The sequence below is a fragment of the Sedimentisphaera salicampi genome (genome assembly GCF_002117005.1).
GTDB lineage: Bacteria > Planctomycetota > Phycisphaerae > Sedimentisphaerales > Sedimentisphaeraceae > Sedimentisphaera > Sedimentisphaera salicampi.
The window spans coordinates 865,071-922,741 of the sequence record NZ_CP021023.1 but is presented as its reverse complement, the minus strand read 5'-3'; the positions used below and the strand labels follow the sequence as shown (position 1 = coordinate 922,741).

Genomic DNA, 57,671 nt, shown 5'->3' with positions numbered 1-57,671 from the left:
GTGAATATTTTTATTCTTCAGTGAGGGGCTTATTATTTGTAGGTTTTATTGTCATCCTTTTTTGTGTGTGTTTTTCTTTTTATATTGAAAGGGTGTTTAATATACCCGCTGGTTATGAAAAAGCCGCTTCAATATCTTTTGTTTTTATGGTTTCTTCTTTTTTGATCGGTTCTTTTCAGGGAGTTTACCGTTTAGGAATTTTTTTAAGCTCAAGGTTTTTTCTTTCTGATTTATTTGTTATATTTTGTGCAATCTTAAAAATTATTTTAGTTTTGGTTGTTACTCATTTTCTTTCCGGTAATTTTGTTGCTTATTCTGGGATATATTTTTTTAATTCTTTAATTTTAGTTTTATTGTCATATATTTCCTTTAAAGTTTTGTTACCTGAGATACATAAAAAAAATAATGTTTTTTCTATTCGATCTTTCTCTAAGGTAGCAAGGCTTGGTTCAGAATCTTTATTAAATGAAATTGGCAGTGTTTTATTTTTGAATGCGGATTTAATACTTATTAATATTTGCTTAGGACCAGAAAAATCAGGGATATATGCGCCTTTTTTCCAGGTTGTGATGCTTTTAAGAATGATCCCTGGCCTTATTAATAGAAATTTTTCACCTTATTTACTTCATCTTGTGGCTCTTTCTAAATTGAACGAATTGAAATTAGTATATTTGCGAATAGTTAAATTTACTTCTTTGGGCTTAGGGTTAATTATAACTTGTCTTTCCTTAATTAGTAGGTTCTTTTTAGAGTTATGGCTGGGAGGCTCTTTTTCCGCCTATTTTACTTTGCTTTCTGTTTTGTTGTTGAGTCAATTATATGCCTATTCTCTTGGAGGAATATTTAGCATTGCAAAAAATATGGATAGACTTAAGCCCTTAAGCGTTGCCACTGTTATATTTGGATGCATGAATATTATTATATCTGTATTATTAATAGAATATACTGAATTAGATATTTATGGGGCTGCTATAGGGTCATTAATTACTATAATAGCAAGAGATGTGTTTTTTAACTGTATATATTTAACGAGATTGCTTCCATTTAAATTGAAAACTTTATGGGGAGGAATCTTTAAGTATACTGTGATGCCTTTGGTATGTTTATTATTAGGAACTGTGCTCAATTGGTACCTATATCCGCAAAATTTAATTTTGTATTTTCTTTTTGTATTTTCGATAGTTTTGTCTTATGTCTTGATTGCTTGGTTTGTTATAATTACTAAGGAGGAAAGAAATCTGATACTTGATTTAATGAAGCTCAGATTTATTAAAAATTCAAAATTATCTTTTTTATTAGGGATTTAAAATGCTTGGAATAATAATAGTAAACTACAAGACTAATCAACGTCTTATAAAATATATCAATGAGGAGCTTGTAAAGGTGCAGTATCCTCATAAGATAGTAATAGTAAACAACTCATGCACTACTGAGAGCAATGAGGAGATTGCTGCCGGCTGCGGAGCTGTGCTTGTGGAAGACAGGGACAGCATAGACAAAAGCGCCGGAATATACCTGCTCGGAGAAACTGAAAATCACGGTTATGCCAGAGGCAATAACATCGGCGCGAGATTTATGCTCAAGCACTTCCCCGAGACGAAGTATTTCTGCTTCTCTAATTGCGATTTGGTATTTCAAGATAATGATGTTGCCGAAAGGCTTATAGATAAACTTGAAGAAGACCCAAAAATCGGCCTCATAGGGCCGAGGATAGTAGGCCTTGATGGTAAAGATCAAAGCCCCAGAGTGATGAAAAATGTGTGGCAGCTGCACATTATACCAAAGCTATTTTATCCCGCATTCCCTCCAAGGGTTAGGATGAAAATTAATAATTTTACTATTTATAATGCGTATTCTGGTGAATACGATTACTTGAATGGTTCATTTTTAATTGTAAGTGTTTCTTATTTTTCGGAAGTGGAAATGTTTGACCCTAATACTTTTATTTATGCAGAAGAGCCAATACTGGCATTGAAAATGAGGAATGCCGGCTATAAAGTTTATTTCTATTCTGAGGTAAGCGTGCTTCATGAGCATGGGGTTTCAGTAAAGCAAAACAATTTCTCTGATTTTTCTGCTAAATGTAGCTATGAGTCTAACAGGTATTATCAAAAGACATATAAGAAGATAAACCATATTGAGCTTTTCTTGTATGATTTGTCATACTGGATTTATTTTAATATATGGTCAAGGTTGTTTTCTTTTATTAAATCTTATATTCTTCGGAGTTCTTGATGAATATCTTGATCGCCGGTGATTTCTGCCCAACATACGGTTCTAATCAGTATCCTGATGAGAAGATTCGGCCGGAGGATATCTTTACGGATTTCCTGCCGGAGATTCAGAAGGCTGATTATGCCATCGTAAATCTTGAATGTCCGCTCACGCAGGCAGCAACTGCTATTGAGAAGTGCGGGCCTAATTTGAAGGCCGGCAGGCTCTGGGCGGATCTTCTCAAGGACGCAGGCTTTGATATGGCATCTCTCGCCAATAATCACATTATGGACTTCGGCTCTCAAGGCCTTTCAGATACGCTCGGCGAATGTGATCGCGTAGGCCTTGATGCAGTTGGAGCGGGCGATAATTTAGAGCATGCTTCCAAAACTTTCTACAAGGAGATAGAAGGGGTTAAGCTGGCGGTGTTGAATTTTGCAGAGAATGAATTTGCCTCGGCCGAGCAGGATAAGGCCGGCGCCCATCCGATGAATGTCGTGCAGAACAGCCGAAAGATAATGGAGGCGAAAAAGCAGGCAGATTTCGTGCTTGTAATAATCCACGGCGGCCATGAACACTGCCATTATCCCAGCCCGAGGATGGTTGAGCAGTACCGATTCTGTGCAGATATGGGAGCAGACGCCGTAATCTGTCATCATACCCATTGCATTGGAGGATTGGAGGAATATAATGGCGTTCCGATAGCATACAGTTTGGGCAATTTTTTCTTTCCAAGCGGCTCTGCCTTTGACGGCTGGCGATACGGATATGCAGTTAGATTAGAATTAGAAGCCGGCGAAGATTTGGCTTTTGAAATAATTCCATACTCTCAATGCCTTGGCGGCGAAGCTGTTGAGCTGCTTGCCGGCCAAAAGAAAAAAGAAATGACAGAGCAGATACTTAGCATCGGAAAACAAATCCAAGACGGCAGCTACCTTCAGCACTGGCAGCAGTTCGTTAGCGAGAGGTGTTATGCATACCTCTACAATATATCCTCTGTCCCGAGGCTGGTATGGGGAGCAGCGAGGAGGCTGGGATTATTGCCGCTGATTTTCAAACTGCCGTGCAATAATAAAAAGAAAACGAGAGTGAAACAGAATATGATCCGCTGCGAAGCACATAGGGATATAATTATTGAAAGCCTGAAAAAATTATGAATTTTGCAAAAAAAATTCTTAGAATATTAATGCCAAAATTTCAATTAGTTAGGTTTTTTTACTTTCGGTATCTTTTTTTTAAAAGAAACAAATATTGGCCTGATTTTAAAAACCCTAAAACATACAATGAAAAGATCAATCTTCGCAAACGAGAGTATAAGCACGAGCTGTTTTCTGTTTGTTCGGATAAAATTAAAGCTAAGGAATATGTGGCAGAGAAAGTAGGTGATGATGTTGTTATTGAAAATTACTTTGTTGGGGATAGTATATCAGCGGAAAAAATAAAAGAGATACTGAATGAGAGAGGCGATTTTTTTCTTAAAGCCAATCACAATTCAGGGCCGGTTCAATTAATCAGTAGTGAATCCACAGATGAACAGATTAGAGAAGCTTGTAAAAGTGTTAATGAGCAATTAGATATTGATTTTGGAAAGATAGTTAATGAAAGATGGTACAGCGATATAACTCCTCGTATATTAGCTGAAAAAAGTCTTGAGCCAAGCAATGGCGAGACTGATATTAAAGATTATAAATTTCATTGTTTTAAGCAGGGTAATGGTTATATTAGGGTTGTCCTTCATGTTGATTATGACAGAAATTTCAATCATAATAGATCATTCTTTGAAGGAGAATCTCTTGATTGGCTTCCGTTTTCTCTGAGATATCCGGCCATTTATACAAAGCTAAAAGTGCCTGAAAATTATCAGAAGATGCTTGAGATTGCCAAAAAGCTTGCTGAGCCATTTTCGTATGTCAGGGTTGACTTGTATAATGTAAATGGAAATATTTATTTTGGCGAGATGACGTTTGCCCATGGTTCCGGAGCAGAGGAATTCAGTGCTTACTGTTACGATGAGTGGATGGGGAATTATTGGACGGGAGATCCACGGTATTGACAAATAGAATTAAATGGTTTATTTGAGTATGCAAACTCTAAACACAGTAAATAGCTTTTCTAACCGAAACAAAGCGGCTTTATTAGCCCCTGCAAAGCTCACATTTGCAGAGCAGACTTCATGGTTTTACTGCCTGCTGATGGGGCTGTATTTGTTTACGATCCCTTCGCTTTCTCAGGCGGAAGCAACGGCCGCAGCATCAAAGTATTTCGGGTATGCTGTTTCAATTGTAATTCTGCTGAAATTCTTTACCAAAGGCTTTGTGATTACTAAAGAGGTGATTTGTTTTGGGGCCTGGCTTTTATGGTCTCTAACCGGCATTATGGTTGCAGTTTCTATGTATGTCTTTGGCACTTCATTTTTCAGAATGTTTCAGTTTTTTGTACTGTTTATGCTTATTTTGCGAGTTGCAGATAATTTCAAGAACTTAAAACTCATCAGCATATTATTTTTCTTAGGTTTTGTTGAAGCCGTTATTTATACATTCTTAAGCGGCGATTTTTTATTGGGTACAGAAACCGGTGAAAGGATTACAGGCGTTAGCTCAAATCCTAATGGCTTAGCGATTATTATCCAGCATATGCTTATACTGCAGCTTGCTTTCTTTGAATTGTCCAAGAAGAAATGGATTAAAATATTTATGCTGGCTCTTTTGCCGTTTCAGGCAAAACTGATTTTCGCTACCGGATCCAAAAAAGGCCTTATATTTTTTATCTTTATTCTTTTAGTCTGGTATGCAGTTTTTCATTGGAAAGATATTGTCAAAAGGCCTCTTTTATTTTTATTCCTATTGGCTGGCGGGTTAGTTTTTATTGCTTGGATGTCTAGCGCTATTGCTGATACTATAGTAGGTAAAAGAATGAGAATGTTCTTAGAGACTGCAGAAACAGGCGGCGGTGCAGGAGAGCAGGCCAGAATAGGTTTGGTAAAAGAAGGGTTCAGGGTGTTTTCAGAACACCCATTAATTGGAGTAGGGCTTAATCAATTTGGATTCAATAATAAATTTGGTATCTATGCGCACAACACTTACATTGAGCTCTTGACCAACGGGGGGCTTATAGGTTTTGTACTGATGATGGCGGTTTTCGTAATTTTGGCTCTCAAGGGCTTTAAGAATAGGATGTCTAATATCCCCGAAGTTGCTATTGTATCAAAGATGGTGATAGTATTTTTCGCTTATGCAGCTCTCATATCCTTGGTTGCTCCATTGTTTTTCTCCCATTACCACTGGGTAGTTTTAGGATTAATCGCAGCCTTCTATGAAACTGCAAGACGAAAAGGAATTCTACGTGATTAATATGTCGATAGAGCGAATTCTGATAACAAGCATATATTACCCCTCACCGGCAAAGCCGGCGAGACTTACTTTTGTAAAGCAGATTGCCCACGCTTTTGCTAGGCAAGGCGTTGAAACGACGGTTATTTGCCCTGCAAACTTGAGATGCACTGCAGACAGGAAAGGCAATCCTTATCATTCTTTAGAAGATGCCGGCGAGGGTAAGGTAGTTAATGTTTATCGCCCCGCATATTTTCAGTGTTATTTTGGCCGAAAAATTGAGCGACAGCTTTGGCTTGGCCGATTAAGCAGCCCAAGATTGATGTTTAATAATTTTACTCAAGCAGTTTTAAGAACTGTAAGAAAAGAAAGGCTGAAATTTGATGCGGTTTATGGCCATTTTCTTTTTGCAGGCGGTGCGGCTGCCATTAATATTGGTCAGCTTTATGGGGTTCCAGCTTTTCCCGGCTTGGGAGAGAGCACAAGCGGCGAAAAAATTGGTTCAGTTGAAGCTTACGGAAATAAGTATGCAAGAGAAGTTATTTCAAATGCGGCGGGAGTTTTTACCAATTCTGCTTTGCTTTCAAATTTAGTGAACAGAACCCTCTCATATCCTCAAAACAAGATCGCAGTTTTTCCGAATGGATCTGATTTGAGCAAATTTAGACCTTTAGATAAATCTGAATGCCGCAAAGAGCTGGGCTTCCCCCAAGACCTCTTTCTTGCGGCCTGCATTGGTCATTATAGCGAGAGAAAAGGGCAAGAGAGAGTATTGGAAGCTATAAAACCTTTTGAAGATGTGGGAGTGGTTTTTGCCGGCAACAGCCTGCCTTATTCAGAGGAAGGGAAAATATTATGGAGCAGAAGTGTTGAACAGGAGATGATCCCCAAATTGCTAGGGTCATGTGACGTTTTCGTGTTGCCTACGCTTGGCGAAGGCTCGTGTAATGCAATTGTTGAAGCGATGGCTTGCGGTCTGCCGGTTATAAGCTCAAAAGGAGCTTTCAATGACGAACTCCTTTCTGATGAGATGTCTGTCAGGATTGATCCGATGGATATAAAAGAATTAAGAAAAGCTGTGAAAGATTTGAAGGATAACCCAAATAAACTTGAAGAAATGTCGATAGCTGCATTAAAAAGAGCTAAGTTATTCGATGTAAACTTGAGATCTGAAGGGATGCTTAAATTTATGGAATCTATGATTTGAGAGAAATGGATTTATATGAAAATAATATGTGTTTGCGGTGCGAGGCCGAATTTTATGAAGATAGCTCCCATTATGCGGGAGTTTGATAAATGCAGCGAAATAGAATCGCTTCTGGTGCATACCGGGCAGCATTATGATGAGAAGATGAGCGATCTTTTCTTCAATGAGCTTGGCATACCTGAGCCGGATATCAATCTGGGGGTTGGCTCGGGCTCTCACGCCGTTCAAACAGCTGAGGTGATGAAAAGGTTCGAGCCGGTGGTTCAGGATTTCAAGCCGGATTACGTCCTTGTGGTTGGCGATGTGAACAGCACAATTGCCTGCGGTCTGGTAGCAGTGAAGCTCGGCGTCAAGCTGATACACGTGGAAGCGGGGCTTCGTAGCGGCGACCGCAGCATGCCTGAGGAGATAAACCGAGTCCTAACCGATTCCATCAGCGATTTACTCTTTGTTACCGAGCAGTCCGGAATTGATAACTTGAAGAAGGAAGGCATCCCTGCCGAAAAGGTTCATTTTGTTGGGAACGTGATGATAGATACGCTCCTTGCCAACAGGGAGAAGGCGGAGCAGTCTGCTGTTCTGAATGATTTAGGCGTTCAGCCAAAAGGATATGGGGTAATTACTCTGCACCGCCCGAGCAATGTTGACAATAGAGATGATTTCAGGAAAATAATTGAAGCATTTAGAGAGATAGAGAAAGATATGCCGCTCATTTTCCCGATTCATCCCCGTACGAGGAAGAATATTAAGGAAATGGGTTTTGCGGATGTTATCTCTGAATGCGGCAATATCAGATTGATTGATCCTGTGGGATACTTGGATTTTATGAAGCTTATTTCTAATGCGGCAATTGTAATTACTGATTCCGGCGGGATACAGGAGGAAACAACCATCCTTCAGGTGCCCTGCATGACTTTGCGTGAGAATACAGAGCGGCCGGTAACTGTAGCCGAAGGAACCAACCGGCTTGTTCATATAGATACGTCTGATATACTTGAAAATTATAATCAGCTGAAGGCTGATAATTTTAACGTCTCCGGCAAAATCCCCAAATACTGGGACGGCAAAGCTGCTGAGAGAATAGCTGGGATACTTAGTGGAGCTCCTGTGTATGTCTAAGAAGAAAGTTTTGATAATAAATCAGAATATTGCAGAGTATCGTATCCCGATTTTAAATTTATTATCTGAATATTATGAACTTACTTTTTTGCATACCGAGCCTAAAAAATACGGAACAAAGCTGAAATTCAAGGAAAAGGTTGTTGCAAATATAAATTTGCCTTTTTTTAGTTTTTTGAAAGTAAATTTGCATAAATATTGCAATCAGTTTGATGTTGTTATTTCAGAGGCAAATATCCGTTACCTTGATAGGGATATGCTTATAATTAATCCATTCCGTAATTATAAATGGATAGGCTGGGGGATTGGAGTGTCTGCATCTTACGATAAAAAATTTGACCAGAACAATAAATTCGACTGTGTAAGGCACTTTATCTTCAAAAAGGCAGACGCTAATATCTTCTATTCTGACTATCCTGTAGAAAAGTATATTTCTGCTGGATTCTCGAAAGAGAGCCTGTTTGTAGCTAATAACACTACGGAGGTTTTTTACGATGAGAGCGTTAATTACGAAAAGAACAGTATTCTTTTTGTAGGTACTCTTTACAAACAGAAAAAGATTTACGAGCTTCTTAAAGCCTATAAAGAGGCTGCTGAAACTGTGAATGATATTATGCCTCTTAACATTATCGGAGGAGGGGAGGAATTCGAAAATATCAAAAGCTGGATTTCTCAAAACAAGCTTGAAGATAAAGTGAGTTTACTTGGGCCGATATTTGACCAAAAATTGCTGGCGAAATATTTCAGGAGTGCTTATGCATGCATTTCCCCAGGTCAGGCTGGGCTTTCCGTTTTAACAAGTATGGGCTATGGCGCTCCATTTGTAACTGTGAAGGACGCAATTACCGGTGGAGAAATATTTAACATTAAAAATGGCGAGAATGGTATATTATATAATAATCATTCAGAGTTGCCGGATATTATAAAGAATATTGCTGAAAGGCCGGATCTCTATGTAGAAATGGGGCTTAAAGCAAGAGAACATTATGTTAAAAGCAGAACTCCGGAGCAAATGGCTGGTGCTATTCGTGACGCAGTGGATTATGTGATTAGTAAATGAAAAAATTGCTTCAAATTAATTCAGTTCTCAATTCCGGCTCGACTGGCAGGATTGCTGAGGGGATAGGACATCAGGCTATAAGCAGAGGCTGGGACAGCTAATTTCAAAACATTAACATCTTATTTAGTTAAAGTGAGGGTATTTTGAAAAAGAAAGAATTTTGGCATATATATCCTGGTACAGTAGGGGCAGCGGGAGCATATGCTGATGCTTTGCAAAAAGCTTTGAGAGAAGCAGGTATTAAGGCCTTTTTTTTTGTTAGCTGGGCTTTTAAGTATAATACTGAAAATACTATTAAGTGTTTCTACCCAATTACGGATAAAATTCCTAATCGTGGCTTTTTTCTTAAAATAGTTAGGGGCATTGAAGTTGTTTTCGGAATGTTAGCAGTTTGGTTTTTAGCAATATTTCGAAGGCCCATCATTGTTCTGCATACAGCTGGCCCTTTTTTCTCTGTATTTATAATGTTTTTTTTGTGTAAAATATTTTGTTTAAAGGTAGGTTTGACTTGTCATGATGTGGCGACTAGGAATAAAGAAATGGGCAAATTAAGGCTATTGATGCTGGAGAGAGCAAATTTTCTTATAGTTCATAGCTTTTCGGCAAAAAAACTATTAATTGGATTTTTAAATGACAATGTAAAAAATAGAATTAAATATCATCCTTTTCCTTTTAGTAGTTATGATGAAATTATAGAACCAGCAAAACTTAGAGAGGCAGAAGATGTTTTGCGGAACATCATTCCATGTGATAAAGATTATTTTTTGTTTACGGGTCCTAGAATGTGCAAGGGCATAGAAACATTAAAAAATGCATGGGAAATTAATTCTCGTAATTTTAAATCGGTTTTGCTGATTGCAGGGAAATGGGGGGATGTACCAAGAAATCTTATTAATGAAATAAAAAAACTTAATAATTGTGTAATACTAGACAGATATTTAACTAACGAAGAGTTTTATTTATTTATTAAAAAGGCTAAATTTATTGTTTTACCATACTTAGAATATTCACATAGCTCAGTGTTAATTTCCTGCGCTCATTTAAAGGCACCTGTGATTACAAGTAACATCGCCCTTTTTGAGCAATATTTGCCTGGTTATCCAATGTCATTCCAAAAAGGAGATTCAAATGCTCTGTCAAAGATTCTTAAAAAAAGTGAAATATTAAATGAGAATGAGATTGATATTCTAATTAACAAGTTGAATAAATCCGTAAAAAAGGAAAATAGTCTTTTGATAAAAGAAGTTGGAGAAGTTTATCATAGCTTATGATAAGAATATTGTGTTTGTTGTAGCCAATCTTAAAAAGGAAAATAGTAGTCCAGAATAAATGAAGAAATTCACACAAATATTATTTTTTGCTGTTATAGCTGCCAATCTGCCGGCCGCTGAGAATTTGGCATTGAATAAGAGTTATACGCTTGTTCCAGAACCTAATTATCATTTAACTGAAGATGTTGGTGATTATCGCCAGCTAACTGACGGCTATATAGGTAAGTCTTGGTGGTATGATAAATATAGGGATAAAACGGTTGGGTGGTGGCATCGTGCACTTATTGATATAACTTTTGATTTAGAAAAAATAGAAGATGTTGGCAATGTTTTGATCTATACAACTGGAGGAGGTAAGGCAGGTGTTGAGTATTTGGATTATGCCGTGGCTTTGGTTTCAAGCGATGGAAGTGACTACAGCTTATGCTCAATAAACGATACTAAAGGATGGACTTTTGATAAAGATGGTTTTGCAGAAGCCAAAGTTTTTGAGCTTGATATAGGCCGAAAGTGCAGATATGTAAAACTTTTGGTTAAAACTTTTACTCACGCTTTCTTCTCAGATGAAATTGAAGTTTTGGCTGCAGAGCAGGATTGCCCTGAGCCGGCTGGGCCGGTATTTGTAAACAGCGAGGCGATAGATTATGCCGAGAGGCTGCGCCAGCTCGGGAGGAATATTGAATCTCTGGAACAGTCTTTCAAAGAATCTGAAGCTGAGGCTCATGATTTTGGCCAAAAAATAACTGCATACAAAAAGCGGCTCAATGTTTTTGAAAAGGATCTGGGCAGTTACGAAGAGCTTGAATCTCTTGAGAAGCTTTTTGGGAAAATTAGAGCGGAATACTTAAAAGCAAAACATAAAACCCCTTGGTACTGCACCTCTGCTGACCCTCTGGATGTGCTCAAATTTGAGGATATGCCGGCAGGCCCTAACAGCATATCTGAGATGGAGTATTATCTATGGCAGAATGAGCATGATCTTGCTGCTTTTAATATTGTGAACTTATCAGATAAGAGCCTAGAATTTAGTATAGATTTATCCCCGCTTAAACGCGGCGATGATTACATCCCCTCTCAGGCGTTTATGATTCCGAGGCGTGCAGTCTATGTTTATTCACATAATACCGGTTTTTTTGCCGATCCGCTTGTTTTGCAGGGAAGCAGAAGCTTTGAGGCAGCCCCGGGCGAGGTGTCTCAGATTTTCCTTGAGTTTAATTCAAAGTCTTTAGAAGCGGGCGAGTATTCTTCGGCAGTTTTGGTTCAATGCGAAAACAGCAAAGAAAAGCCAAAACAAATCCTCAAAACAAAGATAAAAATAGCCGGCCGCAAATTCCCTGATAATCCAGACTTCAAAACCTGCAACTGGGATTATATAACGGGAAGCAGTGCTTTTACTAATGATATTCCAGAGCTTGCGGCGGAAGATTTGAAACAGCATTACCTGAATGTTACTGCGATACATCCGTCTCTTTTCCTGCACAAAATATCTTCAAAGCAGAGTGGTACTGAGATTGCAGTAATAAATCCGAGGCTAAAAAAAGAGCTGCAGCTTAGAAAACATGCCGACTTTGTGCTTTTATTATTAGGATTCGGCTCTGGGAGAGAAAATTATTTTGGCGAAGACATGTATTCGGAAGAGTGGGGGAGGAAATTTGGAGCTTATCTTCGCCGGCTTGTTGAATATATGGAAAATCGTGGTTACAGTTATGGCGATTATGCTGTTTACCCCTATGATGAACGGCTGCATGATGATTTTATAAGAACGGCCGAGGTTATTAGAAAAGCCGATCCGAATATTAATATATATGCCAACTGTTTCGCAAATGGCCTTAAGGATATTCGTAAAGCAGAAGGTTTGGTTGATGTATGGTGCCCTCCCCTTGGGCAGGCAAAAGAGCATCCTGATTGGTTAGAAGAAATCAAGGGTTATGATTGTGAGATTTGGAGTTATGGAAGTCTGTCCAAAACAGCCTATGCTCAGAAACGGCTTGATTTATCAGCACCAATGAATGCAGCGGCAAGAGGTATTAACGGGGCAGGCTTTTGGGTTTATTTAGATGGCAAAGGCGGACAATTCAATGATTATAAAAAAATTAGTTGGGGTGCCGTGTATAATGGCCGTCATCCCGATTTTCCCAAAGATGCGATATATGAGCCGATAGTTCCGTCGAAGAGGTGGCAGCTTTGGCGGGAAGGGGTGGAAGATGCCGTCGCACTTAAAGGTCATCAAGAGCTTTTAGATGAGTTTATGGAAAAGCCGCCGGAAGAGATAACATCAGAATATCTTATGAACCTTCGAAAAAGGGCAGACAAGAAAGATTCCGGCAAAGATTAACAAAAGCTTTATTTGATTTTTTCCCGTCATTGTTTAATATACCCGAAAACATTTACAATTTTTGGTGGATTATGAAAAAACTTGAAGGAAAAACCGTACTTATTACCGGCGGAACGGGCTCGTTCGGCAAAACCGTAACAAACACCCTGCTCGAAACTGGCTGCAAAGAGATTCGCATATTCAGCCGTGATGAATTAAAGCAGGAGCTTATGCGGATAGAGAAGGCGAGCTCCAAGCTTCGTTTTTACATCGGCGATGTGCGCGACCTAGAATCTGTTGACGAGGCGATGAACGGCGTTGATCTGGTTTTCCATGCCGCAGCCCTCAAGCAGGTCCCGTCCTGCGAGTTCTTCCCGATGCAGGCTGTGATGACGAATATCTCCGGCAGCAACAATGTAATTCAGTCTGCGATAAAGCATGGCGTTGACAAAGTTGTATGCCTCAGCACTGACAAGGCGGTTTATCCCATCAATTCAATGGGCATGAGCAAGGCTTTGATGGAGAAGGTTGCTTCGGCGGCTTCAAGGCTTGATAATTCCGGCGATACAATAGTCTGCCGCGTCCGTTACGGCAATGTGATGTGTTCCCGCGGCTCGGTTATTCCGTTGTTTATGAATCAGATCAAACAGGGCAAGCCCCTAACTCTTACTGTCCCAGATATGACGCGTTTTATGCTGCCTCTGCGTGATGCAGTCAGCCTTGTGCTGTTCGCTTTCGAAAACGGCAACCCGGGCGATCTTTTCGTGCGCAAGGCTCCGGCCTGCACAATGATGGATCTTGCCAAAGCGGTTAGAAACATAATGAACGCCGATAATGAAATCAAAGTGATCGGAATACGCCACGGCGAGAAGATATATGAATCCCTTCTTACGGTAGAAGAGCTTCAGAAGGCCGAAGATATGGAGGATTATTACAGGATTGGCGTGGACGATCGAGACCTGAACTACACGATGTATTTCTCCGAAGGCAAGGAAAAGGAAGTTGTGAATCAGGATTACAATTCTCACAACACCAGAAGAATGGAAATCCCTGAGGTTGAAAAGCTCCTTCTCAGCCTTCCATACGTCCAAAAAGAGCTTGAAATCTGGGAGCAGAGGCAATAGTTTATGAATGTTGGCATTACAGGTAAAAGCGGATTCGTCGGCGGCCATTTAGAGAAGCGTCTTGCACGTGAAGAGGATATTGAGGTTCTTCCCTTCGAAGATTCATACTACGATGACGAACGAAAGCTTATAGACTTTGCTTCAAATGCTGATGTTATTGTTCATCTTGCCGGCGTGAACAGGGATGAGCCGGACGTAATCTACAATAAGAATATCGAGCTTATGCAGAAGCTCCTTGATGCGGCGGACAGATCGGGCAGTAAGCCGAAAATACTTTTTTCTTCAACCACGCAGATTGAAAGGGACAATCCTTACGGGAAAGGTAAGTTGGCGGCTATGCAGATTCTGGAGAAATGGTGCGGTGAGCATGATTCCGCAGGAGTTTCTATGGTTGTTCCCAACGTATTCGGGGATGGAGGGAAGCCGTTTTACAATTCTGTTGTAGCAACGTTTTGCCATCAGGTTGCACGCGGCGAGCAGCCTGAGATAAAGGTTGACGGCCAGCTCAGTATGATTCACATCAACTATCTGGTTGATGATATTTGCGGGCTTATCAGAGAAAATACTTCAGGCTGCAGGGTGGAGCACATAAAGCCAAGAGTCGAGGGCGTTAGGGTGTCAGAAATATTGGAGCTGCTCCAGCGCTTCAAGAGAGCCTACTCAGATGGTTTTGTGCCCTCATTTTCCAGTGATTTTGAACGAGATCTGTACAATACTTTCGTTACTTATATGGATTCAAGCGATTGGCAGAAAAACCTCAAATCAAGCAGCGATGACAGAGGGAGTTTTGTAGAGGTTTATAAGTTTGAAGAAGCGGGGCAGGTATCGTTCTCTACAACAAAGCCCGGCATTACAAGAGGCAATCATTATCATACCAGAAAAAGCGAAAAATTTTGTGTTGTCTCGGGAAAGGCGAGCATTAAGCTTCGCAGAATCGGTACTGAAAAAATAATTGAATATAATGTGAGCGGTGATGAGCCGAGCTGGGTTGAAATGCCCGTTAATTACACGCATAATATAACGAATACGGGAAAAACAGAACTTGTTACCCTGTTCTGGATTAGTGAACCATTCGACCCGAAAGACCCAGACACATTCTACGAAGAGGTATAGCATTATATGAAGGTAGTAACAATCCTCGGCACTCGGCCGGAAATAATAAGGCTCTCCGCGGTTCTCAAACGCTTGGATAAGCATTTGGATCATATTATAGTTCATACAGGCCAGAATTATGATTATGAGCTCAATGAGGTTTTTTTCGATGACCTCGGCGTAAGAAAGCCCGATCATTTTATGAACGTTGATACCTCCAGCTTAGGGAAGGTGTACGGAAATATACTAATCAAAGCCGAAGAGATACTCAAAGCCGAAAAGCCGGACGCTGTCCTTATTCTCGGCGACACCAACAGCTCGATTGCAGGGATTATTGCAAAAAGGCTTCAAATACCAATTTTCCATATGGAGGCCGGCAACAGAAGCTTTGATCAGAACGTACCAGAAGAGACAAACCGCAGGATTATAGATCACATCGCAGATTTTAATCTTTGCTATACAGAGCATGCCAGAAGGCATCTTATCTCTGAGGCCCTTCCCCACAGGCGGATATATGTTACCGGCTCTCCGATGCGGGAAGTGCTTATGGACAATATTGAAAAAATCAAGGACTCTAATGCCGTTCAGGAATTGGGGCTTGAAAAGGGAAAATACTTTTTGGCAAGCATTCACAGAGAGGAAAACGTTGACCGAAGAGAATCTTTGGGGCAGATACTCGATGCGTTTGAAAGGCTGATTGCAGAATTTGATATTCCAATAATCGTAAGCACCCATCCGAGAACCAGAAAGAGGCTTGAAAGCCTTGAGCGAGACGGCTTAGATGAGAGAATCCGCTTTATGAAGCCTTTCGGTTTTATAGATTATGTGAATCTGCAGATGAATTCCACATGCGTTATATCAGACAGCGGAACAATATGCGAGGAGGCTTCGATTTTGAATTTTCCAGCTATAACGCCCCGAAATGCGATAGAACGCCCTGAAGCTTTGGACACCGGCTCAATTATTGTAACCGGCCTTGAGGCTGATACGATTGTGGAAGCAATACGTATTCAGACATCTGATGATATTACGAGAAACAACGTTGAATTGCCCAGAGACTACCAGATTCTGAATACATCTGAAAGAGTGCTGAAGCTTATAGCCGGCAAAGCCAAGCTCAATTACATCTGGGAAAACCTCAAGCAAAATGATTTAAGCTGATATGAAGATTTTATTTATAACGCACTATTTTTATCCTGATCCAAACATATTTTATGGCTTACCGTTTGCTAAAGAACTTGTGAAACGAGGGCATCAGGTTGAAGTTCTTACTTCTTTCCCAAATTATCTTGATGGTGAAAGGTTCGGTTACAAACAGAAAGTGCTTTTGAAAGAAACAATTGACGGCGTTAAGATTTTTAGAGTGCCTTTATATCCAAGTCATAACGAGTCTTCAGTTAAAAGATCTCTTTGTTATCTTACCTATGCTATGAGCGCTTCCATTTGGGGCGTTTGGAATGTATCAAAACCTGATGTGGTGTATTTGCCGCATGGTCCAATAACATCAGCTTTTCCGGGGATTTTTACGCGTATATTTAGAGGTGCTCCTTACGTGTTGAATATACAAGATATCTGGCCTGATTCGGTGGAGTCAACAGGTATGCTGAGCAATAGATTTGCGCTCAATTTACTTAATTCGATTTGCAAAATGGCCTATTCATTTGCTGATAATATTGCGGTTATATCCCCTGGGGCAAAAAATAAATTAATTGAAAGGGGGGTTGAGCCTGAAAAAATAGAACTGGTTTACAATTGGTGTGATGAAGTGCACTTTCCCTCAGATACTGCTTATGATTTTGATCTTGCAGAAAAGTTGAATGTTAGGGGCTGTTTTAATGTTGTTTATACGGGTAACCTTGGCCCAGCTCAAGATATGATGACTGTTTTAAGAGCTGCGGAAAAGATTCAGAGTATAGTTCCTGAGGTTAGATTTATTCTGGTAGGAAGTGGTGTTGAGCAGTCTATGCTGCAGAAAGAATTAGAGCTCAGAAATATTAATAACGTCATTTTACATGACAGAGTTTCCCTGAACCATATCTCTAATTTTTTAAGTTTGGCAAATTTGGCTTTAGTTCATCTTAAGGATAAACCGCTTTTTAGAATAACGATGCCTTCGAAAATCCAAACTTATATGTCTTCAGGCAAAGCTATTCTTGCAGGAATAAGCGGCGATCCTTCTAAGCTTGTTGCTGATGCTGGAGCAGGTATTGGTTTTGAACCGGGGGATTCAGAGTCGCTTTGCAAGGCAGTTTATGAGGCACGTTCTTTAGGGAAAAATAAACTTGCTGAAATGGGCAGGAATGCCAGAGCATTCTATGAGCAGAATATGTCTTTTTCTCACGGTGTTGATACATACTTAAAAATATTTGAACAAATCAGGCGGAAATAGTTTCTATGAAAATTCTCATTACTGGCGGGGCGGGGTTTATAGGTTCGCACATCGCTCGGCATTACAGCGGCAGGGCGGAGGTTGTAGTTTTGGATAATCTGCTTTCTGGCTTCGAGGAGAATCTCACGGGCACGGGCGCACGCTTAATCCGCGGGTCAATCACCGACCGCAAGGCGGTTCGCGAGGCCGTTCGCGGCTGCGATTACGTGTTCCATCTGGCCGCAATGATCAGCGTACCCGAATCGATGCACAAGCCGCAGGAATGCGTAGAAACGAACGTGCAGGGGCTGCTGAACGTGCTTAGCGAGGCGAGCGAGGCCGGCGTAAAGCGGCTCTGCTTCAGCACATCCGCCGCAATCTACGGCGACAACCCAACCGTCCCGAAGCTTGAAACAATGCTTCCCGAGCCGAAAAGCCCATACGCCATCACCAAGCTCGACGGCGAATACTACTGCAATATGTTCAGCTCCGAGGGGCTGGTCAACACAGCCTGCCTTCGCTACTTCAACGTATTCGGCCCGCGGCAGGATCCGAAGAGCCAATACGCCGCGGCCGTGCCGATCTTCATCCACAAAGCCCTCCGCAACGAGCCGATCACAATCTTCGGCGACGGCGAGCAGACCCGTGATTTCGTCTTCGTGCAGGATGTTGCAGCGGCGAATGCGTTCTTCGCAGAATCCGATGCACCTGTCGGCGTGTACAATGTGGCATACGGCGGTAAAACGACAATAAACGACCTCGCCTCAAGGATAATCAGTCTCACAGGCTCCAGCTCAGAGATTCGCTATGCCGAAGAGCGCCCGGGCGACGTGCGGCACAGTATGGCCTTGATCGATAAGCTCAAAGCAGCGGGATTTGAGCCGAAATCCGATTTCGATACAGGGCTTGCCCAAACGATTGAGTATTTTAGGGAAGTTCAGAGTTAAAAGTTAAAAGTGATAAGTTTTAAGTTTTAAGTTGTAGGTTTTAAGTTGTAAGTTGTAAGTAATAAGTTTTATGTGATAATTTCACAGCCAACCCGCAGAAGATTAAAATATAAGTAGTTTCTTCAGACACACAATTTGGGACACTAACAGAATGTTCAGCCTCCACAAAGAAAGTTGCACATTATTTGGATGACCCAAAAATTATTTAAAAATTCATATTTATTTTCCTTGACATCTCTTTATAGTAAAACTACTATAAACCTGTAGATTGGATAGCAAGTGTTATCCGGGGTTGTATTATGCGAAATAGAAAATGAGGTTATTACAATGAAACGGTCAATTTTAAGCGGACTTCTGGTTTCGGCGGTTGTTCTTGGGTTTTTTGTTGTCCAGAACGCTTCAGCCGGACGATGGTTTAAGCTCTTTAAGGTAGTTTTTAAAACAGAGCGTTCTGAATGCAACGCTGCATACCCTGAGCTGGAAACCCCTCCAATCGAAGAAGGGCTTACAGTTTACAGGTACGCGTTAGACAACAGCTTCTTCCCTGTGTGCCCAAACAGCATTTTCTACAACTGGGAGTTTTACGGCAGCGATGTGATTCTGCAGGTGGAAGCATTCAACGAGAAAGGCCCTGATGAGGGGTACTGCTCTATACGCACAGCGGGCGGTGTGGAGCTTGTCTCAGAGGGCTCGCTCCGTGATATGGATATTGAGGAGCATTACGAGATTACTGTAAACAACCCTGCTCCCCCGATGTTCACCAACTACTTTGCACACGTCTCTGTTGACAGCTTTCTTTACCATCATTGGCTGGAAAATATTCATGTGCTGCCGTTTGAAACAGAAGAAGAAAACAAAAAATACCGAATCCAGAGTCTGGATCAAGTGCTCCCTGATACAGACAAAGGGATGGATCCTGTGGAATTCTGCACAGGAAAAGGGATACAGAGCATAAATGATATTTATGTGCCCGGCAACACGATGGACATAAATTTCACCCGCCTGTACTATGGAGACAGCGACGATCAGGGATTCAAACGCAGGTTCACAAATCCTGCTCCCGGGCAGAAATATCTTGCCGGCACAAACGACAGCCAGCTTGAAAACGACTGCGCTGCTCTTGAGCAAATGAAGGACGATTCAGTGAATATGAGCGTTGAGGAGCTTGTAAACGCCTACGGGAATACCGGCAGCACTTCTGATACTATCAAAAATTACACTTTTATGGTAGTGGAGGATGTATCTTACTTTATTGAGCCGGACTGCTGGAAGCCCGGGCAAAACGCACCTGATCCAAACGATAATATGATAGAGGTGCAGGAAGGCTTCGGCGAATTCTACGATAAAGACGGGGGAACGCTTCAGGTTGATGTGTATTCAACGTATGAACACTTCTGCTGGGAATGCGATCCAAACAGCGAAATAATCAGCGACTGCACAAGCTATGTACTTCAAATTGATGAAGAATCCTACACCTACACAATTGATTACGGGATAGACCCTGAAAGCTGCAGGGTTGGACGCAACTGGACCCACAACTACAACATCGCACTAAGATACTGCGGCAAGGAAACCGACGAGGACACTTGCATCGATTACGATAAATACCGCCTCTACGCAGGGAACGCAAGATACAACTTCCTCAGAGATAATAGCCTCGAAAGCGGGCCTTACACCTGCGCAAAGGCCCCGGGTGTGATGCTTTTTGAAGATGGTGATAATCTTATCGTTAAAATGAAGAACGATGTAAACTGGTACTTCGATGCATCAAATAAAGAAAATACCGACCGCACATACTTCATAGACTACATCCAAGACAGGTATGGCAATCAGATGGATTTCTACTATTCCGACGGCCTCCTCACAAACATTACCAACGACGCAGGCAGATACATCAACATCTACTACGATGATGATAAGATGATAGACTACATTGAAGACAGCCGCGGAAGGAAATGGTACTACACAAGAAACGATGATCAAGACCTCGTATCTGTTCAGTGCCCGCCGGCAGTAAGCGGTGCAGGCAGCAGAACTGTACAGTACACATACACCTCTGCAGACTCCGACAACCCGCACCAGATTATAACTCAGGAGGATTCTCAGGGGCAGATATGGTCGGTGAATTATTACGATTCCGAGGGAAGGATAAACAGGCAGACCTACGGGCAGGATGATTTCATTGCTTCTTATTACACCGATCCGAACGGAAATATAACTTCAGTAGAAGTGTACGACAGAGCAGGCAATCTTGAAAAGCACCATCTCACAGAAACCGGACTGCTCGACGAGCTCGAAAAGGAAATGGATGACGGGGAATGGGCGGTTACTGATTACGTTTATGATTTCGACCTCGACCCGCAGCTTTCAGAGCAGAATGCCCCCGGGCACTTGAAGAAAATGATCCTCCCAACCGGCGAGATCTATGAGTACGAATACGACAACTACGGCAATATGATAAAATTAACCCATAAAGCGGATCAGAACGACGTTGGCCTCTCACGAACCTACACCTACAGCTCAGGGCCTCATAGCAAGCTGCTTTCTGCAACGGACGAAAACGGCAGCACAGCAGATTTCAGCTATAATGGAAGCCTGCTGGAGAAAATCGAGCTGCCTGCTGACCGGTATTTCAAACCGCAGACAGGACAGTTTGAAAATACAAGGCCGGCTTACCAGTTCGAGTATACACCGGAAGGGCTTATAAGCAAAATTACTCTGCCTGATGCAGGAACGCTCGATTATGAGTATGCCTTTGCAGGCTCCGGTGCGATAGATTATCTAACGATTTATCTCAATAAGAACGCCGGCGTATGGGATGCTAAATGGGAGTATGACTATAATCCGCAAACCGGTTTTGTTGAAAAGGTGGTAAGGCCTCAGGGTGAGGTTACTTCTTTCACCTACGATAATGCTGACAGAATTCGCGAAATAAGCAACGGCCTCAATGAGATTACAAAGATTGCATACAATCCCTCAGGCCTTGTATCAAGGGTGAGTTCGCAGCTTGGAAGCAGCTTCTCAGAGAATACAGCTTTGAGCTACGATTTCAGCTATTCAATATTAAACCAGCTCACTCAGATTACAGACTCTCTCGGCAGGATCACCCAGCTCGGCTACGACCCGAACGGCAAGAGAGAATATTTGAAAGACCCCAAAGCTGTGCAGGAAGGATTCAAGAATCTTGAATACACTTACGACAACAGCGGCAGGGTTAAATCTGTCAAACTCCCTGAGAGCTATGAAAGAGGCCCGAACGGGAATAAAACTGATTTCACCTACTACGGAAACGGAAAGCTGAAATCAATAAAAGACCCAAGAGGCAGCACTACCACTTATCACTACGACAACTACGGAAGAGTTTCAGAAGTGATTATGCCCGACGGTACAGCCGAAGTATTTCAGTACGACGGAACAGGGAATCTTGTAAAACACAAGAAATCATCCGATGCTGTTTACTACTACGACTACTATTCAAACGGCCTGCTCCGGGGCAAATCTGTTAAGATTCCTGAGTCTCAGGGCGATCAGGACGGAGTTATACAGCTTGATGATTCGGGCATCCCTGCTATGATGGATTCACAGAACTGGCAAACCGTTCAGGACAGCACAAGCTTCGGCGGGCAGTTCAGCCAGTCTATAGCAAGCGGGGCAACCTTCCCGATGCAGACATCAATCAGCAAAGACGCATATCTCGTGCAGGTGTACTATCCCGCAGGAATTACAGGGACTATGAATGTAAATATCTTCGACGGATTTGACAGCAGCAGCCCGAAATTCACAAAACAGATTAACCTCGCCTCCGGAAGCGAGAGCTGGGTTAATGTGGGGATGTGCGAGTTTGAAAACGAACAGGCAGCAGTACAGTTTGAACAGGTAAGCGGGACAGCGGCATTTGATGCGGTAAGGCTCGTGCCCTGCACGCTCTATAAGTATGATGTTATGGGAAGGCTCGTTTCTGCCGGCAAATGCGAATTTGAGTACGACTCAGCCGGCAACCTCGTGAAAGAAATCGACGCATTTGGACGGGAGATAAGCAGAGAATATTACCCGGGCGGGAAGCTCAAAAAGCTGGTTTATCCGGACGGATATTTTGTAACTTATGCATACGACGCAGCCGGAAGACTGGAAACCATTACAGACTCCAATAACGAGCTGCTCGCTTACTACCAGCGAGATGAAAGCGGGAGAACTACAAGGAAGCTCACCGTCGGCGGAGCGGAGACGTTCTATGATTATGAAGATGTAGGATCATCTGATGACGATATGGGAATATATCTGGAAAAAATCAGCTACCTGTTTGCAGGCACGAATGAAATGAGCGTTGAATACACAAGAGACCCAGCGGGCAACGTGGTATCAAGAAGCCAGCAGCAGTATGTGCAGAATTTCTTTTACGATAAGAACTACTGGCTCACCTTCGCTGACGGCGTTGATTACGACTACAACAACATCCTCCAGCGTGAAAGCGAAACCGAAAACGGAACAACCATCCAATACTCCGACGACGGCGACGGGATGGGACGATTTACTTCAGTCGGCTCTGATCAGGTTCAGTACGACGGAAACGGAAACATCAAAGTTTTCGGCGACAGGCAGTTTATATACGACAACGAAAACAGGCTGATCGGTGAATACTCCCTCACCGCAGACCCGAATACTGTGAATGTAGCCCTGTATAACTACGATGCATTTGGAAGAAGAATAAGCAAGGCTATCGGAACAGGCGCATTAGCTGAGGAAGGCCAGCTTACTAAAACATTCTGCTATGACGGCAGGAACGTTATTGCTGAATACAGCTCTGAGGGGCAAGTAACTTCAAGGTATGTTTATGGCGAGAATGGTGAGGAAATTATCACTATGATAAACATTGAAAGGCCTCAAAACCTGCTTGATCTGCCAAGTGCATCGCAAATTGCCGATTCTTGGCTCTCTCTTCCTGAGGACAGCGGATACATCGCTGGTGCAAACTTTGCAGATCCAAACAGGATAGACCTTGCAGACCTTGCAGTATATATGGATACAAGTTTCGACGCTGAATATGCAGCTGAAATTGAAGAAAACTATTTCGGCTATTATTTGGACGCCCAGGGCAGCGTTGTAGGCGTGTATTCGGCAGACTCCTCCACCGGAGGGATCAAAGAGACATACCGCTATTCGGCTTTCGGTGAATACGAAATTTTCGACAGCACAGGCAGTCAGGTAGCCGAACCTGTTACTGGAAACCCGTATATGTTCTCTGGCTTCCGCCTCGATGAGGAAACAGATTTCTACTACGTTGGTTCAAGGTGCTACAATCCAAAGCTGGGCATATATATGTCCCGCGATCCGCAGAGGAAGATTGAGAGTATGAATATGTACGATTTCTGCAGAAACAATCCTTTAAGCGGAAATGACGACTACCTGAGCTTCATTGATTCAGTGGACCCGATGAACGGGCTCGGGATATTCTCAGATATCGCAAAGCAGAGAGATTTCGGTCTAACCGCCGGGCTTGATGCTGTTGATATGCTGCCCTCTTCAAGGGCTGTATCTGCTATGAAGAAGCTGGGCGTGGGCTCAGGCCTTCAGCCGCAGGCAGCTGCCTCTGGCGAGCTGAGAAACCCGAAAAATCCGGACGCCTGCATCCCTGTTGATCCGGCAGATAACAGAACTGAGAAATTATTTAAGGCAGTTCCAGAATCGTTTAAGGGCGAGATTGACAAGGTGATGAAATAGCAGCAAAAAACTAATCCCCTGAAATATAAGAGAGAGGCGTTTAAAGCGTCTCTCTTTTTGTTTGCCCTGAGTGTTTATTAAATTGGTGGTGAGAGTCCACGGCAGGCTCGGAGGCGGAGAACTTCCCATTTAGTGTGCCTAAAGAAAAAGCGGCTGAAGATTTTCTTGCCCACTGCGGGAAAAGTTTGGAAGATGCAATTCGCATCACTTTTGAGAGTATTCTCGGTAGTGTAAAATCTTGAACTAATGTCGAGTTTCCGGGTGCACCACATTTTTCATAATTTGATATGAAAATTTTTAGTGTTTGTAAGTTTATGTCAAATATTGGCTTAAAGTAATTTTTGTTTAGTTTGTCTTTTCCCCCTCCTTAAATTTTATACCAAATCTACCTGCGAAATTCATTGGATTGTAAAGTGCAATTTTTGCTTTAAGTTTCAAGCATAAAGGAAGATTATGTAATTTCAGCTTTTTGGTATAAAGCTGAAAATGCAGTGTATTAAATTTTGTTTCTTTAAAGGAGATTTAGTGATGGAAAGAGTAATGGCAGTTTTAACGTTTGTGATTTTTGTTGCCGGCGCAGCAAATGCAGCCTATTTTGATGCTGTTGGAGTGTATGACGAACAGACAGTTCAGTCTAATAAAGTTGATTACGATATGGGTTATTCGAGCAACAGCTCATGGACAACAGGTATCGGCCAGACCCTGGGTGATAATCAGATTTTAACTCTCCAACAGTTTAAGCCTATGGTTGAACAAGCCTTTACAAACGGCCGCGGCGGAGTTGTTAACTTCGATCACGAGGGTACAATAGCGGATGCGTCGTCATTCGATGTCAAATTTGACGGGGGCGACAAGCAATTTACGGTAACAGCAACTGGAGATGCAGCCGGCACATTCAAGTTCGACGAGACCGGCGGCGACAGAACCCCAATCTCAGGGGCAGACCGGCTTCAGGGAAATCAGCCATCCCTTGATTTTGACTTTAGTGATTACATTGGTATGGAATCAGATGAAAGAATAAAGGCCATCGGTTGGACAATCCTCGGTCGAAGCAATTGGGGCTCCGCTAACTGGCGGGTGATTGCTCGTTATACTAACGGCACAGATACCGGCAGCAGCAGTACCTTCCGCACGATAAATATGTCCAGCGGCGATACTACTCAGGATAGTTTCTCGGGGATTGTTGCCCCTGATGGTTACTGGATCACTGGTATGAGGGTACATAGCGATCAGGACGCTTGGTCAGCTCATGATGATTTTGCTTTTGTAACGGTTCCAGAGCCGGCAACATTAGCGATATTTGGTCTTGGCGGCTGCATTGTTTCTCTCAATAAACGCAAACGCAGCTGCCGCAAGTAATATTTTTTGCGTTTTCTTAGTTAATATTGACAGGCAGAAACTTAGGCCTGCAAAATAATATCTAAAAGATTTATAGTTAGCAATATATGAAATCAAACAGAATAACTCGCCGTAAGTTTTTGGGTCTGGCAGCGATAGTTGGTGCCGGCGCAGGGTATCATTTGGGATTATCTTCAAAGGCCGATTCATCTGCTTTTGGGAAACCTAATATCATCTTTGTTATGCTGGATGATATGGGGTATGGTGATTTGAGCTTGTATGGGCAGAATCGGATCCGGATGCCGCATATCGACCAGATGGCCAGAGAAGGAATCCGGTTTACTCAGGTTTATTCCGGTGCAACGATATGCGCCCCTGCGCGCAGCACCCTAATGACCGGCCAGCATACAGGCCGCACCACAGTTCGAGGCAACTGGGGTGATCTCGAGCATGGCGCAGTGCCTTGCAGCGGCGGCTCTGGGCCGCGAGTACCGCTGAAGGAGGACGATGTTACAATCGCAGAAGTTCTCAAGGATGCCGGCTATGCAACCGGCATCACTGGAAAATGGGGGTTAGGGGAGCCTGACACTTCAGGCCTCCCTAACCGGCAGGGGTTTGATGAATGGTTTGGGTATCTCAATCAGCATCTTGCTCATTCACACTACCTGAATATTTATGGGATAACCAGAAAAAGAAAAAACTTAACGGTAATACAGGCACAACAAAAAAATTTGCAAATCAATCACATTACAGCCACGATCTTTTCACTGATTTTGCAATGGATTTTATTAGACGCCGCGGGGCCGGTGAAGCGCCCTTTTTTCTTTATGTACCTTATTGCTTGCCTCATGATTCCTTCCAAATCCCTGAAATCGAATCATATGCTGATGAAGCTGGCTGGTCGAAAAAGGAAAAAGTTTACGCTTCCATGTTGACCCGTGTGGACAGGGATATGGGAAGAATGTTTTCTCTGCTTAGAGAGATGGGAATTGATCAGGATACTATTGTTTTCTTCTGTTCAGATAACGGGGCAGCCAATCGCTATGAGGGCACTTTCAACAGCTCAGGCCCGCTGCGGGGTAAAAAACGCAGTTTGTATGATGGCGGTTTGCGAACAGTAATGGTTGTTAGATGGCCTGGCCATATAAAAGCGGGGGCTGTGAGCGATGATATTTGGTACTTCCCGGATGTGCTGCCTACCTGCGCAGAGCTGGCCGGCGCATCTTTGCCAAATAATATTGACGGTGTGAGCGTTGTTCCCAGCCTGCTGTCTCAGCCGCAGCCGGAGCTGCAAAGTCGACCGCTATACTGGGAAGATCATGAAAGAGGCTTTCGTTGTGCAGCGAGAAAAGGGGACTGGAAATTTGTCTGCAATGGTCTCGATAGGCCGGTAGAGGTTTATAATCTTGCTGATGATATTGGTGAGGAGGAAAACCTTGCTGAATCTAATCCTGAGCTTGTTAAATGGTTTTGGGATTTTCTCAAAGAATCACATACACCATCAGCAAATTGGCCTGTTCCTAAATTGGATCAAGATGATGGTAAGATTTCAAATCGAATTTTATGAAGTTTAATTAAATTTTAAGGAGCTATTATGATGAAAAGAATTAAGTTTTTATTAGCGTTATTTCTTCTGCTTGGCTGCGGATTAGCAAGCGCGGCCACTTTTGAAGCTGTTGGGATCTATGACGAGCAGGAAGTTCAGACGAATCAAGTTGATTACAGTATGTCTTATTCCAACAACAGCACATGGACAACGGGAATCGGTCAAACCCTTGGAGAAAGTCAGGTAATGACGTATGAAGAATTCAAGGCGATGGTCGAAGAATATTATTTAGATGGTGATGGAGGAGTAATCAATTTTGATAATGCGGAAATGAGCGATTCGGCCTCATTCGTTGCGAGTTTTGATGGAGCCCAGAGACAGTTTACAGTCAATGCGACAGGAAATACAGGTGCGAGCGGTACAGTTAAAAACACAGCTTCCGGAGGTAATAGAACGCCCATCTCAGGCGATAAAAGACTCCAGGGCAATACTAATAGGTATGAATTCGAATTCAGCGATTTTACAGGGATGGACCCGCAAGACATTATCGCCGCAGGTATCACTATTCTCGGCAGAGACGGCAGCAGCACTGACTGGTGGCGCGTTATCGCCTATTACACCAACGGAGATGATTCAGGAAGTACAAGCACTTCAAGATATATAAATATGAGCAGCGGAGACACGAGCGAGGACAGTTTCTCAGGAATAAGGGCGCCTGAGGGATACTGGATTACAAAATTGCGTGTACATTGCGATAACAGCTGGACATGGAGCGCTGCAGATGATTTGGGCTTCGTGTTTAAGTCTTCTTATAAGCCCTACAGCCCCTCTGTAAGCCAAGTTTCGCAAGGCAGCAGCGGAGTTGAGGCTGTTTTGAGCTGGCAGGCCGGCCCAGACTCAACTGATCAGTATGCCGTGAACCCTGATATTGTTGATCAGTACATTTTTATGACTACCGGCGCAGAAGACCCGAATCTTTATTATGTTGGCGCTGCCGGCGAAGACCCGGGCACTGAAGATCCTTTTTCAGAATATACCGTTTCAGGCCTCAATTATGATTCTTCTTATCAGTGGGCCGTTGTAGAGGCTGTTGACGGATACGAGCAGAGCTTTACAGCAGGGGTAAGTGAGCTTGAAGATGTTGATGAGAATAATATTATCGGATCAGTGTGGAGCTTTGATTCGCTTTCAAGCGTTCCCGTTATAGATTCGCAGCCGGCAGATGTTCTCAAAGATGCTGGAGAAGATGCTGAGCTTTCTGTTGAAGTAAGCAGCGTTTCTCCTGAACAGTATCTCTGGTATAAATCTGATGATAATTCAAACGAGACCCCCGAAGATGACGTCGAGGCAGGCAGCACTTCAAACATTCTCAGCTTAGCAGACATGGCTGCTGCTGATGAAGGATTCTACTATTGCGTTATCACCAATGACGGCGGCACAACCACTTCCAGTGTTGCCAAAGCGGCTGTAAAAAGGCAGATGGCGCACTGGACATTTGATCAGGCAGATTATTCCGGCGGTCAGTATCTTGATGTAAGCACCGATGATGATGTTTATCATCCCGCAGACCCCAACGGAACCCCTGCGTTTAATGCCGGCATTGATGGTGATTCTGTCCTGATTGATGAGGTAAACAGCTGGGCACAAGCGGGCACATGGGATCCTTCCAAATATTCAAATCAGCTTACTGTAAGCGCCTGGGTTAAATGGGATGGAGAAGCCTCAGATAATCACGGCATTGTCAGCAAGCGAGACAGCTGGGGTGATAATATGCGATGGTCTTTAACTATGAGAAATAATGGCACTGTACGTTTCTACACCAACGGCGGGATTGATCTATGGCCGAGCGATGTTTTGCCGGTAGATGAATGGATCTTTATTGCTGTAACCCACGACGGCCAAACAGGGAAGATTTATTATAACGGCGTAGAACAGCAGTCGGCTGAAGGCGGCCTGAATGATGGTGCAGACAGTATGATTATGCTTGGTGCGCTTGAAAATCCGGCAACCGGCAGTGTGCTGCCTTTGGAGAGTGAACTGGACGATGTTCAGATTCTAAACTATGCAGCAGATAAATTCGCTGTAGCTGATATGTACAGCTCTTTCACCGGTGAAAATGTTTGTATTAAAGAATATGCAGACGGGCTGGATGTAAGCGGGCCTGATGGTTCTCCAGACTGCAAAGTTAATCTTTATGATTTTGCAGAATTAGCAGCCAACTGGATGACAGACGGATTGTATCCGGCAGAGTAGAAAATTAAGTTGTCAGGTTAAAACATATAATTGTAGAAGGATGAAAAAATGAAAAGAATAAAATTATTTTCAATACTGATGCTGATAAGCTTTGTGTCAGTGCAGGCGGCAAATATTATTACCAATCCTGATTTCGATCTCGATGGAACAGGCAGTGAAAGTATGACGGCTCGAGGCATAGATGATGCTCTTGCATGGGAGGGTACCGGCTACACAAATGTTGTCGTGCCAACGGATCAAGGCGCGCCGATTCCCCCTAACGGGAAAGATATTTCAGGACGGATCAGTTATAACCACTGGACAGCTATTCTTTCCCAAGAAACAACTCATACTATACAGGCAGGTAAAGTATATGAACTTACCTTCAACTCATACCCGTTAACATGGACATGGGGTTTGTATGTTGAGCTGTTTGCAGTAGATGGTTCGGGAGCTGTTGGCGTGTATTCACAACTTGATAACAGCTCCGGAACATGGAAATCTCATCAAATATCATTTGATATAGCCGATAAGCCGGAGATTGCAGGTAAAGAGCTTGGAATTCGGCTTAGAAATGTGCAGGAAGGCGGCGGAGGCCGTGTGATGGTAACCAATTTCGTATTGGATCTCAGCAATAAGCCTTACGACCCTTCAGTAAGCCAAACTGCTCAAGCAAACAGTGTTGACGCAGATTTGAGCTGGCAGGCAGCACCGGATATCAATGATGAATATGCGGTAAACCCTGATATTGTTGATCAGTATGTTTTTATGACTACCGGTGGGGAAGACCCGAACCTTTATTATGTTGGCGCTGCCGGCGAAGACCCGGGCACTGAAGATCCTTCCTCAGAATATACCGTTTCAGGCCTCAATTATGATACTTCTTATCAGTGGGCAGTTGTGGAGGCTGTTGACGGATACGAGCAGAGCTTTACAGCAGGGTTAAGTGAGCTTGAAGACGTAGATGAAAATAAGATCATCGGGCCTGTGTGGAGCTTTGATTCGCTTTCAAGCGTTCCGGTTATCCTTAGCCAGCCGGCAGATGTTCTCAAAGATGCTGGAGAGGATGCTGAGCTTTCTGTTGAAGTAAGCAGCGTCTCTCCTGAACAGTATCTCTGGTATAAATCTGATGATAATTCAAACGAGACCCCCGAAGATGACGTGGAGGCAGGCAGCAGTTCAAGCATTCTCAGCTTAGCAGACATAGCTGCTGCCGATGAAGGATTCTACTATTGCGTTATCACCAATGACGGAGGCACAACCACTTCCAGTGTTGCCAAAGCGGCTGTAAAAAGGCAGATGGCCCACTGGACATTTGATCAGGCAGATTATTCCGGCGGCCAGTATCTTGATGTAAGCACCGATGATGATGTTTATCATCCCGCAGACCCCAACGGAACCCCTGCATTTAATGCTGGTATCGTTGGTGATTCAGTACTGATTGATGAGGTAAACAGCTGGGCACAAGCGGGCACATGGGATCCTTCCAAGTATTCAAATCAGCTTACTGTAAGCGCCTGGGTTAAATGGGATGGAGATACTTCATCGCATAAAGGCATTGTAAGCAAGCGAGACAGCTGGGACAGCGCTATGCGATGGAGTTTGATTATTAGAAATGAATTTCCGGGCGGAACTGTTCGTTTTTACAACTACAGCAACCTGAGCGCATGGACTGGCGAATCACTTCCGGTTGATGAGTGGACTTTGGTAACAGCAACTTTTGACGGCTCAGAAGGTAAAGTCTATTTCAACGGATTAGAGAAGGCTTCCGACAGCGGCAGCCTGTCCTCTGGCGCTGAAAGTATGATTATGCTTGGCGCTGTTGATAACCCTTCTGTAAACGAAGAATTTGACCCGCTCAGCGGCAGTGAACTGGATGATGTTCAGATTCTAAACTATGCAGCAGATAAATTCGCTGTAGCTGATATGTACTATGATGTTACAGGGGTGAAATCATGCATATTAGATTATGAATCCCAGCTCGATGTTGCAAATTCCAACACCGGCCTTGTGATAGGGCAGGAAGGCTTTGAGCCTGATTGCGTTATCGATATCTCTGATTTTACCGCTCTTGCCGGGAATTGGCTAAGCTGCGGGCTATACCCTGAGTGTCCATAATAAAACCTTTATCTGGAACCGGTAGTCCAATACGGGCTGATCGGTTCCAGATGATTTTTTTCTGTGTGCAAGGGGATCTTTTGCTCAACGCAAATGTGAAGCTTTTTCTGCATCAATCCGAAACTTTAATTCAGCCCAGGATTTATTCAGCAACTGCGTAAAAATCTAATTTATTCAGAAATAATTATAAGGAATGAGACGTGAAAAATTTACTGTCTTTAATAGCTGTCATTTTAATATTTTCTGCTGCCGGCAAAAGCTTTGGCGAAACCATAACTATAGATAATGATATTCAAACCTACACCTCGCTTGCTGATACTACAGTAAATATCACCGGCACCTCAGAGCTGCACCTTTCCGGCAGCTCGTCTGTATTAGATAACTGTCAGATAAATTTGAATTCTGCGGAAGCTTGGCTTTTCTTTTCATCTCTGAAGCCTTCTGAGGTCAATTCCTCAGTTTATCTCAGCCAAATTTATGTAAACGGCTCACAGTCTGCATTGGATTCAAATATTAGAATAGTACGTTACCATAACGGCGCTGTTGTAATTCCGCATGGCGAGGATTACGAGCCGCTTAAAGTGTACAGCGGGATTAACTTCACCGGCAGCTCACAAAGATTCGGTCTGCATACCTATTACAAAACTGAGCAGTTGGGCGCAATGAACGATTCGATCTGCTCTTTTACTTTGAAACGAGGCTATATGGCCACATTTGCCGAAAATAGCGACGGGACAGGAATCAGCAGAGTTTATATAGCAGATGATAAGAAATTGAAAATCGGCGTTATGCCCGCAGACCTTGACAAATCTGTTTCTTTTGTACGGGTGTTTCCATGGCACTGGACAACCAAAAAAGGCTGGGCAGGCGGAACTCCGAGTAATGTTTCAGGTTCGGCTTCTGAGGCTTTGAATTGTTCATGGCGGTATAACTGGGGCAATGGTGGAGAGACTACTCTGGATGTGGAATATGTTCCGATGAGGCACGGCCCAACATGGCCGAGCTACTCAGTAACTAACGCAAAGGAAAATGTAACCCACGTTCTCGGATTCAATGAACCTGACCGGCCGGATCAGGCTGATATGTCAGTATCAGAAGCGATTGACAGATGGCCGAATTTGCTGGAATCCGGGCTGCGTTTAGGTGCGCCTTCACCCAGCGACGGCGGCTTGAACTGGCTGTATGATTTTATTGATCAGGCCGATGCTTTGAACTATCGTGTGGATTTTGTACCAGTGCATTTTTATAAAAATAACTGGTCTGCCTCACAGATGTATAATTGGCTGAAAGCCGTGCACGAAAGAACAAAAAGACCTCTCTGGATTACTGAGTGGAACAACGGCTGCAACTGGACAACTCCTCATCCCTCCTATCAGCAAAATGGCGATAAGATTGCAGAGCTGCTTTCAATGCTTTCTACTGCTTCTTTTGTGGAAAGATATTCCATCTATCAGTGGTGCACAAATCGCGAGATGTTTTATGATGACGGCTGGCTTACCCCTGCGGGCAATGCTTACAAAGACCATGTCAGCTTCCCTGCGATATCCTTAGACCAAAACAAGGAATGTATTGGATTTTACAAACTCGATGCACCTAATGGAACTTCGGCTGTTGATTTGTCCGGCAAGCAGATGGATGCCGGCTTGAAAAACGGCCTCTCATTCGATAATGATTCTGTTCAGGGAATGCGGGGATATGCTCTGAGTTTAGATGGTGATGAGTATATCGAATTACCGGAAGGCTATGATGAATTCGACAATGGCTTTTCTGCTTCGTTCTGGGTATATCCAACAGCGGTGAAATCGTATGCGAGATTCTTTGATCTCGGCAATGGGCCAAATGGAGATAATATAGTAGCCGCAAGATATAGTGATACTGATGATTTATATTTTCAGGTATATAATAATGCCACCGGCGGGAGTATGGTTCGGGCTTCAAATGCGATCGAACTGAATAAATGGCAATTCTTTTCTGTTACAGTTGACAGCATTGGTAATGTGAAGATTTATAAAGATTCACAGCTTATCAAAACAGGCACTGCCACACCGCCTAGGAGTGTCCTTAGAAGCTCAAATTTTATAGGCCGCAGCAACTGGTCTTCCGATGGATACTATGAGGGCAGGATAGATGATATCCGTTTGTTTGATTATGCTCTCACTGGAAACGAAATAGATACATTGTTTAATATAAGTATGACTTCAGAGCCTTATGACGGAACTCCTGCTGATATCCCCGGCCAAATCTCAGCCGAACGTTTTGATTTAGGAGGGCAGGGCATTGCTTATCACGATTCTACAATAGGAAACGAGCAGGAAGCTTTCAGGTTGGGTGAAGATGTGGATATTCGTGGCGTTTTTGATTATTATAACAGCTTTGCGGTAACCGATATCGGGCCTGATGAGTGGCTAAATTATACAGTTAATATTCCCGATTCAGACAATTACTGTATGTACCTGCGGGCGAGTACAACTTTAAGCGAAACTCCAGTTGTAATTAAACATTTCACTTACCCTTCTTTTGATGCTGCAGGAGTGTATGACGAACAAAATGTTCAGACTAATCAAGTTGATTACAGTATGAGCTATTCGAGCAATTCCTCATGGACAACGGGTATCGGACAAACCCTTGGAGCAAGTCAGGTTATGACGTATGAAGAATTCAAGCCGTGGGTGGAAGAGAAATACTTGAGCGGTAATGGAGGGGTGCTCAATTTTGATAACAATGAGCTTAATAACTCAGAATCTTTCACCGCAGTTTTTGCAGGGGGGCAGAAACAATTTAGCGTTACTGCGACCGGCAGCTCGGGCGCAAGCAGCTTCGTCAATAATACAGCTTCCGGAGGCGGGAGAACGCCTGTCTCAGGCGATAAAAGACTCCAAGGAAATACCAGCAGGTATGAATTCGAATTCAGCGATTTTGTCGGGATGGAGCCGCAAGACCTTATCGCCGCAGGCATCACTATTCTCGGCAGAGACGGCAGCAGCGACGGCTGGTGGCGCGTTATCGCATATTACACCAACGGAGAAGATTCAGGAAGCACAAGCACCTCAAGATATATCGATATGACCAGCGGGAACACGACCTATGACAGTTTCTCAGGGATAGCTGCCCCTGATGGATACTGGATTACAAAATTGCGTGTACATTGCGATAACAGCTGGATCTGGAGCGCTGTGGATGATTTGGCTTTTGTTTTAGAAAATCAGGCACAAAGTTCTTCTGTTATGGCATTGAGCAGTTTAGAAGAACAAATGCTTGCCGAGTTTACAGTCAGCAGTACCGGTTCTTCTGATAATTTCAAGACTTTTGTGCTGAATGATGTAATTTTGCCTGCGGCTGGAAGTAAGGTTTTGCGGATGGAATTTCCGTTTGGCGGGCTTGATGTGAACTGGCTTAGGATTGAGAAAGAAGGGCATTGGGGACAAACTCCTCCAACGATTCCGGGAAGGATTCAGGCTGAAGAATACGACTTCGGCGGTGCCGGCAAAGCGTATTACGACACTTCTTCTGATAACGGCATCGGCGATTTCAGGTATTATGAAAATGTTGATGTTGCTGATATTGGTGAGTCTGGAAGTGAGTATGCAGTAGGCGGCATTGAGGCAGGTGAATGGCTGAGTTATACAGTGAACAGTATTGAAGGGACTGCAGATGTATATGCCAAAGCTGCTTCCGTTCAGTCAGGAGGGCAGATTCTTGTTCGTATTGATGATGAGCTTTCGGCCGTGATTGATGTTCCCAATACAGGCGGATTAACAAACTGGCAAATCATACCCGCACTTTGTGAACCATTGCCGGAGAAGCAGAATGCTTCAGTTGAGCTTGAATTTGCAGGGGAGGGCTTCCAGCTGGATTGGTTGCAGTTTGCAAAGCAGGTTCCCTATCCGGAAAATGTTCCGCACTCAATTCCCGGCCAGATAGAATTTGAAAATTTTGATACCGGCGGCCAGGAAATAAGCTTTTTTGATACAACTCCTACAAACACTTATGGCGGGTATCGGCCCGATGAAGCCGTGGAGATTGCTGCTGTAAATGAAGGATTTGCTGTGTATACAGAAGCCGGCGAATGGCTTGAATACACTGTTGATTTAGCAGGCGGAAACTATGACCTTTCAATTCTTTCCGCAGGGCCTTATTCCGGTCAGCAGCTAACATTATCTCTTGATGGAAATCATATTGTTTCTGCAGATTTGAATACAACAGGAAGCTGGTCAGACTGGCAGACAACCGTGATCCCTGATTTAGTCCTGCCGGACGGCCAGGGACAGGTTTTGCGGATGGAATTGGATAGTTCAAGCGTTTTTCTCGATAATATGAGCTTTATCAGGCATTATAATCCTGCAGATATTGACCAGAGCACTAAGGTCGATTTAGAAGATTTTTCAATATTATCTGATCAATGGCTTGTCGCCCCGGCCGAGCCGTCCGCTGATATTGCAGAGCCTCCGAACAATCAGGTAGGAATAGATGATTTGCTGATTCTTCTTGAAAACTGGCTTGTAGAGGAATAAGGCTTCACAAATTCAAATAATATTTTGAGGTTAAGAAGATTAAATCAATTGCACAGTTTTGCTTAAGGGTATAATAACCGGTGTAACGTCTTTTGCGATGAACCGGCCGACTGACTGAAATTGATGACACAGAAACTATATTAAAACAAAGAGTCCAATATTGAGAAAGCAGATTACGGAAAAAGCGTTGAAGCTACTTTCAGTGTTAATTGTTATTTTTTTCGCAGCCAGCCTTCAAGCACGAGTCATCGATTATGTTGATGTGTTTGTTGGTACAGAAGGCGACCACGGCCAGCTTTACCCGGGTGCGGCTGTGCCCTTCGGTCTTGTGAAGTTAAGTCCGGATACATCCGAAGCCGGACACGCCGGCTACGATTACTCCTGCAAAAAAGTAAAAGGGTTTTCTCATACGAGGCTCGGAGGGGTAGGCTGCTCTGGTGCAGGGGGAAGCGTAAGAATTAAACCGTCTTTAGGAAAGAAAGCAATTGACACTATTGATAAATCCACTGAAAAAGCAGCCCCGGGCTTTTACAGCATGGCTTTTGAAAATGGAATTAAAGCTGATTTGACGGTTTCATATCGAGTAGGATTTCATCGATATACATTTCCTGCCTCCAAGCAGGATATCTGCATACAAATAGATCCTTCTCAAAGTTATGCAGGAAGCATTGAATCACGCTGGGATAAGATTGCCCCTGATACTATAGCAGGCTTCTCCAAAGGAAAAAATGTTTGCGGGCACGGCTTCTACAAGCTTTATTTTGCAGTTAAGTTTGACCAGAGCTTTGAGAAAATTGAGCGCAGCGGAGAATCTCTCTGGTGTATATTCGCTCCCGCCTCGAAAAATAAGGACGCAGTTATTAAGGCTAAAGTTGGCATTTCTCCGGTGAGCATTGACAAAGCTGTGATGGAATGCAGCAGCGACCTTCCCGGTTGGAATTTTGAAGCAGCAAGGGAAAATGCCGAACAGATATGGGAAGAAAAACTTAGTAAAATTGAAATTTCTGATGTTAGCGGAGAGCTGGAAGAGTTTCGTGATTTGTTTTATACTTGCCTCTACCGCTCTTATCTGCTGCCTCATAATGTTACCAGCAGCGACGGTTTTTACAGGCCGGCTGGCAAAGAAGAAACTCTCCGCAATAAAGTTAATCAAGATGTTAGTTTTGAGTATTATTCCGGCTGGAGCAGTTGGGATGATTATCGAAAGTATAGTCTTATATCACTGCTTGAACCTGATATTGCAAGAGATATAGCCCTTTCAGCTTTAGAAATGTTTACAGGCGGCGGCATACCCGCCTGGGCAGACGGATACTGGCCTTCCCCTTCGGTTAGAAATGAGTTTATGAATACTATAATACTCGATGCGTTTCAGAAAGAGCTCGTAGAGGATAAACTGAAAAAAGCGTATGCGGGAATCGTATCCTCTATAGATGGTAATGAGCAGGTTGAAAAACCTTATCAGTATTACATTGCTATGAGAATTGCAGAAATCCTTGGAGAAAAAGACGACGCTGAAATGTTCAGAGACAAGGCACTTTCTTACAAGAAATATTGGGCAGAGTCCCAAGTAGATGGGGAAGGTAATCTCAGAGGTTTTTTCACACCTGAGGGCAGGAGCGTTCCTAAGGAATCTGTGAATAAAGTGGACGCTCATTTCTATGAAGGCAGCCTATGGCATTATCGTTTTTTCATACCGCACGATATTCAAGGCCTTGCCTCTTTGAGAGGCAGCCGCGAAGAGCTGGCGGATGATTTGGAATACTATTTCAATACTTGGCAGCATATGGCTTTGAATGAGCCTCCTTTAGCTTATCCTTTTTTGTTTAACTATCTAGGCCGACCATACCAGACTCAGTATTGGTCCAGACTTTACATTACTGATACCGTTATGAGCCGCTATCACAATCACGGCAAATTCGGTCGTCCTGTTATCAGAAAGGTGTATGAGAAAAAGCCTGCCGGTTGGCTTAAAACAATGGATGATGATACTGGTGCTATGTCGAGCCATTTTGTTTTATCCGCTCTGGGGCTTTATCCTGTGTGTATGGGAGAGCCTTATTATGTTATCGGTTCGCCGCTTTTCCCCAAAATGATTTTGCATTTGAAAAAAGGGGATTTAGTAATTAAGGCTGAGAATGCCTCATTGTCTAATAAATATATACAGTCGATAAGCTGGAATGGAAAAAAGCTTTCCAAAACTTGGCTAAGCTATCCGCAGATAAAAGATGGCGGAAACCTTGATATGGTAATGTCAGATATTCCCAATATGGAATGGGGCAGTGATAATTCAGCAGCCCCTCCATCTCTTTCGGAATAATGGTCTCTGCCTGAAGAAGACTTTTGTATAATCGTTATTTATAAGTGAAAGGTATAGAAATTGACTAACCAAGGCATATTGCGCAGCAAAATTTTATTTATCTCGGCATTTCTTACAGCTATTAATGTTTGTTTTTCGGCTCAGACTGAAACATTAATGCTTTCCGGCAGCGGATATCAGGATCAGGAGCAATGGCAATTTTACTGCACAAAAGGTAGGCAGAGCGGCTATTGGACAACTATTCCAGTGCCTTCAAACTGGGAGTTTCACGGTTTCGGCCGCTACAACTATGGCCACGACGGAAACAAGTCTGATGAGAAGGGCAGATACCGCAAAGAATTTCAAATCCCCTCACAATGGCAGGATAAACGCATTAGTATTGTTTTTGAAGGCGTTATGACAGATACAGAGGTGTTTATCAACGGCACTTCAGCAGGCCCTAAGCATCAAGGGGGTTTTTATGAATTTGAATATGATATAACAGATCACCTGAACATAGGCAGCAATAACCTGCTGGAGGTAACGGTAAGCAAAGTTTCGGAAAATGAGTCGGTAGAAAAAGCGGAACGAAAAGCCGATTTCTGGATTTTCGGCGGTATTTACCGGCCGGTTTATCTGAAAGCTGAGCCTCGTGAATCAATCAGCTGGATGGCTGTTGATGCTGAGGCAGACGGCAGCTTTACTGCAAAGGTTTACACAAACGGTGTTGAGAGAAGCGATTTGATTAAGGCGAAAATCTTTGATCAGTCAGGCGAAATGCTTGGAAAGCCTTTTATGCAAAGCATTAAAAAATCGGAAGATTGCAGCACTCTCAAAACTCGGGTAAATGGCCATAAAACTTGGACTGCCGAAAGCCCTGATTTATATACTCTGCAAGTTGAGCTTTGCAGAGATGATAAAACCGTTCATAAAGCGGAAGAGGTGTTTGGATTCAGAACTTTCGAAGTGCGGGAGAAAGGTTTTTATCTCAATGGAACTCGAATCCGCTTCAAAGGCGTAAACAGGCACAGCTTCTGGCCGGATTCAGGCCGCTGCGTCAATAGGCAGATAGACTATAAAGATGCGAAGCTGATTAAAGAAATGAATATGAATGCTGTTCGCCTTTCGCATTACCCTCCGAATAAAAGTTTTCTGCAGGCCTGCGATGAATTGGGGCTGTATGTTATCGATGAGCTAACCGGATGGCACGATGCCTATGATACCAGCGTTGGCAAGAAGCTTGTTGCTGAAATGGTGCAGAGAGATGTTAATCATCCGAGCATTATGCTTTGGGCTAATGGTAATGAGGGAGGCCATAACTTTGATTTGGTTTCAGAGTATTCCGTTTACGACCCGCAGGATAGGACAGTGATTCATCCTACGCCCTCATGGAATTCTCCTTCGGTATTTAACGGCGTTGATACTGCCCATTACTGCCAGTACGATGATTTCATCAAAAGGCTTACCGAGCGAAACAACATATTTATGCCTACAGAATATCTGCACGGACTTTACGATGGAGGCCACGGCGCAGGGCTGGAGGATTACTGGAAGGCAATGCTTAAATCTCCGGTTGGGGCCGGAGGGTTTTTATGGGCTCTTGCGGACGAAGGAATTGTGCGTACGGATAAAAACGGCCGGATAGATACAGACGGGAATCATGCCCCTGACGGGATTGTCGGGCCTTACCGCGAAAAAGAAGGAAGCTTTTATACCATAAAAGAAATATTCTGTCCTGTAGATGTCTCTATGGACCAGAGCAATGATTTCGACGGCACTGTTGAGCTCCGCAATATGTATCATTTTACAAATCTCAATAAGATTGATTTTACTTGGCAGCTCGCAGATTTTTCCATCGCAGGCAATCGCGAAAAGATCATCAAAGACCAAGGAACTCAGAAAGGACCTGATATAAATCCGCGCAGCACCGGCAAAATTTTGCTTGATTTGCCTGAAAACTGGCGCAGGCGAGATGTGTTATATCTTAAAGCTTATGATTTCTCCGGCCGTCATTTATGGACGTGGAGTCTTCCGCTGAAAAATCGAAAAGAAATGCTGCCTCAGATGCCTTTAGACAAGCTTGATAAGCCCGAGGTATCAGAAGAGGGCAGTTATATTGTTGTGAAAACAGCAGACCATACGTTCAGATTTAATAAAAATAACGGTTTGTTAAACAGAGCAGAGTACAAAGGGGATGTAGTGGGCATTTCCAATGGGCCTGAAGTAGTCCATTCTCAGCAGAAACATCGCATTGAAAAGCTGAAGAAAGGCGCACGCATATACACAGACCGCGATTATACAGTAACAGACTATCCAGCCGCCTTAAAGGGAGCTTCTCTTGTCGCCGCAGGCAATGATGATAAGCAGAAGAAGGATTTAAGGCTGAAAATAAATCTGCCAAAACCAGCTGCTTTATATGTGGCATACGACTCACGCCAGAAAAATATCCCCCAATGGCTCAAGAGCTGGAAGAAGACTGAGTATTCGATTTCTACTACAGATGTAGAGTTTGAGCTGTATTCCAAATTTGTTTCAGGCAGAGAAATTGTATTAAGAGAAAATAATGCAGACTCAATGTATTTTGTATTGTCTCGTGCTGAAGTGATTCCCGGCAGAATGCTCTCTCCAGAGTCTCAGGTAAGCTCTGGTTATAAGGAAGGTGTTTTCCGAATTAACTCATCATCAAAAGAAGGGGATAAACAGTTTACATGGTATGTGCATCCTGATGGAAAGCTGCGTTTGGATTACTCATATTCGCTCAAAGGCCAGTATGAATACTTCGGCATCTCTTTCGACTGTCTGCCCGAATCTGCTGAAAAGATGCGTTGGTTTGGGCAGGGGCCAAGGCGGGTTTGGAAGAATCGGTTAAAGGGCGGTTGGCTCGATATCTGGGAGAGACAATACAATAACGGCATACCGGGTGAGGTGTGGAACTATCCCGTCTTTGCTGGATATTATGCAGACTGGTACTGGCTGGAGTTAAACTCAGAAAGCCGGTCTGTTATGATTCATAATACCACCGATAACCTCTATTTCAAAGTTGGTGAGATTAGAAACGGAAGCGAACCAAGGAACACGAAGGTTAAAACACCTGAAGGTTTTCTCTGCTTTATGCATGCAATCAACCCTATAGGTACGAAATTTAGAAAACCAGAAAATTTAGGGCCTATGAGCAGCATGAACTCAGCAGACGGCAGCTATTCAGGGGCATTGATTTTCGATTTTAAATAAGTTTTTTTACTGCTCACAATGTCATTTTTAAGCTTGATTTTTAATTCTAAGGAACAAAAGAAAGGGCAAACGGATGAAGGCATATTTTCTCGTCTTAAGTACTTTGCTGTTTGCGGGCAATTTTGCATTCTCAGATGTGTTGTTTTGTGGGTTAAAATCAAAAGCGGCCGTATGGGTGGAAGCTGAGGATGCTGAAGATATAAATACCCAAAAGGGCATTGCAATAGACACGCGCAAAGCCCAACAATCCAGCGCCGGTATTGTGCTGGGGGTGCGAGGCAGCCAGTCGCCGCCGGTGCAGTGGGAGTTCAGTATAACTTCACCGGTCAACAATCCGGTTTTCTGCCTGCGTTATGCTTGCCCTTCAGGTGTACCGTTTGAGTTTAAGCTCAACGACACTTCGCTGGGGCAAATTATTCTGCCGGGTTCCGACGGCTGGGGATATCAGAATGACCAGTGGCGATGGGCAGTCGTTGTCTAGTCCTGAGTATAGTTGACAGATATCAGAATAGATGTTAATTAAATTTCGGGAATATTTATGAAAAACAAAAGACCTACAAACACTCGTTATAGTGAAGCATTTAAGTTGCAAGTGGTAAATGAGCTTGAATCTGGTAAACTCTCATGTATAAATGAAGCCAATATTCGTTATGGAATAGCAGGAAGCCACACCGTTAAGCGTTGGCTTAAGAAATACGGCCGAAACCATTTAATACCAAAGAGGATACGCGTGGAAAGACCAGATGAACATGACCGGTTAAAGCAATTAAAAGCAGAGAACAAAGAGCTGAAAGAAGCTCTCGCAGATGCTTATTTAGAAAAGCTTGTAAGTGATTCTCGATTTGAAGTTACTTGTGAGCAGTTTGGCTTGGACAGTGAAGAAGTCAAAAAAAACTAGATACGAAACGGCACACAAGGCTTACAAAAGGGCTTCAGAAAAGGAAGAAAAAGTAACCATAACTGAAATATGCTGCGCATCAGGCATAAGCCGCCAGTATTTTTATAAGGCTCGTAAAGTGCGTCAAAAGCAGCTTATTGATGAGGCTTTTATAATGGATTTGGTAAACCAGGAGCGTTCCTTGCAGCCTCAATTAGGCTGCAGAAAGCTCTTGTCGCTGATATCTGAGGACTTATCAGAAGCGGGGGTTAGTATAGGTCGAGATCGGTTTTTCGATTTGATGGGCAAGTTTAATAAGCTGATCAAGCCTAAAAGACGCAGCGCCTCAACGACTAACAGCCGGCACAGGTTTCGGGTCTATAGTAATAAGCTTAAAGATATGAATCTGCAAGGACCAAATGAGGCAATTGTAAGTGATATAACTTATATACGCACCGATCAGGGTTTTGTCTATCTTGCTCTGGTAATGGATGCCTTCAGCCGCAAGGTCATAGGTTATGATTGTAGTGATAGTCTTGAGGCCGAGGGTTGTTTAAGAGCCTTGAACCGAGCATTGAAGCAGATCCCCACCTCAGCAAAGGCGGTTCATCATTCCGATCGAGGCTGCCAGTACTGCTGCAATGCTTATATTGATATGCTCCAAGAAGCTGGTATTGGTATCAGCATGACAGAAGATAAACATTGTTATGAAAATGCTAAGGCAGAGCGGCTTAACGGAATAATGAAACATGAATATGGTTTGTGCAATACCTTTGCGAAAAAGGAACATGCCTATGAGGCAGTAAAACAAGCGGTGTTGCTTTATAATACCCGCCGCCCGCATGCAGCATTAGGCTATCGAATACCAGAGGCGGTGCACTTGGCAGCGTGATATATTCCTCCGTTCCGGTCGCCCTTCGGGCTCCCTCCACTACGGAATATATCGTTAAATCGTAATAGAAAAGAGAAAAGAAAAGTGTCAACTTTAAACCAGGACTTGACAGTTCCGCTGCCTGATAAACTTGCCGAAGGTTCGTACAAGGTTTCGCTCCGGCCGCTCAATCCGTCGCACGTGAATCTGGACTGCTGGCTTGTGGCCGATCGGGGTTGTGTGCCCTTGGCCGAGGCAGTTTCCGTTTCGTTGCAGCCGACAAGCGAGCGTTCTGAGAGGGTCCGGTTATCCAAATGGAAGCAGCCTTCTGGGCAGCTCAGCGAACCGTTTACACTCGGCGTCGGTCAGATTGATCGCAGAGGATGGGGCGGTTATTAGCCGAATGAGCGAAAGTATTTTTATGAGCCGCTGCCTTCAATTTTTAACCGCACACTGCTGCTCGACGACGTTGACCAAAGACGCCGCGTGGAGTGGATATTTACCGGCCCGCGGATGGGATTTACCATCGTTCTGGAAGGCAATACCATCAAGTTTCACTGCAGCTATTATGATTCTTATGGGTTCAATATTCCCGCTTCGAAACCGAGCCGACATCCGGAATTACTTCATAACAAACACTCCTTTACGGTGGATTCCCAGCCCGCAGCGATTACCGTCAGCATTGACCACACCCTGACATTGAGACTTTTTCTCAACGGAGACCAAGTGCTTGATACCATGATGCTCGAGGACATCCGACGACATCAGATCCGCACTCAGGGACAGGGGCGGATCGAGGCACGAATGCTTTCGCCCAAACCCATCAACGCTTCGGTGAAGGTCTGCCCCGATCAGGAATACCAGAAGATGCTCGGATGGGGCGGCATCGCAATCCCCACAGCTTATAAGGAATTGAGTACAAAGGGCAAACGTCGTTTGTGGGAGTGGGTCAAAACTTACAATCTGTTGATTCAGCGGGAATATCCGATTGGCGGCGTTCTGAACGAAGCAATGGATAACTGGGACAAGATTGAATACGCCAAAGCTCACTATTACGGCGATAATTTTCCCAATGGCGAGATCAGCGATTTCGATTACAACAAACTGATTCAGGAACTGGGCGGTTTTGTGATGTTTGAATTTTGGGATTTTCCTGTTTGGGTTGGAGATGATGAAGACCGCTATGCCGAGGCTATGGTCGAATACTGTAAAATTGCTCAGGCTCGAACAGGTCGTCCGCCGCGCATTGTCGGTGTCCAGAACGAGGTGTATATGAGCGAAGACAGGGCAAATCGATTTGTGCCCGCCCTGCGTAAAGCGCTCAATGAGGCTGGTTTTTCAGATGTAAAAATTCATATGGCCAATGCAACCTCCATAAAAGACGGTCTCGACCGTGTCGAGCTGTCTGTCGATAATCCAAACGTCTGGTCTGCGATCGACTATGGGGCGGTTAATATGTATGATTACCAAAACCATTTTCGAAATCCGGACCGGTTCGATGCGATCATGAAACAATGGCATTCCAAAGTCAAAGACCGCCCCTTTATTTCAACGGAGCTGTCAATCAACGATAACCGCTACCAGGTGGACAGCTATCGTGTTGCGATGACCATGGGGCAGTTGTATCACAAAAATCTAACCATCACCGATGCGATCATGATCGGCTATTGCTGGACACTTCTGAATGTTGAACAGAACAGTTATGGGGCGACACGTTCTCTATTTGTCAGCACGCCCGAAGCAGGTTTTATGCCCAAGCCCTCAAGCAATCAGCTTCGCATCTTCGGCGCCTATTCACGCCGCATCAAAGAAGGCATGATTCGGGTGGACGCCGTAAGCGATCAGGACGATCTTTTGGTAACTGCTTTCAAAGACGACAACGATCTGGCAACACTGGTTGCCCTGAATCGTTCTGCAAAACCAATGAAATTAAACATTCACTGGCCAGGTATGCGTTGGACCGAAGTTGAATTCGCGTCTCCTTACGCCCCAAACCTGATTCGTCCGATGGCCGAGAAACAGCCTATCGTGGTCGCCCCTGGTGCGATTGTGACTGTGACAAATGTGCCCTTGAGCAAACTGCCAGAAGATTTTCAACAGCGGATTAGATAATTGAAGGAGAGATTCAACGCTGGGGCTCGGATAAATTCGCTGATGCTATCCGGCATGAGCCCGATTCGAAGGGTTTCAGTCCAGATATGCGTCAATTGCTGCATGTTGGCTATAAGATTGCTGCTGAAATGGGAGAAGAATATACTCTTGCGCTGGATCAATACGAAAACTGCATCTCCAGAAATGTTACGAACAACATATATAATCGCCATATTCTTCCGCTGTTTGGCTGATTTTAAGCGGTTAGTTTATCCTCGATTTTGTTCCTTCAGAGATGATTTTTTGCAGGATATTGATATCTTTTTAAATACTTTCCTGCAAAAAAAGATTTTTCTTACCAAACTGCTTAATCTGAATCATAAGGTAATGAAGGATTTATTATGAGGATGCTATGCAAAAAAAAGATGAATTTTTGAAGTTATTTTTAGATTGCAACAACAGACTGTATTGTTACATATTGACTTTTGTGCCAAACAAATCCGAGGCAGATGATGTTCTTCAGGATTCTGCATTACTAATGTGGGAAAAATTTGATAATTACGAAAAAGGTACAAATTTTTTCAGTTGGGCATGCACTGTCGCCCGTAATAAGGTTTTTGAGCATTATCGCAGCAAAAAACGTTTTTCTAATCTTATTGATAATGAACTTCTAGAAGATATTGGGAGTAATTTCGGATTTAGTTCTCAACAGGAAAATTTGAAACTCTCTGCTCTTAACGGATGCATAAGCAAACTCAGCGACAATGATAAGGGGTTGATAAAGGCCAGGTTTACTAAGGGAACAAGTTTAAAGAATTTTGCAAGAGATACAGAGCGTTCTATAAATACAGTATATAAACGTATGGCTTACATCTATACTATGCTCGAGAGCTGCATCGAAAGAACCTTAAAACAATGGGAGCAGGGATGAAAAAAGAAGACATATTTAAACTTTATAATAAAATTGTATCTTCCATCGAGGGCGATTTGAGCGATAGAGAAAGGGCGGAACTCCTTCAAACGGTCAGATCAGATTCAGATGCTGCTTATTATTATCTCCGTTTTATGGAAATTTATTCCATGATGAGCTCTCATGACGGCAGCCGAATTATCGAAAACTTAATAGAAACGGGCGAAGACTTGAGTTTTGCAGAGGAACTAAATATTGATGAAAATGCTGTTAACAGAATCTTAGAAGAGCAAAAAACAGCTCGGCCAATCAATAAAAACAAACACGAAAACGAAAATCATAGTTCGCTTAAAAGCAAAAGGGCGGAATCTGCCGTTGCTAACGAAAATAAACAGAAAAGGAATATTTCAAAAATCAATCTTTGCACAGCTATTGCCGGTGCAGCGGCAATGTTGTTTTTATTTATATACGCCAATTTCATCTACAAACCGCAGGTTGCCTTTGTTCAGGACAGTCTTGGTGCATATTCTTCTAAGGGGCATCTGAATCCGGATGAAGGGCTCAAAGCAGGTAACTATTCGCTTTCTGAGGGTGCATTAAAGATAAAATTCGAAAAGGGCACTGAGGCAATATTAGAAGCCCCGGCTATGTTTACTCTCGCAGACTCCAATAAAATAATCCTTGAATACGGCCGCCTTAATGCGAATGTACCGCCAGATGGTAAAGGATTTATCGTGAAAACAAAGAATGCCGTAATAAAAGACCTCAGCACTCAGTTTGGCGTAAATGTCGGTCATCTTGCCGGCTGTCAGGTTTATGTTCATAAAGGAAGGGTGGAGTTAGAATCCAATAAAGGCCAACGTGAACGGCAGCACGCAGAGCGGTTCAGTGAAATTTTAGGTCAGTATCAGGCCGTGGAATTTGATGATAATGAGAGTATAAATGAAATAGATTACCCTGAAACCGGTTATATTCGTTATTTTTCTTCCGAAGATAATTTTGTTTGGCGAGGAGAAGATTTTTCTCTTTCAGCGGCTGTATCAGACAAAAATGGGTTTGAGTATGAAAGCGGCAATAAGGCTGTGGACTTAGTTGATGGAGAAATTAAGCACCTTGAAGACTGCCATAATGGCTGGCGGTTGGCGCAGGATACATTCAAAAAGGTGGAGAGTAAATTTATAGATTCAGTTTTTGTGCCGTATAAAGACAAAAACGGGTGTAAAATAAGCACTTCCGGAGTAGCCTTTAAATCCTTTTCTAACAGTCAAAGCGCCTTCTGGGCACCTGTAAGCAGTCAGTCTATTGTTTGGAATACTTCTGATAATCAATTAGGAGTCGGGTTTGCAGAGGTTGAAACAGGATATGATGATCCGGTAATCTTTATGCACTCCAACTCAGGGATCACCTTTGACCTGCAGGCTTTGAGAAATCAGTACCCTTCGCTTCAGCCGTCTTTCTTTCAGACGATTTACCAGACTGCAATAAATCGCTCTGGGACAGGTGCATTCAGGTATTGGGTGCTTGTTGACGGCGAAGTTGTCTCAGACGGTTTCCAGCCCGGGACAAATGATTTCCTCAACAGGAAAATTTCAGTTCCATTAGATGAAAACTCCCGATTCTTAACTCTCGCAATTACAGACAAGGACGACGGAACTTCATACGATTGGGGGGTATTCGTTGACCCGGTGATCAAATTCGGTTTGAAGCCGCTCACTCAATAACTGGCTTTGCTGTTTTTGAGAATCCAATTTATTAAAAAGATATAAAATTCGTGTTTTTGCTTTTAATGGCGGCAAGGCATCTAAGCGCCCTCGCCCGGCAGCAATATCTCAGAAATGCTGAATATTGGCTATAATCAGGTAATAACACGTATTGTATTTTTAAAAAAAAGAAGTATCATACTATTTAGCTGCCCATTTTTAGGTTGCAGCCTGCAATTACTTGCTTATATAGTTTTTCGAAAAGAAGGTGTAAGAGATGGCAAGGCCTGTTTTAATTGTATTCTTGCTGCTTTGCTGTAATATTTTTGCAGCTTACCAGTATCTTGATTTTGTTGGCGTTGAATCAAGTGAATCTCTTAAGTGCGAAGTTCCTCCTGAAATATACGTAGGGGATTTTCAAACAGGAACGCACGTTTGGCGGGGAGATGGCCAGTATATAACGCCCGGCAGCTGTATCGAGTTTTTCCAAGGTGCAGGGCCTTACGGAGAAGGTGATCCGCAGGAGCTCGTAGTAGAAGAAGCTCTTAATCCGCTTGATTTTGACGGATACACCCAGCAGGTTATGAGAAGAGTTGGGTACGTATCAGACCAGCTTTACAAGGAAATATTTAATAAAAGCACCGAAATGCCCGATAACGGCCCGCAGGTTACTGAGAGGCAAGTTTACGGCTGCGCTATTCAGCTCCTTGTGTGGGAAATAAATTTTGAAACCAATCACGACAGTTACAGCCTTACCGAAGGCGATTTTACTGCATTTGCCTCTGATGACTATTACGGTGATTGGTCATCTGATATAACAGACTTGATTATTTCTGAGTTCGACCAACTGGCTGCCGAGGCAGTTAATACTCCCTCAGACTACTTCCCTCAAGGTACTGTTTACGTGCCTGTAAAAAGCGGCAAAGACTATCAGGACTTTATAACTGTAATCGTCCCTGAGCCCGCTACTTTGGCTCTACTAGGCATAGGCGGAATCTTAATGAGAAGAAGGAAGATCTCAGAATAGCTATAGGAGTGAAGAGCCCCAGCTGTATTTTACATAAGCGATAAACCTTTATTCTGTTTGAAAGATTTTTTCATCTTTGCACTGCGTTTATTCAGCCGGCTTATATTGCATCAGGGAAACCATCACTGAATAATCGCTGCTGAACAGCGATGGAAAAAAGTTAGTGCTGATCATTCTGCTTTGCTCACTCGTTTCCTGAATTCACTTGGTGATTCGCCGGTAATATTTTTGAAATAGCGAGAAAAATGCTCCGGCGCAGTGAATTCGAGGCTTTGAGCTATCTGATAAACAGGAAAGTCCGTTTCACTAAGTGATTTCCTGATATGCTTCACTCGAAACCTGTCAATTTCCTCTTTTATCGTTCTGTTGAGCTGGCTTTTGAATCGATACTCCAGCGAACGTCTTGAGAGCGTTGTCGCCTCTACAACATCACTTGCCTGAATCAATTTGTGGAAGTTATTGCGGATAAAAATCAACGCCGCCACAACCTCTTTATCGTCAACAGCAAGAACCTCCGTTGACTGCCTCTCAACAATCTCCACAGGCTGAACATTTATGTTCTCATTGTGCCTTTGTTCTCTCATTAAACTCCCGAGAACTCTAGCTCCGGCAAATCCGGCCGTCTCGAAATTCAGCAGGATGCTGGAGAGCGGGGGCGAGGAAAGGTTGCATACGAGCTCGTCGTTATCAACGCCCAGCACAGCCACCTCCTCCGGAACGCTGATACCTGCGATCTTGCAGGCTTCCATAATGTAGATGGCTCTGTCATCGTTGCAGCCGAATATACAGATTGGTTTGGGCAAGCTCTGGAGCCAGCTTACAACCGGTGCTTTTCTGTCTAAAAACGCTGCACTGTCTTTATAGATGAATATCTTTTCGACCCCGCAGCTGAGCACCTGCTTCTCATAGCTCCGCATCCTCTTTTCAGACCACGGAATATTCTCAAATCCGCAATATGCGAAATTCTTAAATCCCAGTGAGTAGAAATAGTCCGCGGCCATTTTTCCGATCATCTCAGAATCGGTTATTATAGATATTGCTCCTGGGCTGTTTTTTTCGTCTATGTAATTGATGATCTTGGGCTTGTCTGTTTTAAGGATTCTTGATATGTTTTTGGCATCGCATATAAAAAAACCGTCAAATCTGTTCAGGTTGTAAGGAATTTCATGCCCGCTGTCAAGGTATTCAGGCGGTTTGGTATGCACCTGCCAGCGGTCAAAGGCTCTAATGAACTTCTCGGCGCCGGCAAGAAGCTGCCTGCCCGTATTCCTTGAGGTGTCAACGATTATCAGTACCTTTTTCATAGTGTCAGCCTCCCTGTGCTTTTGCGTAAACTGGCAGAATTTTAACGCAAAGTGGTCTTCCTGTCAAAGCCTGGTTATGATAAGCTATTGCTAATATGGAATTTACTTAGGAGCCGTATATGTATCTTTTGGGCTATGACTGTGGCACATCTTCAATAAAAGCCACACTCCTTGATGCGGAATCAGGGATGCCGGCAGCTTCGTCAACAGCACCGTCGTGCGAAATGCAGATTCGTTCTCTCAAATCCGGATGGGCTGAGCAGCCCCCGGAGATGTGGTGGGATAATTTAAAAAAAGCCACAGCCGATTTGCTTTCAAAAGCTGAAATAGAATCCCCTGATATCAAGGCAATAGGCATTACATACCAGATGCACGGACTTGTGATAGTTGATAAACAGCTTGCCCCGCTTCGAGACTCAATAATATGGTGCGACAGCAGGGCGGTTGAGATCGGCAGCAGGGCATTCGAAGAGCTGGGTCAAGAAATGTGTTTGCAAAACCTTCTCAACTCACCTGGAAACTTCACTGCATCAAAATTGAAGTGGGTGAAGGATAACGAACCTGAGATTTACAGCAGAATCTATAAGGCTATGCTTCCCGGCGACTATATAGCTATGAAATTGACAGGCGAGATTTTCACCACCGAGTCCGGCCTTTCTGAGATGATCCTTTGGAATTTCCAAAAGGGCGGTCTTGCAGAATCTGTATTGAACTATTACGGAATAGATGAAGGATTGCTGCCTGATGCCCTGCCTGCATTTTCGCAGCAGGGAGAGCTAACTAACGCAGCAGCCGCCGAGCTGGGTCTAACAGCAGGCACTAAAGTATGTTACCGTGCAGGAGATCAGCCCAACAATGCGCTTTCGCTCAATGTACTCAGGCCGGGCGAGATAGCTGCCACAGCGGGCACTTCCGGCGTTGTTTACGGCGTTTCAGATGCACCTGCTTATGATGAGCAGTCTCGAGTAAACAGCTTTGTTCACGTAAGCCATCAGCATAGCAGACCGAGATACGGTGTTTTGCTTTGCATAAACGGAGCGGGCATTTTGAACAGCTGGGTGAAAAACAATATCGCCTCTGGTATGGACTATGCTCAGTTAGATAAATTAGCTTCAGAAATCCCTGCCGGCAGCGAAGGTCTTTCGATAATACCTTTCGGAAACGGTGCTGAGCGTATTCTCGGCAACAGCTGGCCAGGCGGGGCGATCAGCGGAATCAATTTCAACGTTCACAGCCAGCTGCATATTTTCCGTGCTGCCCAGGAAGGGATCGCTTTCGCTATGAATTACGGTCTTTCAATAATGAAGAATATGAATGTTAGGCCCCAAAAGATCAAGGCAGGAAATGCAAATATGTTTTTAAGCCCTGTTTTCTGCGAGGCCTTCTCTAACGTAACCGGTGCAGCATTAGAATTGTACAATACAGACGGCTCTCAGGGTGCAGCGAGGGCTGCCGGCATTGGGCTCGGCATATATAAAGGCTTTGATGAAGCGTTTGAAGGCTTGGAATGTACAAAAAGAATTGAGCCAGACCAAAAATTAATACAAACTTATAATGAAGCATACGAAAAATGGACAGAAACCTTAAATAAAGAGGAGTAGAAAATGAATCAGTTTTTCCCAGAAGTAAAGAAGATTGAGTATAGGGGGCCGGAATCAAAAGATCCGCTGTCATTCAGACACTACAACCCCGAGGAAGTTGTGCTCGGAAAGAAAATGGCAGACCATTTGCGTTTTGCCGTCTGCTATTGGCATACCTTTAAGGGGTTGGGCGATGATCCGTTTGGCGGCCCAACTATGATCCGCAATTACAATCAATCCAGCGAGCCGATGCAGGCTGCCAAAGATACAATGCACGCCGCTTTTGAGTTCTTCACAAAGCTCGGCGTAAATTTCTGGTGTTTTCACGACAGGGACATCGCTCCAGAGGCGGATAATCTTGCCGAAACAAACAAGAGGCTCGATGAGATGGCTTCCCTTGCCAAAAAGCTTCAGGGTGATACAGGGCTAAGGCTGCTTTGGGGAACAACCAACGCCTTCAGCCACAGAAGATTCCTTGCCGGCGCATCAACCAACCCCTCGCCTGAGGTCTTTGCCTATGCGGCCAGTCAGGTGAAAAAGGCAATGGAAATTACGCACGAACTTGGCGGTCAGGGCTATGTGTTCTGGGGCGGCAGAGAGGGCTATGATACCCTGCTCAATACAGATATGAAGCGTGAGCTCGACCATATGGGAATGTTTATGAATATGGCAGTTGACCATAAGAAGAAGATAGGATTTGAAGGCGATCTTTTCATTGAGCCCAAGCCAAAAGAGCCCACAAAGCATCAGTACGATTTTGATGCCGGCAACTGTATGGCATTTCTCCAGAAGTACAACCTTACAAATGAATTCAAGCTGAATATCGAGGCAAACCATGCTACCCTTGCCGCACATACCTTCCAGCACGAACTTGAGTATGCAGCTGCTAACGGTATGCTGGGTTCTGTTGATGCCAACCGCGGCGATATGCTGCTCGGCTGGGATACCGATCAGTTCCCCACAAACCTATACGACAGCGCACTTGCAATGTACACAATCATCAGGGCAGGCGGGTTTACTTCAGGCGGATTGAATTTCGATGCCAAGCTGCGCAGGCAGTCTATCGATCCGGTTGATCTTTTCTATGCCCATATTGCAGCTATGGACTGCTTTGCAAGGGGGCTCAAGATTGCCGAAAAAATGATCAACGACGGATCACTCGCTGAGAACCTCAAGAAACGCTATGCAGGCTGGGATGCCGGCTTAGGAGCTGAGATTGAGTCTGGCAAAGCAGATTTCGAAAAGCTTGAGCAATATACGATCGAAAACGGCGAGCCGGAACTGCAAAGCGGCAGGCAGGAAATGCTTGAAAACATCCTCAATGGCTACATCTAATAAAATATTATTTTGTAAAAGCGGCAAAGATTTATAAATCGGTTTTAATTGAAAAATTAAAAAAAAGTAAAATTCAATTTCGATATGGGAGCAGATATGAAGAAGGTAATGGTTCTTATTGTTAGTGCATTTTTGATAAGCTCATTTGTTTACGCGGAGAGTTATGAGTATCCTTTTAGAAATCCTGAGCTTAAAGTTGAAGACAGGATAGATGACCTGCTCTCTCGGCTGACTGTAGAAGAAAAGGCGTGGCAGATGGTTATGAATACCAGAGGCGTTGAAAGGCTCGAAATACCGAGTTTTCATTGGTGGAACGAATGCCTTCATGGTGTTGCACGTGCCGGCAAGGCAACGGTCTTCCCGCAGGCAATAGCTCTTGCTTCTACATGGAATACCGATCTGATGCACGAAATAGCATCGGCGATATCCGATGAGGCGAGGGGAAAATACAATTCCGACCCCGCCAGAAACACTCAGTACAGAGGCTTGACGATGTGGAGCCCTACTATCAATATCGCCCGTGATCCGAGATGGGGCAGAACCGAAGAAACCTACGGCGAAGACCCTTATCTTACAGGCTGTATGGGCTATTCATTCATCACCGGCCTCCAAGGGGATCATCCAAAATATTTGAAGGTTGCAGCCACACCCAAGCACTTTGTAGCTAACAATATAGAGGCAAAGCGTCATTCAACCCGTCCGTTTATCAGCGAAAGGGCTCTGCGTGAATATTATCTGCCGGCTTTCGAGAAGGCTGTTACCGAGGCAAAGGCCGAATCCATAATGAGTGCGTATAACGGCATCAACAACATCCCCTGCAGCACAAACAAATGGCTGCTTGAAGGGCTTCTTCGTTATCAATGGGGATTCGATGGAAGCGTTGTTACCGATGTTGGGGTTCCGGGTGATCTGGTGCAGTCTCACCGGATTTACGGCACTGCGCCGGAAACGGTTGAACCTATGATTGAGGCCGGTGTAAACGTGATTGATGACTTTCGCCCGGACTTCCCGAAATATATTATCGAGGCTTATGATAAGGGTATGGTAAATGATTCGCAGCTTGACAAAGCCCTCTATCCGAATCTGAGAACCCTGTTCAGGCTTGGATTCTTCGATCCACCTGAAGAGGTGCCGTTTTCAAAGATCTCCAAGTCTGTGGTGGGCTGCGATAAGCACATCTCGCTTGCCAGACAGGCCGCACGAGAGTCTATCGTTCTGTTGAAAAATGACAACGTAAATGGTAAGCCGCTTCTCCCGATAGACACCGGGAGGGTAAAGAGAGTAGCGGTTCTCGGTACTCACGCAACAGAGAATTATGTCGGCGGGTATTCGGGAACACCTGTCGGTGGCGATGTTTCGGTTTTGGAAGGTTTGAAAAACGGCTCGGGGCAATCCATAGCGGTCAAGCATGTTAGATCTTCCATCGCTATGGACGATATGAAGTCTGTGATTCCAACTTCAAACTACAGACCTCCAACAGAAGAAGAAGGAGAGCACGGATTAAGGGCTGAATATTACCCAACTCCGGATTTCCAAGGGAAACCATTTGTAAGGACAGTGAGAACTGTTGATTTCGACTGGGGCAGCTCCTCTCCTGACCCTATGATACCTTATGATAATTTCTCCGCTGTTTACTCAGGCAAGCTGATTCCTAATCAGACAGGCGTTCATACCTTCCTTACTGAGAATATTGATGACGGCGTAAGGCTTTACATTGATGGAAAGCTTGTCTTAGATAGATGGCAATTCCAGATCGGTGTGGTTAAATCTAAAGTGAGGCTTAAAGCCGGCGAAGAATACGATTTAAAGCTCGAATACAGAGAAGATGCCGGCGGAGCACAGGTACACCTTTATTGGCGGGAGCCGGATATCGACCCCGCTGAGATCCTGGAAAATGAGCTTGAGCTCGCTGAAAAGAGCGACCTTGTCGTTGTAGCTTTGGGACTGGACCAGAGATACGAATTTGAGGGCAGGGATAAAAACACGCTTGCCTTCCCTTCCGAGCAGCTTGATTTTCTCAAGAAGGTTTACGAGGTAAATCAGAATATCGTTGTTGTTCTGCAAATCGGAAGCCCTATGGCGATTACGTGGATGGACGAAAATATTCCTGCAATTGTTAATATGTGGTATCCCGGCGAGCAGGGAGGTAATGGCTTGGCAGATATATTGTTCGGCAAGAATTCTCCTTCCGGCAAGCTCCCTGCAACTTTCTTCGCCTCCGATGATCAGCTCCTGCCTTGGGACGATTATGAGCCTCAGCACGGAAGAACCTATATGTATTTTGATGGCAAGCCGCTCTATCCGTTCGGCTATGGTCTAAGCTATACTGATTTCGCATATTCCGATATTAACATAAGCAAGAGGTATGTTAATGAAGAGGATAATGTTACTGTAAAGTTTACTCTTGAGAATATTGGCTCAAAGGAAGGGGCTGAAGTAGTTCAGCTGTATGCGAGCAATGTGGAATCTCCAGTTTACCAGCCAAAAAGGCAGCTTAAGAGATTCAAGAAGGTTAATCTTATGTCTGGGCAAAGCAAAACTATATCATTCGACCTTGAGATCGGCGACCTGAATTACTGGGACAGCAAGACGAAATCATTCATTGTTGAGCCCGGTGAATTTGAAATTCTGATCGGCTCATCATCTGCTGATATTGAGCTGAAAGAAAGCATAACCGTAAAATAGGATTATGCTCCGGCTGAGTAATAAAGACCTTGCTTGGCCGGCTGGGAATTAAAAAATCTGAAAGCCGTTTTTGCCGGATATACCAGAAAACCAGAGGCGATCATTTGTCCACAGTTTCTGAGCATATCCGGCAAGCGGTTTTTGGAATATGTCTTAAAGAAGCAGCGATTTTGAAAGCCGATTCTTGATTAAGGCAGGCAATGTTCTTATAGCTGGTATAAAAAAATTACCGCTAAAACTCGTAGGAGAATTAATTAATGAAAAAGTTGCCGTGTTTTGTAGTATTTTTTGCCGCAGCTGCATTATCGCAGGCGGATTTGATTCCTAATGATGATTTTTCGGCTCAGCGTGATTACTGGAATTTCAGCACAAACGCATGGGTTGAAAACGCTAACCATCCCCAAAAGCCTGATATGCTTTGCGGACGCCTGGAAAATGGCGGCGGTATGGGAGCTCAGGATATCCGAAGCAATCTGTTTGCTGTTCCGCCTGTATCGGATTTCAGCTTCAATTTCAATTCCGGTATCTGGCAGCAGACCACCTCAGAGCTTCATCCCGTTTTTCAAGTGAGGTTCTACGGCTCCAAAGACCATGGAGATATGATTGGCCAGGTGAAGTTTGATGTCCAGAAAGATAGCGGTGACTGGTGGGGAATACTCACTCAAAACAGCGGTGATTTTCAAGCTCCCTCTGGAACAAAGTATATGGATGTTGTTTTCTCTGCCGGTTTACATAACCCGTGGGAAGGCGGCGCGCGTATCGGAAACGTTAAGCTCAACGCCAAAGGCAAACTTAACCCATCCGAAGGCGCTTTACCCTTATATTTTGACCTCACCGACCCTGGGGTTACCAAACGCCTTGATTACTGGGGTATGGACCAGACCTGGATAGACGGCTGGAATATGGAAGAGGCAATTACGCAAATCGGCCATGATGATTTCGATGTTGTCCGCATTAATTTCCTGGCCGTTGAGCCGCTGAATTATGATGCGGCAGGAGAGCCGCTTCTTACTCAAACAATGAAAGATTTTGTTGACAGGGCAATGGATCAGGCAATGCGAGCGCCGGGCGCCAATCTGGGAATGCATCTGACAGCGAAATCCGATTTACACGATTGGTATGTCGGTTCTGATGGACTGATTATTCCGGAACGCACCGTCGATGGTGCAGTGGCAATGATAAATTATATTGAAGACAATTATGGATACTCCATAGACCGCTGGGATTTTGTTGAGGTTATCAATGAGCCGGACTGGGAGTACCCCTACAGCAGCCCGCAGAATATGGCGGCTGTAATGGCGGAGTTTCGCAGTCGCGGCCAGCTTGACAGTGTACCATTGCTCGGCCCGTCCACCTTATCTTCGGATTCAGCTTACAACTGGTACTCTGCAACCCAGGGCTACACAGACATCGGCGGCACGCACGTTATAAACGGCTCTGTTGATTCTTTTAAAGGTTTCATTGAGTGGGTACATAATGACGGCAAGCCTTTTGTTAATCCTGAAGTACACAGTTTTGCAGAAATTATGATTCAGGCCGATTTAAGCGGAGACAGGCCTGGCGAAGGCGGGGTTTTCTGGGACAATGTAGTCCCTGCGGCAGGAAGATTTATTCAAGCCTGTAAGGGCAAGAGGATTGCTTATCAGATGGACGAGGTAACATGGAGCGGTACAAGTGTTTACAGGGATCTCCAAAACAGGGTTTGGCTGTTTGCCGGTTCCAGCGAGAGAAATGCAAAAAATTCGAAATGGGAGTTTATAAGCACAAATCGAGACGTTTTTATAAACGATTTTGGCCCATCTGTCCGAAAAACAATTACGATGGGCTCCCATGCCCACTGGCATGCAGAGCTTACTTGGGGCGACCGCAATCCCCCTTATTACTCTCAGTATGTTGATAATAGCGGAGAGACCGCAAGGATGGCTGTAATTGACGGCAAGCTCAACACAACTTCACCAAATGATACTGGAGCTTTCACACAATGGAAATTCCGTCCCACAGGAGCATTTTATTACATTGATAATATTGACGCTGGAGATGCAGGCCAAAGGTCTCGTTTAAGCGCATCAGAAATCCGCCGCGATGTTGGTCTTGTGCGGGATAATCAGAATGATAATTTCGTCAAATGGCAGTTGATTCAAATAGATGAAAGCTTTTTCCTGGAAAATGTGGGTATGCAGAGAGCAGGGCTCAAAAGCAGGCTGAAAGTTGAATCCGGTTCTGTAACTCTTACAGAGTCTTCTGATGAAGACTCCA

At 43.8% G+C, this 57,671-nt stretch carries 36 protein-coding genes and 1 pseudogene (2 of these 37 cut by a window edge); 36 read left to right on the top strand and 1 reads right to left on the bottom strand.

The features are described 5' to 3' along the window. From STSP1_RS03380 to STSP1_RS03220, 32 genes and pseudogenes are all read left to right on the top strand, one after another. On the top strand, positions 1-1,307 hold the 3' portion of the coding sequence (locus STSP1_RS03380; protein ID WP_085754997.1) for a lipopolysaccharide biosynthesis protein. It extends 256 nt beyond the left edge of the window; only the last 1,307 of its 1,563 coding nucleotides appear in the window; its start codon lies beyond the left edge, outside the window; it ends in the stop codon at positions 1,305-1,307. A gap of 1 nt (position 1,308) precedes the next feature. Beyond that, positions 1,309-2,235: a glycosyltransferase gene (locus STSP1_RS03375; RefSeq protein ID WP_085754996.1), complete on the top strand. Its 927-nt coding sequence runs from the start codon at positions 1,309-1,311 to the stop codon at positions 2,233-2,235. Then, entirely contained in the window at positions 2,235-3,371 is a 1,137-nt protein-coding gene (locus STSP1_RS03370) for a CapA family protein (protein ID WP_085754995.1), read from the top strand. Before STSP1_RS03375 ends, STSP1_RS03370 begins: the two co-directional genes overlap by 1 nt. After that, positions 3,368-4,267, top strand: a complete 900-nt coding sequence (locus STSP1_RS03365; RefSeq protein ID WP_226997503.1) for an ATP-grasp fold amidoligase family protein — start codon at positions 3,368-3,370, stop codon at positions 4,265-4,267. The genes STSP1_RS03370 and STSP1_RS03365 overlap by 4 nt, the downstream gene beginning before the upstream one ends. A 28-nt stretch (positions 4,268-4,295) precedes the next feature. Beyond that, positions 4,296-5,564, top strand: a complete 1,269-nt coding sequence (locus STSP1_RS03360) for an O-antigen ligase family protein (protein WP_161491590.1) — start codon at positions 4,296-4,298, stop codon at positions 5,562-5,564. After that, positions 5,527-6,750: a glycosyltransferase gene (locus STSP1_RS03355; protein ID WP_085754993.1), complete on the top strand. Its 1,224-nt coding sequence runs from the start codon at positions 5,527-5,529 to the stop codon at positions 6,748-6,750. Before STSP1_RS03360 ends, STSP1_RS03355 begins: the two co-directional genes overlap by 38 nt. A 15-nt stretch (positions 6,751-6,765) precedes the next feature. Further along, the gene (gene wecB / locus STSP1_RS03350; RefSeq protein WP_085754992.1) at positions 6,766-7,869 is read left to right on the top strand and encodes a non-hydrolyzing UDP-N-acetylglucosamine 2-epimerase; all 1,104 of its coding nucleotides are present in this window, start codon (positions 6,766-6,768) and stop codon (positions 7,867-7,869) included. Continuing rightward, complete coding sequence (locus tag STSP1_RS03345) at positions 7,862-8,929, top strand: glycosyltransferase family 4 protein (protein ID WP_085754991.1); 1,068 nt, start codon at positions 7,862-7,864, stop codon at positions 8,927-8,929. Before wecB (STSP1_RS03350) ends, STSP1_RS03345 begins: the two co-directional genes overlap by 8 nt. A 143-nt stretch (positions 8,930-9,072) precedes the next feature. Beyond that, entirely contained in the window at positions 9,073-10,200 is a 1,128-nt protein-coding gene (locus STSP1_RS03340) for a glycosyltransferase family protein (RefSeq protein WP_085754990.1), read from the top strand. Between the two features lie 58 nt (positions 10,201-10,258). Continuing rightward, the gene (locus STSP1_RS03335) at positions 10,259-12,535 is read left to right on the top strand and encodes a hypothetical protein (RefSeq protein ID WP_085754989.1); all 2,277 of its coding nucleotides are present in this window, start codon (positions 10,259-10,261) and stop codon (positions 12,533-12,535) included. 71 nt (positions 12,536-12,606) lie between these two features. Beyond that, positions 12,607-13,638: an SDR family NAD(P)-dependent oxidoreductase gene (locus STSP1_RS03330; protein WP_085756652.1), complete on the top strand. Its 1,032-nt coding sequence runs from the start codon at positions 12,607-12,609 to the stop codon at positions 13,636-13,638. A 3-nt stretch (positions 13,639-13,641) separates the two neighbouring features. Further along, positions 13,642-14,751, top strand: a complete 1,110-nt coding sequence (locus STSP1_RS03325; RefSeq protein ID WP_085754988.1) for a polysaccharide biosynthesis C-terminal domain-containing protein — start codon at positions 13,642-13,644, stop codon at positions 14,749-14,751. A 6-nt stretch (positions 14,752-14,757) separates the two neighbouring features. Further along, entirely contained in the window at positions 14,758-15,891 is a 1,134-nt protein-coding gene (wecB, locus tag STSP1_RS03320) for a non-hydrolyzing UDP-N-acetylglucosamine 2-epimerase (RefSeq protein ID WP_085754987.1), read from the top strand. Position 15,892: 1 nt separating this feature from the next. Further along, positions 15,893-17,119 carry a glycosyltransferase family 4 protein gene (locus tag STSP1_RS03315; RefSeq protein WP_085754986.1) on the top strand — a complete coding sequence of 409 codons (1,227 nt, stop codon included), beginning with the start codon at positions 15,893-15,895 and terminating at the stop codon, positions 17,117-17,119. A 5-nt stretch (positions 17,120-17,124) separates the two neighbouring features. Further along, positions 17,125-18,045, top strand: a complete 921-nt coding sequence (locus STSP1_RS03310) for an NAD-dependent epimerase/dehydratase family protein (RefSeq protein WP_085754985.1) — start codon at positions 17,125-17,127, stop codon at positions 18,043-18,045. Positions 18,046-18,372: 327 nt separating this feature from the next. Then, the gene (locus STSP1_RS03305; protein ID WP_085754984.1) at positions 18,373-23,763 is read left to right on the top strand and encodes an RHS repeat-associated core domain-containing protein; all 5,391 of its coding nucleotides are present in this window, start codon (positions 18,373-18,375) and stop codon (positions 23,761-23,763) included. 528 nt (positions 23,764-24,291) lie between these two features. Next, the gene (locus STSP1_RS03300) at positions 24,292-25,122 is read left to right on the top strand and encodes a PEP-CTERM sorting domain-containing protein (RefSeq protein WP_226997522.1); all 831 of its coding nucleotides are present in this window, start codon (positions 24,292-24,294) and stop codon (positions 25,120-25,122) included. A gap of 86 nt (positions 25,123-25,208) precedes the next feature. Then, positions 25,209-26,668 (top strand): annotated as a pseudogene (locus STSP1_RS12810) (arylsulfatase). Between the two features lie 27 nt (positions 26,669-26,695). Beyond that, positions 26,696-28,900: a LamG-like jellyroll fold domain-containing protein gene (locus STSP1_RS03290; RefSeq protein WP_085754982.1), complete on the top strand. Its 2,205-nt coding sequence runs from the start codon at positions 26,696-26,698 to the stop codon at positions 28,898-28,900. Between the two features lie 48 nt (positions 28,901-28,948). Continuing rightward, a complete protein-coding gene (locus tag STSP1_RS03285) occupies positions 28,949-30,997 on the top strand; it encodes a LamG-like jellyroll fold domain-containing protein (RefSeq protein WP_085754981.1) in 2,049 nt (682 codons plus the stop codon). A 200-nt stretch (positions 30,998-31,197) separates the two neighbouring features. Further along, positions 31,198-35,508: a glycosyl hydrolase gene (locus tag STSP1_RS03280; protein WP_085754980.1), complete on the top strand. Its 4,311-nt coding sequence runs from the start codon at positions 31,198-31,200 to the stop codon at positions 35,506-35,508. A 202-nt stretch (positions 35,509-35,710) separates the two neighbouring features. Beyond that, positions 35,711-37,825, top strand: a complete 2,115-nt coding sequence (locus STSP1_RS03275) for a glycoside hydrolase domain-containing protein (protein WP_123806966.1) — start codon at positions 35,711-35,713, stop codon at positions 37,823-37,825. 156 nt (positions 37,826-37,981) lie between these two features. Beyond that, the gene (locus STSP1_RS03270; RefSeq protein ID WP_123806965.1) at positions 37,982-41,035 is read left to right on the top strand and encodes a glycoside hydrolase family 2 TIM barrel-domain containing protein; all 3,054 of its coding nucleotides are present in this window, start codon (positions 37,982-37,984) and stop codon (positions 41,033-41,035) included. 73 nt (positions 41,036-41,108) lie between these two features. Next, on the top strand, positions 41,109-41,516 hold the full coding sequence (locus STSP1_RS03265; RefSeq protein ID WP_085754977.1) for a hypothetical protein: 408 nt from the start codon (positions 41,109-41,111) through the stop codon (positions 41,514-41,516). Between the two features lie 57 nt (positions 41,517-41,573). Further along, positions 41,574-41,933 (top strand): transposase, encoded by a 360-nt coding sequence (locus STSP1_RS03260; RefSeq protein WP_085754976.1) that lies wholly within the window; start codon positions 41,574-41,576, stop codon positions 41,931-41,933. Continuing rightward, entirely contained in the window at positions 41,911-42,804 is an 894-nt protein-coding gene (locus STSP1_RS03255; RefSeq protein WP_161491588.1) for an IS3 family transposase, read from the top strand. Before STSP1_RS03260 ends, STSP1_RS03255 begins: the two co-directional genes overlap by 23 nt. Positions 42,805-42,888: 84 nt before the next feature. Further along, complete coding sequence (locus STSP1_RS03250; RefSeq protein WP_123806964.1) at positions 42,889-43,182, top strand: hypothetical protein; 294 nt, start codon at positions 42,889-42,891, stop codon at positions 43,180-43,182. A gap of 114 nt (positions 43,183-43,296) precedes the next feature. Next, positions 43,297-44,895, top strand: coding sequence for a hypothetical protein (locus STSP1_RS03240; RefSeq protein ID WP_123806963.1), 1,599 nt, complete (start codon positions 43,297-43,299; stop codon positions 44,893-44,895). 86 nt (positions 44,896-44,981) lie between these two features. Continuing rightward, entirely contained in the window at positions 44,982-45,128 is a 147-nt protein-coding gene (locus STSP1_RS12445; protein ID WP_161491587.1) for a hypothetical protein, read from the top strand. Between the two features lie 158 nt (positions 45,129-45,286). Beyond that, the gene (locus STSP1_RS03230) at positions 45,287-45,805 is read left to right on the top strand and encodes a sigma-70 family RNA polymerase sigma factor (RefSeq protein WP_085754971.1); all 519 of its coding nucleotides are present in this window, start codon (positions 45,287-45,289) and stop codon (positions 45,803-45,805) included. Continuing rightward, complete coding sequence (locus tag STSP1_RS03225) at positions 45,802-47,505, top strand: FecR domain-containing protein (RefSeq protein ID WP_161491586.1); 1,704 nt, start codon at positions 45,802-45,804, stop codon at positions 47,503-47,505. Before STSP1_RS03230 ends, STSP1_RS03225 begins: the two co-directional genes overlap by 4 nt. Positions 47,506-47,761: 256 nt before the next feature. Next, complete coding sequence (locus STSP1_RS03220; protein ID WP_085754969.1) at positions 47,762-48,511, top strand: PEP-CTERM sorting domain-containing protein; 750 nt, start codon at positions 47,762-47,764, stop codon at positions 48,509-48,511. A 170-nt stretch (positions 48,512-48,681) separates the two neighbouring features. Here the strand turns inward: STSP1_RS03220 and STSP1_RS03215 are convergent, their stop codons facing one another. Continuing rightward, a complete protein-coding gene (locus STSP1_RS03215) occupies positions 48,682-49,815 on the bottom strand; it encodes a DNA-binding transcriptional regulator (protein ID WP_085754968.1) in 1,134 nt (377 codons plus the stop codon). Between the two features lie 119 nt (positions 49,816-49,934). Here STSP1_RS03215 and STSP1_RS03210 point away from each other — a divergent pair, with 119 nt between their 5' ends. From STSP1_RS03210 to STSP1_RS03195, 4 genes are all read left to right on the top strand, one after another. Next, complete coding sequence (locus STSP1_RS03210) at positions 49,935-51,416, top strand: xylulokinase (RefSeq protein ID WP_085754967.1); 1,482 nt, start codon at positions 49,935-49,937, stop codon at positions 51,414-51,416. Positions 51,417-51,419: 3 nt separating this feature from the next. Next, complete coding sequence (gene xylA / locus STSP1_RS03205; protein WP_085754966.1) at positions 51,420-52,730, top strand: xylose isomerase; 1,311 nt, start codon at positions 51,420-51,422, stop codon at positions 52,728-52,730. 96 nt (positions 52,731-52,826) lie between these two features. Next, the gene (locus STSP1_RS03200; RefSeq protein ID WP_161491585.1) at positions 52,827-55,415 is read left to right on the top strand and encodes a beta-glucosidase; all 2,589 of its coding nucleotides are present in this window, start codon (positions 52,827-52,829) and stop codon (positions 55,413-55,415) included. A gap of 257 nt (positions 55,416-55,672) precedes the next feature. Beyond that, positions 55,673-57,671, top strand: the 5' portion of a protein-coding gene (locus STSP1_RS03195; protein WP_085754964.1) for a hypothetical protein. The gene runs 650 nt beyond the window's last position; 1,999 of the gene's 2,649 nt are visible here — the first part of the coding sequence; its start codon is at positions 55,673-55,675; its stop codon lies beyond the right edge, outside the window.

Excerpts from the sequence above, each read along its gene's own strand:
- STSP1_RS03215 (WP_085754968.1), bottom strand. The coding sequence starts at position 49,815 with ATGAAAAAGGTACTGATAATCGTTGACACCTCAAGGAATACGGGCAGG.
- xylA (WP_085754966.1), top strand. The coding sequence starts at position 51,420 with ATGAATCAGTTTTTCCCAGAAGTAAAGAAGATTGAGTATAGGGGGCCG.
- STSP1_RS03200 (WP_161491585.1), top strand. The coding sequence starts at position 52,827 with ATGAAGAAGGTAATGGTTCTTATTGTTAGTGCATTTTTGATAAGCTCA.
- STSP1_RS03360 (WP_161491590.1), top strand. The coding sequence starts at position 4,296 with ATGCAAACTCTAAACACAGTAAATAGCTTTTCTAACCGAAACAAAGCG.
- STSP1_RS03335 (WP_085754989.1), top strand. The coding sequence starts at position 10,259 with ATGAAGAAATTCACACAAATATTATTTTTTGCTGTTATAGCTGCCAAT.
- STSP1_RS03370 (WP_085754995.1), top strand. The coding sequence starts at position 2,235 with ATGAATATCTTGATCGCCGGTGATTTCTGCCCAACATACGGTTCTAAT.
- STSP1_RS03285 (WP_085754981.1), top strand. The coding sequence starts at position 28,949 with ATGAAAAGAATAAAATTATTTTCAATACTGATGCTGATAAGCTTTGTG.
- STSP1_RS03265 (WP_085754977.1), top strand. The coding sequence starts at position 41,109 with ATGAAGGCATATTTTCTCGTCTTAAGTACTTTGCTGTTTGCGGGCAAT.
- STSP1_RS03225 (WP_161491586.1), top strand. The coding sequence starts at position 45,802 with ATGAAAAAAGAAGACATATTTAAACTTTATAATAAAATTGTATCTTCC.
- STSP1_RS03310 (WP_085754985.1), top strand. The coding sequence starts at position 17,125 with ATGAAAATTCTCATTACTGGCGGGGCGGGGTTTATAGGTTCGCACATC.
- STSP1_RS03230 (WP_085754971.1), top strand. The coding sequence starts at position 45,287 with ATGCAAAAAAAAGATGAATTTTTGAAGTTATTTTTAGATTGCAACAAC.
- STSP1_RS03290 (WP_085754982.1), top strand. The coding sequence starts at position 26,696 with ATGATGAAAAGAATTAAGTTTTTATTAGCGTTATTTCTTCTGCTTGGC.
- STSP1_RS03355 (WP_085754993.1), top strand. The coding sequence starts at position 5,527 with ATGAAACTGCAAGACGAAAAGGAATTCTACGTGATTAATATGTCGATA.
- STSP1_RS03270 (WP_123806965.1), top strand. The coding sequence starts at position 37,982 with ATGCTTTCCGGCAGCGGATATCAGGATCAGGAGCAATGGCAATTTTAC.
- wecB (WP_085754992.1), top strand. The coding sequence starts at position 6,766 with ATGAAAATAATATGTGTTTGCGGTGCGAGGCCGAATTTTATGAAGATA.
- STSP1_RS12445 (WP_161491587.1), top strand. The coding sequence starts at position 44,982 with ATGCGTCAATTGCTGCATGTTGGCTATAAGATTGCTGCTGAAATGGGA.
- STSP1_RS03330 (WP_085756652.1), top strand. The coding sequence starts at position 12,607 with ATGAAAAAACTTGAAGGAAAAACCGTACTTATTACCGGCGGAACGGGC.
- STSP1_RS03315 (WP_085754986.1), top strand. The coding sequence starts at position 15,893 with ATGAAGATTTTATTTATAACGCACTATTTTTATCCTGATCCAAACATA.
- STSP1_RS03345 (WP_085754991.1), top strand. The coding sequence starts at position 7,862 with ATGTCTAAGAAGAAAGTTTTGATAATAAATCAGAATATTGCAGAGTAT.
- STSP1_RS03220 (WP_085754969.1), top strand. The coding sequence starts at position 47,762 with ATGGCAAGGCCTGTTTTAATTGTATTCTTGCTGCTTTGCTGTAATATT.
- STSP1_RS03210 (WP_085754967.1), top strand. The coding sequence starts at position 49,935 with ATGTATCTTTTGGGCTATGACTGTGGCACATCTTCAATAAAAGCCACA.
- STSP1_RS03305 (WP_085754984.1), top strand. The coding sequence starts at position 18,373 with ATGAAACGGTCAATTTTAAGCGGACTTCTGGTTTCGGCGGTTGTTCTT.
- STSP1_RS03300 (WP_226997522.1), top strand. The coding sequence starts at position 24,292 with ATGGAAAGAGTAATGGCAGTTTTAACGTTTGTGATTTTTGTTGCCGGC.
- STSP1_RS03365 (WP_226997503.1), top strand. The coding sequence starts at position 3,368 with ATGAATTTTGCAAAAAAAATTCTTAGAATATTAATGCCAAAATTTCAA.
- STSP1_RS03240 (WP_123806963.1), top strand. The coding sequence starts at position 43,297 with ATGGGATTTACCATCGTTCTGGAAGGCAATACCATCAAGTTTCACTGC.
- wecB (WP_085754987.1), top strand. The coding sequence starts at position 14,758 with ATGAAGGTAGTAACAATCCTCGGCACTCGGCCGGAAATAATAAGGCTC.
- STSP1_RS03375 (WP_085754996.1), top strand. The coding sequence starts at position 1,309 with ATGCTTGGAATAATAATAGTAAACTACAAGACTAATCAACGTCTTATA.
- STSP1_RS03325 (WP_085754988.1), top strand. The coding sequence starts at position 13,642 with ATGAATGTTGGCATTACAGGTAAAAGCGGATTCGTCGGCGGCCATTTA.
- STSP1_RS03260 (WP_085754976.1), top strand. The coding sequence starts at position 41,574 with ATGAAAAACAAAAGACCTACAAACACTCGTTATAGTGAAGCATTTAAG.